Source organism: Streptomyces sp. NPDC104581, assembly GCF_055583685.1.
In genome coordinates this window covers 57672-113660 of record NZ_JBVJNN010000020.1, presented here as the reverse complement: position 1 = coordinate 113660, position 55989 = coordinate 57672, and the positions used below count along the sequence as shown (strand labels likewise).

The 55989-nt window shown below is 72.1% G+C and carries 49 protein-coding genes, 3 tRNA genes and 2 pseudogenes (1 of these 54 cut by a window edge); 25 read left to right on the top strand and 29 right to left on the bottom strand.

What is annotated here, in order from left to right; genetic code table 11:
* Nucleotides 1-1399, bottom strand: partial view of an MFS transporter gene (locus tag ACZ61E_RS18520; protein WP_469700683.1) — the 5' portion only. It extends 8 nt beyond the left edge of the window; the window shows 1399 of its 1407 coding nt (coding positions 1-1399); the start codon lies at nt 1397-1399; its stop codon lies off the left edge, out of view.
* A gap of 116 nt (nt 1400-1515) precedes the next feature.
* Here ACZ61E_RS18520 and ACZ61E_RS18515 point away from each other — a divergent pair, with 116 nt between their 5' ends.
* The 5 genes from ACZ61E_RS18515 to ACZ61E_RS18495 all read left to right on the top strand — a co-directional run bounded on the left by ACZ61E_RS18515 (nt 1516) and on the right by ACZ61E_RS18495 (nt 5021).
* The gene (locus ACZ61E_RS18515; protein WP_469700681.1) at nt 1516-2046 is read left to right on the top strand and encodes a winged helix-turn-helix transcriptional regulator; all 531 of its coding nucleotides are present in this window, start codon (nt 1516-1518) and stop codon (nt 2044-2046) included.
* 86 nt (nt 2047-2132) lie between these two features.
* Nucleotides 2133-2465 (top strand): DUF6412 domain-containing protein, encoded by a 333-nt coding sequence (locus tag ACZ61E_RS18510; RefSeq protein ID WP_469700679.1) that lies wholly within the window; start codon nt 2133-2135, stop codon nt 2463-2465.
* Nucleotides 2466-2591: 126 nt separating this feature from the next.
* On the top strand, nt 2592-3353 hold the full coding sequence (locus tag ACZ61E_RS18505) for a YidC/Oxa1 family membrane protein insertase (RefSeq protein WP_469700678.1): 762 nt from the start codon (nt 2592-2594) through the stop codon (nt 3351-3353).
* A 170-nt stretch (nt 3354-3523) separates the two neighbouring features.
* The gene (locus ACZ61E_RS18500) at nt 3524-4381 is read left to right on the top strand and encodes a fumarylacetoacetate hydrolase family protein (protein ID WP_469700677.1); all 858 of its coding nucleotides are present in this window, start codon (nt 3524-3526) and stop codon (nt 4379-4381) included.
* A gap of 46 nt (nt 4382-4427) precedes the next feature.
* Entirely contained in the window at nt 4428-5021 is a 594-nt protein-coding gene (locus ACZ61E_RS18495; protein ID WP_469700675.1) for a mycothiol-dependent nitroreductase Rv2466c family protein, read from the top strand.
* 72 nt (nt 5022-5093) lie between these two features.
* Here the strand turns inward: ACZ61E_RS18495 and ACZ61E_RS18490 are convergent, their stop codons facing one another.
* Both ACZ61E_RS18490 and ACZ61E_RS18485 read right to left on the bottom strand, forming a co-directional pair.
* Nucleotides 5094-5585 carry a heme-degrading domain-containing protein gene (locus tag ACZ61E_RS18490; RefSeq protein WP_469700674.1) on the bottom strand — a complete coding sequence of 164 codons (492 nt, stop codon included), beginning with the start codon at nt 5583-5585 and terminating at the stop codon, nt 5094-5096.
* The gene (locus tag ACZ61E_RS18485) at nt 5582-6682 is read right to left on the bottom strand and encodes a Gfo/Idh/MocA family oxidoreductase (RefSeq protein WP_469700673.1); all 1101 of its coding nucleotides are present in this window, start codon (nt 6680-6682) and stop codon (nt 5582-5584) included. Before ACZ61E_RS18485 ends, ACZ61E_RS18490 begins: the two co-directional genes overlap by 4 nt.
* A gap of 176 nt (nt 6683-6858) precedes the next feature.
* On the opposite strand from ACZ61E_RS18485, the gene ACZ61E_RS18480 reads away from it, so the two are divergent.
* The 7 genes from ACZ61E_RS18480 to ACZ61E_RS18450 all read left to right on the top strand — a co-directional run bounded on the left by ACZ61E_RS18480 (nt 6859) and on the right by ACZ61E_RS18450 (nt 14487).
* Nucleotides 6859-8022 (top strand): ROK family transcriptional regulator, encoded by a 1164-nt coding sequence (locus ACZ61E_RS18480; RefSeq protein ID WP_469700709.1) that lies wholly within the window; start codon nt 6859-6861, stop codon nt 8020-8022.
* A gap of 220 nt (nt 8023-8242) precedes the next feature.
* Nucleotides 8243-9253, top strand: a complete 1011-nt coding sequence (locus ACZ61E_RS18475; protein WP_469700672.1) for a hypothetical protein — start codon at nt 8243-8245, stop codon at nt 9251-9253.
* 260 nt (nt 9254-9513) lie between these two features.
* Nucleotides 9514-10611: a 2-aminoethylphosphonate ABC transporter substrate-binding protein gene (locus ACZ61E_RS18470; protein WP_469700671.1), complete on the top strand. Its 1098-nt coding sequence runs from the start codon at nt 9514-9516 to the stop codon at nt 10609-10611.
* 157 nt (nt 10612-10768) lie between these two features.
* Nucleotides 10769-11548, top strand: coding sequence for an HAD-IIA family hydrolase (locus tag ACZ61E_RS18465; RefSeq protein WP_469700670.1), 780 nt, complete (start codon nt 10769-10771; stop codon nt 11546-11548).
* A gap of 126 nt (nt 11549-11674) precedes the next feature.
* Nucleotides 11675-12595 (top strand): hypothetical protein, encoded by a 921-nt coding sequence (locus ACZ61E_RS18460; protein ID WP_469700669.1) that lies wholly within the window; start codon nt 11675-11677, stop codon nt 12593-12595.
* 10 nt (nt 12596-12605) lie between these two features.
* Nucleotides 12606-13274 (top strand): class F sortase, encoded by a 669-nt coding sequence (locus ACZ61E_RS18455; RefSeq protein ID WP_469700668.1) that lies wholly within the window; start codon nt 12606-12608, stop codon nt 13272-13274.
* A 193-nt stretch (nt 13275-13467) separates the two neighbouring features.
* Complete coding sequence (locus ACZ61E_RS18450; protein WP_469700667.1) at nt 13468-14487, top strand: glycoside hydrolase family 6 protein; 1020 nt, start codon at nt 13468-13470, stop codon at nt 14485-14487.
* 75 nt (nt 14488-14562) lie between these two features.
* Here ACZ61E_RS18450 and glxA read toward each other — a convergent pair whose 3' ends face one another.
* The 3 genes from glxA to ACZ61E_RS18435 form a co-directional block, all read right to left on the bottom strand.
* On the bottom strand, nt 14563-16515 hold the full coding sequence (glxA, locus tag ACZ61E_RS18445; RefSeq protein ID WP_469700666.1) for a radical copper oxidase GlxA: 1953 nt from the start codon (nt 16513-16515) through the stop codon (nt 14563-14565).
* Nucleotides 16512-18422 (bottom strand): glycosyltransferase family 2 protein, encoded by a 1911-nt coding sequence (locus ACZ61E_RS18440; RefSeq protein WP_469700665.1) that lies wholly within the window; start codon nt 18420-18422, stop codon nt 16512-16514. The genes glxA and ACZ61E_RS18440 overlap by 4 nt, the downstream gene beginning before the upstream one ends.
* A 473-nt stretch (nt 18423-18895) precedes the next feature.
* A tRNA-Lys gene (locus ACZ61E_RS18435) sits at nt 18896-18969 on the bottom strand.
* A 181-nt stretch (nt 18970-19150) separates the two neighbouring features.
* Here ACZ61E_RS18435 and ACZ61E_RS18430 point away from each other — a divergent pair.
* From ACZ61E_RS18430 to ACZ61E_RS18420, 3 genes are all read left to right on the top strand, one after another.
* Entirely contained in the window at nt 19151-20506 is a 1356-nt protein-coding gene (locus ACZ61E_RS18430) for a peptidoglycan-binding protein (protein WP_469700664.1), read from the top strand.
* A 14-nt stretch (nt 20507-20520) separates the two neighbouring features.
* Nucleotides 20521-22719: an SPFH domain-containing protein gene (locus ACZ61E_RS18425; protein ID WP_469700663.1), complete on the top strand. Its 2199-nt coding sequence runs from the start codon at nt 20521-20523 to the stop codon at nt 22717-22719.
* Nucleotides 22720-22872: 153 nt separating this feature from the next.
* A complete protein-coding gene (locus ACZ61E_RS18420) occupies nt 22873-23466 on the top strand; it encodes a lytic polysaccharide monooxygenase auxiliary activity family 9 protein (RefSeq protein WP_469700662.1) in 594 nt (197 codons plus the stop codon).
* A gap of 164 nt (nt 23467-23630) precedes the next feature.
* Here the strand turns inward: ACZ61E_RS18420 and ACZ61E_RS18415 are convergent, their stop codons facing one another.
* The 5 genes from ACZ61E_RS18415 to ehuB all read right to left on the bottom strand — a co-directional run bounded on the left by ACZ61E_RS18415 (nt 23631) and on the right by ehuB (nt 27765).
* Nucleotides 23631-24389, bottom strand: coding sequence for an IclR family transcriptional regulator (locus ACZ61E_RS18415; protein WP_469700661.1), 759 nt, complete (start codon nt 24387-24389; stop codon nt 23631-23633).
* Nucleotides 24390-24643: 254 nt separating this feature from the next.
* A complete protein-coding gene (gene ehuA, locus ACZ61E_RS18410) occupies nt 24644-25468 on the bottom strand; it encodes an ectoine/hydroxyectoine ABC transporter ATP-binding protein EhuA (RefSeq protein WP_469700660.1) in 825 nt (274 codons plus the stop codon).
* Nucleotides 25458-26108 (bottom strand): ectoine/hydroxyectoine ABC transporter permease subunit EhuD, encoded by a 651-nt coding sequence (gene ehuD, locus ACZ61E_RS18405; protein ID WP_469700659.1) that lies wholly within the window; start codon nt 26106-26108, stop codon nt 25458-25460. The genes ehuA and ehuD overlap by 11 nt, the downstream gene beginning before the upstream one ends.
* The gene (gene ehuC, locus ACZ61E_RS18400; RefSeq protein ID WP_469700658.1) at nt 26108-26848 is read right to left on the bottom strand and encodes an ectoine/hydroxyectoine ABC transporter permease subunit EhuC; all 741 of its coding nucleotides are present in this window, start codon (nt 26846-26848) and stop codon (nt 26108-26110) included. The genes ehuD and ehuC overlap by 1 nt, the downstream gene beginning before the upstream one ends.
* The gene (gene ehuB / locus ACZ61E_RS18395; protein ID WP_469700657.1) at nt 26845-27765 is read right to left on the bottom strand and encodes an ectoine/hydroxyectoine ABC transporter substrate-binding protein EhuB; all 921 of its coding nucleotides are present in this window, start codon (nt 27763-27765) and stop codon (nt 26845-26847) included. Before ehuB ends, ehuC begins: the two co-directional genes overlap by 4 nt.
* A 180-nt stretch (nt 27766-27945) precedes the next feature.
* Between ehuB and ACZ61E_RS18390 the strand changes: the two genes are divergently transcribed.
* A complete protein-coding gene (locus ACZ61E_RS18390) occupies nt 27946-28446 on the top strand; it encodes a DUF3830 family protein (protein ID WP_147875437.1) in 501 nt (166 codons plus the stop codon).
* Between the two features lie 264 nt (nt 28447-28710).
* On the opposite strand, the gene ACZ61E_RS18385 is transcribed toward ACZ61E_RS18390, so the two are convergent.
* Together ACZ61E_RS18385 and ACZ61E_RS18380 are read right to left on the bottom strand one after the other, a co-directional pair.
* On the bottom strand, nt 28711-30120 hold the full coding sequence (locus tag ACZ61E_RS18385; protein WP_469700656.1) for an amidase: 1410 nt from the start codon (nt 30118-30120) through the stop codon (nt 28711-28713).
* Nucleotides 30113-31063, bottom strand: a complete 951-nt coding sequence (locus ACZ61E_RS18380) for a D-2-hydroxyacid dehydrogenase (protein WP_469700655.1) — start codon at nt 31061-31063, stop codon at nt 30113-30115. Before ACZ61E_RS18380 ends, ACZ61E_RS18385 begins: the two co-directional genes overlap by 8 nt.
* Nucleotides 31064-31193: 130 nt before the next feature.
* Here ACZ61E_RS18380 and ACZ61E_RS18375 point away from each other — a divergent pair, with 130 nt between their 5' ends.
* The 3 genes from ACZ61E_RS18375 (at nt 31194) to ACZ61E_RS18365 (ending at nt 34036) form a co-directional block, all read left to right on the top strand.
* The gene (locus tag ACZ61E_RS18375) at nt 31194-32156 is read left to right on the top strand and encodes a maleate cis-trans isomerase family protein (protein ID WP_381948391.1); all 963 of its coding nucleotides are present in this window, start codon (nt 31194-31196) and stop codon (nt 32154-32156) included.
* Nucleotides 32153-32872: a maleate cis-trans isomerase family protein gene (locus tag ACZ61E_RS18370; protein WP_469700654.1), complete on the top strand. Its 720-nt coding sequence runs from the start codon at nt 32153-32155 to the stop codon at nt 32870-32872. Before ACZ61E_RS18375 ends, ACZ61E_RS18370 begins: the two co-directional genes overlap by 4 nt.
* A 96-nt stretch (nt 32873-32968) precedes the next feature.
* Nucleotides 32969-34036 (top strand): LLM class flavin-dependent oxidoreductase, encoded by a 1068-nt coding sequence (locus tag ACZ61E_RS18365; RefSeq protein ID WP_469700653.1) that lies wholly within the window; start codon nt 32969-32971, stop codon nt 34034-34036.
* A gap of 12 nt (nt 34037-34048) precedes the next feature.
* Here the strand turns inward: ACZ61E_RS18365 and ACZ61E_RS18360 are convergent, their stop codons facing one another.
* The gene (locus tag ACZ61E_RS18360; protein WP_469700652.1) at nt 34049-35941 is read right to left on the bottom strand and encodes a putative bifunctional diguanylate cyclase/phosphodiesterase; all 1893 of its coding nucleotides are present in this window, start codon (nt 35939-35941) and stop codon (nt 34049-34051) included.
* Nucleotides 35942-36238: 297 nt separating this feature from the next.
* Here ACZ61E_RS18360 and ACZ61E_RS18355 point away from each other — a divergent pair, with 297 nt between their 5' ends.
* Nucleotides 36239-37510 (top strand): M6 family metalloprotease domain-containing protein, encoded by a 1272-nt coding sequence (locus ACZ61E_RS18355; protein ID WP_469700707.1) that lies wholly within the window; start codon nt 36239-36241, stop codon nt 37508-37510.
* A 68-nt stretch (nt 37511-37578) separates the two neighbouring features.
* Here the strand turns inward: ACZ61E_RS18355 and ACZ61E_RS18350 are convergent.
* The 7 genes and pseudogenes from ACZ61E_RS18350 to ACZ61E_RS18320 all read right to left on the bottom strand — a co-directional run bounded on the left by ACZ61E_RS18350 (nt 37579) and on the right by ACZ61E_RS18320 (nt 44177).
* Nucleotides 37579-37652 (bottom strand) — tRNA-Lys (locus tag ACZ61E_RS18350).
* A pseudogene (locus ACZ61E_RS18345) lies at nt 37643-38398 on the bottom strand (hypothetical protein). Before ACZ61E_RS18345 ends, ACZ61E_RS18350 begins: the two are co-directional and overlap by 10 nt.
* A gap of 132 nt (nt 38399-38530) precedes the next feature.
* The gene (locus ACZ61E_RS18340) at nt 38531-38878 is read right to left on the bottom strand and encodes a hypothetical protein (protein WP_469700651.1); all 348 of its coding nucleotides are present in this window, start codon (nt 38876-38878) and stop codon (nt 38531-38533) included.
* Between the two features lie 92 nt (nt 38879-38970).
* Nucleotides 38971-40323: an AAA domain-containing protein gene (locus ACZ61E_RS18335; RefSeq protein ID WP_469700650.1), complete on the bottom strand. Its 1353-nt coding sequence runs from the start codon at nt 40321-40323 to the stop codon at nt 38971-38973.
* Nucleotides 40320-42017, bottom strand: coding sequence for a hypothetical protein (locus ACZ61E_RS18330; RefSeq protein WP_469700649.1), 1698 nt, complete (start codon nt 42015-42017; stop codon nt 40320-40322). Before ACZ61E_RS18330 ends, ACZ61E_RS18335 begins: the two co-directional genes overlap by 4 nt.
* Complete coding sequence (locus tag ACZ61E_RS18325; RefSeq protein WP_469700648.1) at nt 42008-43213, bottom strand: hypothetical protein; 1206 nt, start codon at nt 43211-43213, stop codon at nt 42008-42010. Before ACZ61E_RS18325 ends, ACZ61E_RS18330 begins: the two co-directional genes overlap by 10 nt.
* Nucleotides 43113-44177, bottom strand: coding sequence for a phosphatase PAP2 family protein (locus tag ACZ61E_RS18320; RefSeq protein WP_469700647.1), 1065 nt, complete (start codon nt 44175-44177; stop codon nt 43113-43115). Before ACZ61E_RS18320 ends, ACZ61E_RS18325 begins: the two co-directional genes overlap by 101 nt.
* A gap of 232 nt (nt 44178-44409) precedes the next feature.
* On the opposite strand from ACZ61E_RS18320, the gene ACZ61E_RS18315 reads away from it, so the two are divergent.
* Nucleotides 44410-45006 carry a histidine phosphatase family protein gene (locus tag ACZ61E_RS18315; protein WP_469700646.1) on the top strand — a complete coding sequence of 199 codons (597 nt, stop codon included), beginning with the start codon at nt 44410-44412 and terminating at the stop codon, nt 45004-45006.
* A gap of 39 nt (nt 45007-45045) precedes the next feature.
* On the opposite strand, the gene ACZ61E_RS18310 is transcribed toward ACZ61E_RS18315, so the two are convergent.
* Complete coding sequence (locus tag ACZ61E_RS18310) at nt 45046-46434, bottom strand: tetratricopeptide repeat protein (RefSeq protein WP_469700645.1); 1389 nt, start codon at nt 46432-46434, stop codon at nt 45046-45048.
* 289 nt (nt 46435-46723) lie between these two features.
* On the opposite strand from ACZ61E_RS18310, the gene ACZ61E_RS18305 reads away from it, so the two are divergent.
* The gene (locus ACZ61E_RS18305; RefSeq protein ID WP_469700644.1) at nt 46724-47173 is read left to right on the top strand and encodes a hypothetical protein; all 450 of its coding nucleotides are present in this window, start codon (nt 46724-46726) and stop codon (nt 47171-47173) included.
* A gap of 80 nt (nt 47174-47253) precedes the next feature.
* On the top strand, nt 47254-48126 hold the full coding sequence (locus ACZ61E_RS18300; RefSeq protein WP_469700643.1) for a spermidine synthase: 873 nt from the start codon (nt 47254-47256) through the stop codon (nt 48124-48126).
* Nucleotides 48127-48169: 43 nt separating this feature from the next.
* Here ACZ61E_RS18300 and ACZ61E_RS18295 read toward each other — a convergent pair whose 3' ends face one another.
* On the bottom strand, nt 48170-48751 hold the full coding sequence (locus ACZ61E_RS18295; RefSeq protein ID WP_469700642.1) for a hypothetical protein: 582 nt from the start codon (nt 48749-48751) through the stop codon (nt 48170-48172).
* Nucleotides 48752-48862: 111 nt separating this feature from the next.
* Between ACZ61E_RS18295 and ACZ61E_RS18290 the strand changes: the two genes are divergently transcribed.
* Both ACZ61E_RS18290 and ACZ61E_RS18285 read left to right on the top strand, forming a co-directional pair.
* Entirely contained in the window at nt 48863-49594 is a 732-nt protein-coding gene (locus ACZ61E_RS18290; RefSeq protein ID WP_469700641.1) for a response regulator transcription factor, read from the top strand.
* Nucleotides 49591-50994: a sensor histidine kinase gene (locus ACZ61E_RS18285; protein ID WP_469700640.1), complete on the top strand. Its 1404-nt coding sequence runs from the start codon at nt 49591-49593 to the stop codon at nt 50992-50994. Before ACZ61E_RS18290 ends, ACZ61E_RS18285 begins: the two co-directional genes overlap by 4 nt.
* A gap of 241 nt (nt 50995-51235) precedes the next feature.
* On the opposite strand, the gene ACZ61E_RS18280 is transcribed toward ACZ61E_RS18285, so the two are convergent.
* The 6 genes and pseudogenes from ACZ61E_RS18280 to ACZ61E_RS18255 all read right to left on the bottom strand — a co-directional run bounded on the left by ACZ61E_RS18280 (nt 51236) and on the right by ACZ61E_RS18255 (nt 55848).
* The gene (locus ACZ61E_RS18280) at nt 51236-52660 is read right to left on the bottom strand and encodes a glycoside hydrolase family 1 protein (protein ID WP_469700639.1); all 1425 of its coding nucleotides are present in this window, start codon (nt 52658-52660) and stop codon (nt 51236-51238) included.
* A 34-nt stretch (nt 52661-52694) separates the two neighbouring features.
* Nucleotides 52695-52831: pseudogene (locus ACZ61E_RS18275) on the bottom strand (carbohydrate ABC transporter permease); the annotation flags it as partial.
* Between the two features lie 190 nt (nt 52832-53021).
* Nucleotides 53022-53094, bottom strand: a tRNA-His gene (locus ACZ61E_RS18270).
* Nucleotides 53095-53220: 126 nt separating this feature from the next.
* Nucleotides 53221-53814 (bottom strand): oligoribonuclease, encoded by a 594-nt coding sequence (gene orn / locus ACZ61E_RS18265; RefSeq protein WP_469700638.1) that lies wholly within the window; start codon nt 53812-53814, stop codon nt 53221-53223.
* Nucleotides 53815-53824: 10 nt separating this feature from the next.
* Entirely contained in the window at nt 53825-55042 is a 1218-nt protein-coding gene (locus ACZ61E_RS18260) for a GlxA family transcriptional regulator (protein WP_469700637.1), read from the bottom strand.
* Nucleotides 55043-55446: 404 nt separating this feature from the next.
* Nucleotides 55447-55848, bottom strand: coding sequence for a hypothetical protein (locus ACZ61E_RS18255; RefSeq protein WP_469700636.1), 402 nt, complete (start codon nt 55846-55848; stop codon nt 55447-55449).
* Nucleotides 55849-55989 lie beyond the last annotated feature (141 nt).

Here is a 55989-nt window from a genome sequence, read left to right as displayed (position 1 = left end):
GCGTCGCCGCCCCGTCGCGCAGCGCCAGTACCAGCGCCGCCCCGAGCGCCGTCACCCCCGCCGAGACGAGGATCGCCAGGTCCGTGCCGTGCTCCGGGGTGTCCGCCGAGGTCGCCACCGCGATCATCAGGGCGACTCCGGCCGCCGAGCCGATGTAGCGGGCGGTGTTGTTCGCCCCCGACCCCATCGCCGCGCGTTCCTGGGGGACGGACTCGACCGACAGACGGGGCAGGGCGGCGTTCAGCAGGCCGCTGCCGGCGCCCGCGACGAGGAGCCCCGGTATCAGCCGTTCCCACGACCCGGCGCCCACCGCGCCCAGCATCGACAGGGCGCCCGCCGCGTGCAGGGCGAAGCCCAGCGCGAGCTGGTGGCGGGCTGCCACGCGGCCCGCGAGGCGGCGGGCCTGGAGGGCGACCAGGAAGGCCGTGCCCGACCAGAGCACGAACAGCCAGGCCGCGCCCATCGGGGAGATGCCGAGCGTGCGCTGGAGCAGCGTGGGCAGATAGCTGAACAGCCCGATCACCGCCAGCCCCGTGAACAGCGCGCCGGACGTCGCCGCCCGGAACGGCCGCCGGCCCACCAGCCCGGGATCGATCAGTGGAGCGTCGCCGCGCCGCTCCACGGCGGCGAAGGCGCCGGTCAGTACGGCGGCGGCCACCAGCAGCAGCACGACGGGCGTGCGCAGCCACCCGTCGCGGCCCAGCGTCAGCGCGCTGAGCAGCGCGGTCATGGCCAGCGAGAGTACGAGCGCGCCCGCCAGGTCGGGCCGGCCGCCGCGCGGCGCGCGGGATTCGGCGAGCGTGCGGAAGGCGGGGACCGCGACGGCGAGCGCGGCCAGCGCGAGCGCGACGTACGGCAGCCGCCAGTCGTACGTACCGAGCCCGCCGGCGAGCAGCGGTCCCGCGGCGATCCCGGCGCTGACGAACGCGCCCCAGACGCCGGTCGCCCTGATGCGGCGGGGGCCCGGCGGGAAGGCGTGGACGAGGAGACCGAGGCTGCTGGCGATGATCGCCGCGCCGGAGGCGCCCTGGGCGACGCGGGCGAGGGTGAAGGTGAGGGTGGAGCCGGCGAGTGCGCCGAGTCCGGTGGTGAGGGCGAGGCCGAGGGTGCCCGCGAGGAAGAGTCTCCGGCGGCCGTAGTCGTCGGCGAGGCTGCCCGCGACGAGCAGCAGGGCGGCGAGGCCGAGCGGGGCGCCGTTGAGGAGCCACGCCTGTGCCGATGTCGCGGTGCCGAAGTCGGCGGTGAGATCGGGGAGGGTGAGCATCGGGACGGTGTAGTTCATGAGCGCGACGGTCGTGGCCGCGCTGGTGACGGCGAGCGTGGCCCCGGCGCCGCGCGGAGCGCCGGGGGTGCGGCCGGGGGAGGCCGCGCGGCTCGCGGCGAGGGGTGCTGGGGACATGGCGGGGCGACACCCTTCGGGTTCGACGTCCAGGGTTCGGTGAATGAACCCACGGGTGGCACGACCGTAGCACGGTGAGTTCATTCATTGAACCTGGATTTTGTTAGGGTACGGCCATGGCCCTCGGCAAGGACTACTCCACCCAGCAGTGCTCGATCGCCCGCGCGCTGGAGGTCGTCGGCGAGCGCTGGACACTCCTCGTCGTACGCGACGCCTTCTACGGAGTACGCCGCTACAACGACTTCCTCACCCACCTCGGCGTCCCCCGGGCCGTCCTCGCCACCCGCCTCAAGAGCCTGGAGGGCGCCGGTGTCCTGGAGAAGCGGCGCTACCAGCAGTCGCCGCCCCGCGACGAGTACGTCCTCACCGAGCGCGGTCTCGCGCTCTGGCCCGTACTGCGCTCCCTCGGTCTCTGGGGCCGCGAACACATCGAGGGCGTCCTCCCGATGCGGGTCTTCACGCACGCCGCCTGCGGCACCGAGCTGGGCTCCTACGGAGAGTGCCCGGCCTGCGGCACCGCCGTACCGCCGCACGACGTGCGGATGCTCCCCGGCCGCGGACTCGATCCGGACCCGGACGATCCGGTGAGCCGGGCGCTGCTCGCCCCCCGACGCCTGCTTCTGCCCGTCGAAACGGATCGTGTATAACGGCTGGAGGGCCCCGAAGCCCTGAGAAGCCCGGCCGCACCGTGCCGGGGACCCGGCCGGCACGACACGGAGGAGGGGAACAGGCCATGATCCGACGCGCCCCGCGACGCGCCGTCCGGCTGCCCCGCCCCGCCGCACCGGTGTTCTTCCTGATCTTCGGCCTCGCCCAGATCCTCCTCGTCGACGCCGGCAGCCTCTCCGCCGCCGTCGCGCTCGCGGCCACCGCCGCGGCCTCCACCGCGTTCGCCGTCTCCGCCGTCATCTCCGCCCGGTGCGCGCCCCCCGTGCCGCCCACCCGGGTCCGCACGGCGATCCGCGACCGTGAGCAACGCACGGCGTTCCTGCCGCAGCGAGATCCCGACGCGCGAGGCCGCACCAGGCCACGGGCGCCCGGTCGCCGCCTCCCGACGACCGCGTAGGGCCTGCGCCACCCCCACTCCCGAGCGACCGGCTCCCACGCGGGTCGTCATGCCGAACCGCGCCGCGCCGCACCACGCGCGCCGCGCCTTCCTTCCGGCACGACGAGACCCTCGGAGGGCTCACCCATGTCCGTCTTCCTGTCCGGCTTCGCCTCCCTGGTCGGGCACTTCGCCGACCTGCTCCAGCCCGTCTTCCAGGGCGGAGCGACCGCCGCCGCGATCATCCTGTTCACCGCCTGCGTACGGCTCGCCGTCCACCCGCTCTCCCGGGCGGCGGCCCGTGGCCAGAAGGCCCGCACCAAGCTCTCGCCGCAGATCGCCGCCCTGCGCGAGAAGCACGCCAAGAACCCCGAACGCCTCCAGAAGGCGATCATGGAACTGCACAAGAAGGAGCAGGTCTCCCCGCTCGCGGGCTGCCTGCCCAGCCTGCTCCAGATCCCCGCGTTCTTCCTGATGTACCACCTCTTCGCCAGCCGGGAGATCGGCGGCACCCCGAACGAACTGCTCGGCCACTCCCTCGGCGCCGCGCCCCTCGGCGACCGCTGGAAGGACGCGCTCGCCGACGGCGGGGTCTTCGGGGGAGCGGGCCTGGTGTACGTCACGCTCTTCGCGATCGTCCTGGCCGTCGCCACCTTCAACTACCGGCGTACGAAGCGCCAGATGGCCGCCATGCCGACGCCCGCGGCCGGGGCGGACGGGCAGCCGGTGCCCGGGATGGGTGCCATGACCAAGGTGATGCCGCTGCTGTCGTTCGCGACCCTCCTCACGGTCGGCGTGGTGCCGCTGGCCGCCGCGCTGTACGTCGTCACCAGCACGACCTGGACCGCCGTCGAACGGGCCTTCCTGTACCGGGACGCCCCGGCGGGGGCGCTGGCCACCGCGGCGTGACAGGACGCGGGACGACGACCGGCGGCGAGACGGGCGTGGTCCAGGGTGTGAACGGGGTCTTGCGGAGTGATCGGATGTCTTGGAGGATCGGCCGATCCGCCGATGGCCGCCACCCGCCGGCGGGCCCCGCTCGACCAGGTCGATCCGTTCGGCCAGAGGGAGAACAGACCATGAAGCTGCTGCGTGTCGGTACGGCGGGTGCGGAGCGCCCCGCACTGCTCGACCAGGACGGAACCCTCAGGGACCTGTCCGGACTGGTCACTGACATCGACGGCGCACTGCTCGCCGACGAGGCCGCGCTCGACCGGATCCGGGCCGCCGCAGCGTCCGGCGGGCTGCCCGTCGTCGACCCGGCCGGACTGCGCACCGGACCGCCGGTCGGCCGGATCGGCAAGATCGTGTGCATCGGGCTGAACTACCACGACCACGCGCGCGAGACCGGCGCGGACATCCCGGGCGAGCCGATCATCTTCTTCAAGGCGCCGGACACCGTCGTCGGCCCGGACGACACCGTCCTCGTACCGCGCGGGAGCGTCAAGACGGACTGGGAGGTGGAGCTGGCCGTCGTCATCGGCCGCACCGCCCGCTATCTGGACTCCGCGGAGGAGGCCCTGACCCACGTCGCGGGCTACGCCGTCTCCCACGACGTCTCCGAGCGCGAGTTCCAGATCGAGCGCGGCGGCCAGTGGGACAAGGGCAAGAACTGCGAGACGTTCAACCCGCTGGGCCCCTGGCTCGTGACCGCCGACGAGGTGCCCGACCCGCAGGCGCTGACGCTCACGCTGTCCGTCAACGGGGAGCGGAAGCAGCACGGCACGACGGCCGAGCAGATCTTCCCGGTGGCCGAAGTGGTGCGTTACGTCAGCCAGTTCATGACGCTCTACCCCGGTGACGTCATCAACACCGGTACGCCGGCGGGCGTCGCGCTCGGACAGCCGGAGCCGAAGCCGTACCTGCGGGCCGGTGACGTCGTCGAGCTGGGGATCGAGGGACTGGGGCGCCAACGCCAGGAACTCAAGGACGCGTAGCTCCAGGGGACTTGAGCGGGGTCGGATCGACGGGAGGGAGCACCCGATGGTCACGGAGCGGCGGACCGTCGACTTCTGGTTCGACCCCGCGTGCCCGCTCAGCCGGGTCACCGCGACGTGGATCGTCTCCGTCGCCGAACAGCGCCCGGTCGACATCCGCTGGCGCGTGATGAGCCTCGCGGTGCTGAACGAGGGCAGGGACGTCGACCCCGAGGGCGACGAGGAGGGCTGCCTCCGGATCCCCGCCCGCGTCTGCGCCGCGGTCCTGACGGCGTACGGCCACACGGCGCTCGGACGGTTCTACGAGGCCCTGTGGACCACCGGGGACGGCGGGCGGCGCGCGTGGATCGGCGATCTCGGGGAGGCCCTGGGCGCCGCCGGGCTGCCGGTGGCACTGGCCGGGGCGGGCCTGACCACCGACCACGACGCGGCGCTCAGGGCCTCGCACGACGAGGCGACGAGCCTGGTGACCGGAGAGGTGGGTACGCCGATCCTCGCCGTCACCCACCCCTCCGGCACCCGGCACGCGTTCTTCGGCCCGGTCCTCACGGAGACACCGGGCCCCGAGGACGCGCTTCGGCTGTTGGACGGGACGCTGCTCGTCGCTGGCGTGCCGGGCTTTCGCGAGATCAAGACCTGAACGGGCCCCGGAGGTAAGGGGAACCGGCCGGAGCCGACGGTGTATCGGCTCCGTCGCGGGGGCGGCGTTACGTCAGCTCCCGTGGCCCGCCAGTGTCCGCTCCAGGGCCTCCACGACCAGCGCGTGGTCCTCCTCCTGGGGGAGCCCCGAGACCGTCACCGTGCCCACGACTCCCGCTCCGCGCACCGTGATCGGGAACGAGCCGCCGTGGGCCGCGTACCGGTCCGGGTCCAGGCGCGAGGAGTCCTCGAACGTGGCGCCCTTGGCACGGAAGCGCGAACCGACCAGGAACGAACTCTCGCCGTACCGCTCGACCACGCGCCGCTTGCGGTCGATCCAGGCGTCGTTGTCCGCCGACGATCCCGGCAGCGCGCAGTGGAACAGTTGCTGGGCGCCCCGGCGGATGTCGATCGCGACCGGCGCCCCGCGCTCACGCGACAGCTCGGCCAGCAGGCCGCCGAGCGCCCACGCGTCGTCGTACGTGAACTGCGGCAGGACCAACCGGGCCTCCTGCGCCTCCAGTTCGGCCACCGTCGGGAAGGGGCGCTCCTGGGCCGCCGTCATGACGAGGCTCCGATCGTGACCGTGACACCCTCGTGGGCGGAGCGGCGCGCCGCCTCCAGGACGTCGAGCGCCGCGGCGGCCTCAAGCGCGGTGACCGGCGGCGCCGTACCGTCGCGCAGTGCTCGCGCGACCCCCGCGTAGAAGGCCGGATAGTCGCCGGGTGTGCTCTCCACCGGGTGGCCGCCACCCGTCGCCGGGGACTCGCCGGCCCCGATACGGCCCCAGAGGGACTCGGGCTCCACGCCCCAGTTCCCCGCGGAATCCGGGGTGTTGGGGCGCTTGCCGTCGCGCAGGTCGGCCTCCTGCGGATCGAGGCCGTACTTCACATAGCCCGCCTCCGAGCCCAGCACCCGGAAGCGCGGGCCGAGTTGAGCGGTGGTGGCGCTGACGTACAGATGCGAGCGGACACCGCTCGTGTGCGTGATCGCGATGAACGTGTCGTCGTCGGCGGCGGCACCGGGCCTGCGTACGTCGGACTCGGCGTACACCAGCGCCGCCGGACCGAACAGCACCAGCGCCTGGTCCACGACATGGCTGCCCAGGTCGTAGAGCAGTCCTCCGATCTCTTCCGGCACCCCCGACTCGCGCCAGCCGCCCTTGGTCTGTGGCCGCCACCGCTCGAACCGTGATTCGAAGCGCTGTACGTCGCCCAGCTCGCCGCCCGCGACGAGACGGGCGAGAGTGAGGAAGTCGTTGTCCCAGCGGCGGTTCTGGAAGACGGAGAGCAGCAGGCCGCGCTCCTCGGCGAGGGCGGCGAGAGCGCGCGCCTCGGCGGCGGTGCCGGCGATCGGCTTGTCCACGACGACCGGCAGACCCGCCTTCAGGGCGGCGGTCGCGATCGGGACGTGCGTCCTGTTCGGCGACGCGATCACGACCAGGTCCAGCTCGTCCGCGCGCTCCCACAGCTCGTCCGGGGACACCGCGAAGCGGACGTCGGGGAACTCGGCGCGCGCCTGCGCCTGGCGCTCCGGGTTCGAGGTGACGACCGTGTCGAGGACCAGGCCCTCGGTCGCGGAGATCAGCGGGGCGTGGAAGACGGAGCCCGCGAGGCCGTAGCCCACGAGTGCGACGCGCAGGGGGGTACCGGTGCCAGTCATGCGCTCCACTTAAGCAACGGTGTTGCCATAGTGCAAGCGGCAGGAACAATGACAACGTGGGCAACAGTGGTGACAACAGAGACGGCGAGGGCGGACAGAGAGGCGCGCGGGTGGAGGCGGAGCCGGGGACGGGTGTCGCGGCAGGGGCGGGAGTGGGCGCGGAGGCGGTCGCGGGCGTGCCGGCGGGTATCCGTACCGGCGTGAACCCGAGCCCGCACACCGGTGCGAACCTGCCGTCGCTGCGCAGCCACAATTCCGCGCTGGTGCTCGACCTGCTCCGTACGGCGGGCGAGGGCGGTATCAGCCGTCTCGAACTCGCCGAATCCACCGGCCTCACCCCCCAGGCGGTCAGCAAGATCACGGCCAGGCTCCGTACGGAGGGGCTGGCGGCAGGCGTCGGCCAGCGGGCGTCCACCGGCGGCAAACCCCGGACCGTCCTGTGCCTGGTCCCCTCCGCCGCGTACGCCGTGGGCCTGCATCTGGACCGCGACGAACTGACGGCCGTCGTGGTCGACCTGGCCGGCACCCCGGTCGCGGTCCGTACGGCGCCGTTCGACCTCGGGGCCGGGGCGGCCGAGGTCGTCGAGACCGCGGCGGGGCAGGTGGAGTCGGTACGGGCGGAGGCCGAGCGCCTCGCCCGTACACCGGGGGCGGCGAGTCCGGAGCGGCTGCTGGGCGTCGGTGTCGCCCTGCCGGGCCCCCTCGACCACGCGACCGGGGTGCTGGGGCGCGTCACCGGCTTCCCCCGCTGGGACGGCTTCCCGCTGCGCGACGCGCTCGCCGACCGCCTCGGCCTGCCGGTGGTCCTGGACAAGGACACCAACGCCGCCGCCCTCGGGCTCGCCCTGCGGGGGCCCGGCGACTCGTTCGCGTACCTCCACCTCGGTACGGGGCTGGGCGCGGGCCTCGTGCTGGGCGGTGCGCTGTACCGGGGCGACCGTACGGGCGCGGGCGAGTTCGGGCACCAGGTGATCCAGCTCGACGGGCCGCCGTGCGACTGCGGCAACCGCGGCTGTATCGAGGCGCTCTGCATGGCGGCGGTCGCGCGCGGTGACCTGGCGGAGGCGGCGCGGGTGCTCGGCGCCGGGGCGGCGAATCTCGTCGGGCTGCTGGACATCGACCGGGTGCTGCTGGGTGGGAGGGCGGTGGCGGCGGCGGAGGAATGCTTCGTGTCGGGGGTGGGGGCGGTGCTTCGGGAGCGGGCCCGTGGGCCCGTCGTACCGGTGGGGATGGCGGACGGTGGGGTGCGGCCTGTCGCCGAGGGGGCGGCGCAGTTGGTGCTGTCGCCGCTGTTCGGTCATGCGCGGGAGTTCGGGCGGGGGCGGGTCACGGTGGCGTAGGTGTGCGTACCGGGCCCGCCCCGTGGGCCGGTTCCGCGGCCGTGGCCGGCTCGTCCTCCATCGCCGCACGGGCGCGGGGTGCCCGGTGCGCCGTTGGGGTGGGGTTGTGTGATTTTCGGGGTGGGGGCGGATGTGGCTTCGCCGGCCGGCCGCCCGTCCGTGGCAGCGTCGGGGCCGTCCCCCATGCCCGACCGCTTCGCGATCAGCAAAGGCCCCACCCATGCGATCCATGCGACTGCGCCCCGTCCTCGTCACCGCGGCCACCGGAGTCATCGGGGCGGCCGGTGTCACCGCCGGTACCGTCGTGCCCCCGGTGCTGCCCGCGACGACCGCGACCGCCGCCGTCCCGGACGAGGACACGGCCGGGCACGGGGTCGGGGTCGGGGACCGGGGCAGGGCCAGGGGCACGGACGCGGGCGCGAGCGACGGGCCGGGGGCGGGGCCCGGGGCCGACCAGCAGCCGAGTTGCGGCCGGGCGGCCGATCCGGACTTCCCCATCGACACACACATCCACGGCGGCCCGGACGAGTACCGCCCCGGCGGCCCGCCGGGCACCTGGTCCATCGATCTCACCAACAGCACCGACGAGGCGTGCCACAACATCCACCCCGTCATCGTTCTCAGCGACCGGCACCGGTCCCTCACCGCGGACCAGGTCCGGCTCCAGCTCACCGACGACAAGGGCCGCTGGCGGACCATGTCGCTGGAGAAGTCCGACGAGGACGAGACGATCGCCGTCCTCGAAGGCGGCTTCTCCGGCTTCGCCGTGCCGGGCCGGCAGACCGTCACCGTCCGGGCGCGGATGGCCTTCACGGCCGCCGCCGCGTCCAACAAGGTGGTGGCGAACGCGGCGACGGTGCAGCGGCGCGGCGGTGACGGCGACTGGGTGGGGGAGTCGAACGACTACCTCTTCTCCGTGAGCGGTACGGGTGCGCGCACGGACACGGACGGGGACCACCCCGACACGGACTCCGGCACGGGCACCGGCGATCCCGGTACCGACCCCCGCCACCAGGGCGGGAAGGACACCGCCACCGGTGAACCGCGCGGCACGGCGGACCCCGCCCCCGACTCCGGACGCGGCAAGGACTCCTCACTCCCCCTCGGCATCGGCGCACTCGCCGACACCGGCTCCGGCTCCTACGCCGGCCCCGCGATCGCCGCCGGAGCGTGCGTCCTCGCCGGAGCCGCGCTGATCGCCGGACTCCGCCGCCCGCGCAAGCGCCGCTGACCCTGTCCCTATCCGTGCGCGAGCGCTGCCGGGGCGCGCCGTGAGCGGTACTCTCATGCTCGTCCTGGGCCTGAACGAAGCGATTCTGGAGTCCGACCATCCCCGCGACCCACGAAGTCGCGTGCGTGGTCCTCGACATCGCCATTTCCGCGGGTCCCTGTGTGATCTACGGGTGGTGACGGGCGTGTCGGTGCACAGAGGTGCGGGACCCGTCCCGGCCCCGCCCCGAGCCACCCCCCGCTAGGAGATTACGAGCCGTCATGCCCCGCCACACCCCCAACTCCCTCAACGCCCCTACCTCTCGCGGCTGTCGGGGACCCCTCACGGCCGTCGTCGGCAGCCTCGCCCTGACCGCCTCGCTCGCCGGGTGCGGCGACGGCACGGGCGCCTCCGGCGAGAACGTCGTCACCGTCTACAGCGCCGACGGGCTCAAAGGCGTCGAAGGCGACGGCTGGTACGACGAGGTCTTCGCCGACTTCGAGAAGGACACCGGCATCAAGGTGAGGTACGAGGAGGGCGGTTCGGGCGAGATGGTGGACCGTGCGGTCCGCGAGAAGGACGACACCCGGGCCGATCTCATCGTCGTCCTGCCGCCGTACATTCAACTCGCCGAGCGCGAGCAGCTGTTGGCGTCGTACGACCCCAAGGGGTCGGAGCGGGTGCACGGTTCGGTCAAGTCCGTCGACAACAGATGGACGTCGATCGTGAACAACTACTTCGGCTTCATATACAACAAGCAGGAACTGACGGACCCTCCGGTCACCTGGGAGGAGCTGCTCGACCCCAAGTACAAGGACAAGCTCCAGTACTCGACCCCCGGAGTCGCGGGCGACGGCACGGGCGTCCTCATCAAGGCCATGAACGACTTCGGCGGCGAGAAGCCGGCGATGGAGTATCTGCGCGCGCTCGAAGAGAACAACGTCGGCCCCACCCCCTCCACCTTCAAGCTCGCGCCCAAGGTCGACAAGGGCGAGATCCTCGTCGCGAACGGGGACGTGCAGACCAACTTCGAGCAGTCCAAGAGCCTGTCGAACATCGCCATCTGGTTCCCGGCGAGGGAGGGCGGCAAGCCGACCACGTTCGCCATGTACTACGGAGCCGGTGTCATGCGTGACGCCCCGCACAGCGCGAACGGCAAGAGGCTGCTCGACTACATGCTGACCGAGAAGGCACAGAGACAGGTCAGCGGCATCGGGGGCGGCTTCCCCGCCCGTACGGACATCAGACCCACCGATGAGAACGCCATCGAACTGGCAAGGCTGATCGACGGCGTCAAGCTCTTCGAACCCAACTGGGAGAAGATCGAGCCCGGCCTCGACGGGTACGTCCGGTCCTGGAAGACCGCCACCGGCAACTGAGCGGGGCGGCCCGCGGACGGCCCGCCCCGAGGACCGCGCCCCGACCCCGCCTCCGGGGCCCGTGATCAGCGGCACCTGATTAGGCTGGAGGCGCCGGGTGGTACGGAGCAGTGCCCGCGGCGCCACCAGCACACTGCGTACGGCAGGAGTCCGTCACATGTCAGAGCGCAAGCCGATCGAGTCCTGGCTCACCGACATGGACGGTGTCCTCGTCCACGAAGGCATCCCCATCCCCGGCGCGGAAGCCTTCATCAAGCGGCTGCGGGACTCCGGCAAGCCCTTCCTCGTCCTCACCAACAACTCGATCTACACCCCGCGCGACCTCCAGGCCAGGCTGTCCCGGATGGGTCTGGCCGTGCCCGTGGACAACATCTGGACCTCCGCGCTGGCGACCGCCAAGTTCCTGGACGTCCAGCGCCCCGGCGGCACCGCCTACGTCATCGGCGAGGCCGGGCTCACGACCGCGCTGCACGACATCGGCTACATCCTCACCGACCACGACCCGGACTACGTCGTGCTCGGCGAGACCCGTACGTACAGCTTCGAATCCCTCACCAAGGCGATCCGGCTGATCAACGACGGTGCCCGCTTCATCTGCACCAACCCCGACGAGACGGGTCCGTCGGCCGAGGGACCGCTGCCCGCCGCCGGATCCGTCGCCGCGCTGATCACCAAGGCGACCGGCAAGGCCCCGTACTTCGCGGGCAAGCCGAACCCGCTGATGATGCGGACCGGGCTGAACGCCATCGGCGCGCACTCCGAGACCAGCGCGATGATCGGTGACCGGATGGACACCGACGTTCTGGCCGGGCTGGAGGCCGGGATGGAGACCTTCCTGGTGCTGACCGGTCTGACAAAGCCGGAGGATGTCGACCGCTATCCGTTCCGGCCCTCCACGATCGTCGACTCGATCGCTGATCTGGTGGAGCTGATCTGACCGGATCCGACTGAATATTCGCAGGTCGAAGCGGTATGCGACGGTTTCTCCAGGGCTGCTGCGGATGCGGGATCCGGCCGGACGGGTGAGGCTTCCTTCGTCAGGAGGTTCACGATGCGTTCAGGCTTGCTCACATTCCGTGCCGCAGGGCTGGTCGCCGCCATGGTGGCGGTCCCCGTCCTCGGTACCACCGCCGCCGACGCCCATGACTCCGTGAAGGCGACGGTCACACCGTCACCCGTGCGCCCCGGCGGCGAAGTGAAGATCAACGTCGCGGGCTGCGCGAACCCCCGTGCGGGGGCGGCGCGGTCGGACGTCTTCGTCGCCGACTCCGAACTGGGCACCGGCCGGAGCGGCGACCGCGAGTCGCCGCTCCGGGGCGAGGCGAAGGTCAAGTCGTCCGCGAGGGACGGCAGGTACGCGGTCGACGTCTGGTGCGACGGGCACGAGCACCGGCGCGCGGCGGTCTTCGAGGTGGACCACGACCCGGAACGGAAGCCCAAGCCGAAGCCGAAGCCCTCCGCCGAACCCTCCGCGAAGACATCGGCCCCGGCCGCGGCCTCCGCGAAGCCGGAGCCGAAGACCGAACCGAGATCCAGGAACTCCGCCTCCGTCTCCGAGAAGCCCGAGCCCGAGCCGAAGGCGAAGACCGGGTCGAAGCCCCCGGCCACGGCCGAGCCCTCCACCGGGACGGAGACCGGGCGCGCCACCCGGCCCGAGTCCAGGCCCGAATCGAAGCCAGGGACCAGGCCCGACGCCGAGCCGCACCCCAGCCGCACCGGCCGTCAGCACCGGTCCTCGCCGCCCGGATCGTCCCCGCCCCGGTCCTCCCACGCCCAGGCCGACCCCGGTGAGCACCGGGCCTCGCCCGTCGCGCCGGTCCGGGCGGGTGGGGGCGGCCGGACGATCAGTACGGCCGCCGCCGACGAGGCCGGCCCCAGTACCCCGCACACCGTGATCGGTCTCGTCCTCGCCGGTGTCGCCGCCGTGGCCGTGGCCATCCGCAGCGCGCGCCGGAAGCGTTCCGCCGCGCGGGACTCCGACTGAGACGGCTGAGATGTCCGACACCCACCGCCGTACCGGATCCGGCCGACCGCTGACCGGGGTCGCCCTCGCCGCCCTGCTGCTCGGCCTCTGGGGCTGGGGGCACGACGCCGTCGTCGGCACCTCCGGCCCCATGACCGGCGACATCGCGGCCGTCGGCCGGCCGACGGGGGAGCGCCCGGTGGCCCGTGACCCGCTGGAGCCCGCCGAGCCGCGCCGCGTGGAGGTCCCCTCCGTCGGGATAGCGGCGCCGGTCGTCTCGCGCGGCCTCGACGTCACGGGCGCCGTCGAGCCGCCCCCGTACGAGGAATCGGGGACCGTCGGCTGGTACGGCGGCGGTGCCCGGCCCGGTGCCACGGGCACCGCGCTCCTCGTCGGCCACGTCGACACCCGGTCCGAACCGGCCGTCTTCTACGACCTGAGCGCGGCCCGGCCCGGTGAGAAGGTCCGCGTGAGCAGGTCCGACGGCTCGGTCGCCGAGTTCACCATCGACGACGTGCGGGTCCATCCCCGGGAGAAGTTCGACGCGCGGCAGGTGTACGGCCCCCACCAGCCGGACCGTGCCGAGCTGCGCCTGATCACCTGCGGCGGGGCCTTCGACGAGGAGAGCCGTACGTACACGGCCAACGTGGTGGTCTCGGCGTATCTCACCGATGTGGAAGAGGCGCGTCAGGATGGCTGATCCGGCATCGGCGGAGCCTGGCCGGGGCTCCGCGGTCACAGCTCGCACACGAACGCGAAGGGGCGCCTTAACGGCTCCTGACCGTGTGCCAGGATGGATTCGACCGGTCTTGTCCGGGCAGGCGAGCGGCAGGCGGGGCAGGAGCGGGGCGCCTGGGGGGCGGCTCCGGCGAACAGTCACCGAGGGGGAGTGGATGTACGGCAGTGGTTCCGGTCGCGGTCTGCGAGTGACGGCGTGTGCGGCGGTCGCGGGGGCGGCGCTGCTCGTCGCGGGCTGTTCCTCCGACGGTGAGGGCAAGGGCGAGAAGAATCCCGCCACGAGCCAGCAGCCCAAGGCGACCGATCCGTACTGGGTCAACCCCGGAGGCAACGCGGCCAAGCAGGTCGCCGACTACACCGAGGACGGCGACGACGAGAACGCCGGCCTGATCAAGAAGATCGCCTCACAGCCCGTCGGTGAGTGGATCGGCCCGGACAACCCCGAGCAGGAGGCGCGCGGTTACACGGAAGCCGCCGCCGAGGCCGACCGGGACGCCCTGCTCGTCCTCTACAACGTCCCGCACCGCGACTGCGGTCAGTTCTCCAAGGGCGGCGCGGCGGACGGCAACGCGTACCGGGACTGGGTCGACAAGGTCGCCAAGGGCATCGGTGACCGGCGGGCCACGGTCGTCCTGGAGCCGGACGCGCTGCTGCACCTGGTCGACGGGTGCACGCCCGGGGAGTTCCACGAGGAGCGGTACGACCTGCTGAAGGGCGCCATCGAACGGCTCAAGCAGCAGCCGGCCACCACGGTCTACCTGGACGCGGGCAACGCCGGCTGGCAGTCGCCCGACGCGCTCTTCGAGCCGCTCCAGCGGGCGGGCATCGACCGGGCGGACGGCTTCTCGGTCAACGTCTCCAACTTCTTCCCGACCGACGTGAGCCAGGAGTTCGGCAAGAAGCTGTCGGCGAAGGTCGGCGGCAAGCCGTTCGTGATCGACACCAGCCGCAACGGCAACGGCCCCTACACGGAGGGCGATCCGAGCGAGAACTGGTGCAACCCGCCGGGCCGCGCGCTCGGCGAGCCGCCGACCACGAAGACCGGTGACCCGCTGGTGAAGGCGTATCTCTGGGTCAAGCGCCCCGGGGAGTCGGACGGGGACTGCAAGGGCGGGCCCAAGGCCGGCGACTGGTACCCGGAGTACGCCCTGGAGCTGGCGCGCAACGCCAAGTAGAAGGCGGCCGAACGGACGCCGAGGCCCCCCGCACTCGCCGGGGGGCCTCGGCGTCCGTCGTACGTGTCCGAGGGGCTACGGCACCTCGACCCACGTGCCCTCGGACGGTGTCCCCTTGTCGTCCGTCACGAAGAGCATGTACCAGCCCGCGGGCACCAGCGCCTTGTTCTCCGGCACCGTCACCTCGATCCCGTCCGCCGTCTTCTCCATGTCCAGTGCGACGGACCGCTGTTCGACATCGGTGACATGCGTGACGGCGCTCGGCCGCAGCAGCTTCGCGGACTTGAGCGACGCGGCGTCCCCGGTCTTGAAGACCCCGGACTCGCCGTGCTCGATCCGCTCCGGCCCGTCCGTCAGCGCCGGCTTGGAGTCCCGGAAGAGATACGGCGGGGTGTAGATCTCGATGCGCTGCTCGAAGACGCCCGGCTTGGTGTTGGCCTTGTCGGCGAAGAGCGAGTCGGAGCCGAAGATCATGACGCGCCCGTCGGGCAGCAGGATCGATCCCGAGTGGTAGTTGCGGCCGACCTGCGGGTCCGCGACGCGCTTGTACGCGCCAGCCTTCGGGTCGTACATCCGCGCTTCGAGGATGTTGGAGCCGTCGCGGCCCCGGTAGTCCTCGGCGCCGCCCGTGACGAGCACCGTGTCGTCCGGCATCAGCGAAGCGCTGGGGTAGCGGGTGCCCTTGTCGAGACCGGCGCCGTCCTTGAACTCCGGCTTGTCCGCCTTGAGATCGACCAGCCGTGACTTCTCGCTGGACTTCTCGGACTCACCCACACCGCCGCCGCCGATGACCATGAACTTCTGGTCCTGCGCGGGCGGCAGCATGACGGTCGCCGAGGTCTCCATCATGTCCGCGTCGCCGAGACCGGGGATCTTCTGGAACTTGTTGGTGTCCAGGTCCCAGATGCCGGGCTTGCGGCCGACGTCGGCGGGGCCGTAACCGGCGTTGGAACCGCTGTAGAACAGCTTGCCGTTGTCCATCAGGAAGATCGCCGGGTAGGTGGGGAACTTCCTGATGATCCCCGTGTACTCCCACTCCTTGGTCTCGGGGTCGTAGATCTCGTCCTTGCCCGGGACGATCTGCCCGATCTCGTCGAGGCCCGACAGCGCGATGACCTTGCCGTCCTCCAGCGTCGTGAGCGTGGGATACCAGCGGGCCTCGTTCATCGGGTCCACTTTGATGTACTTCTCGGCGACCGGGTCGAACTCGAAGGCGTCCTTGATGCCCTGGAAGTCCTTCTTGTCGAGCGCGAGCTTCTGCGCGATTCCGTAGACGTTACGGGCGTCGGTGCCCTTCATGCCCTGCACCCGGTAGTTGTCCTCGGTGCCGGTCTCGTACTTCTTCCCGGACTTCCTGGCCTCGACATAGATACGGCCGAGGCCGGGCTCGGTCCGCAGGAAGGCCCCGGTCGCCGGGTCGAATACCTTCTTCGCCTTCTCGACCAGCACCGGGTCCTTCGACTCGAAGGTCTTGCCGTTCTTCTTCCCGGTGAACATCGTGCCCGCCGGCAGCGTCATCGGCTTGTCGGGGTCCTCGTTGTGGACCACCATCAGGCCGCCCGCCTTGGTCGCGTCGCCCTTGAGCTTCTCGTACCGCTTCGTACCGCCCGCCACCAGCAGCTTGCCGTCGGGCAGCTGGGTGTGGCCGGCGCAGAACATGTCCTTGGGCGTCGGGATCATCTTGAAGTCGTTCGTCGCCGGGTCCCAGAGGACCGACTCGAACTTGTTCGCGTCGAAGTTCTTCTGGTTGTTCCCCGACCCGGCTATCAGCAGCACCTTGCCGGTGTGCAGAAGCGACGCGTGAATTGAATTGATCTTGAATTTCGCCGGGATGTCGAGAAAGTCCCAGTGGCCGTTCGCGGCCTTGTACTCGGGCCGGTTGATCTTGTAATCGTGGTACTGCTCCGAACCGAACCGCCACATCGCCGGCCCGTTCATCCCGGCCACCACGACGACCACCGCGGCGCCTATCGCCAGGCGGCGGGCCCGGTTCTTGCGGTGGTTCGGCCGGACGGGAAGCGCGCTCATTGCTTAGGTCCCCCAAGGGAAATCTGTATGGTCTGGTCGACGGCTCCGGGCGCCGGCGGCGCATTCGGCGGCGTGCCCCCGCCGCCGCGATGAGCCCCGTGCTTCCGCCGCTTCTTCCTCTCCGCGCGCAGGCCCAGGCGCCAGACGATGATCGGTGAGGCCGTGATCAGCATCGCCAGCGAGGCCCAGGTGATCATCGCCGGATGGTCGTGCCCGAAGAAGAAGGACGAGATCAGCGAGCCGGCGAAGACGAGGATGAAGAACAGATGGATCCGGAACGTCCCGAACAGGGTGTCCGGACTGGACGAGTCACCCTTGGGCGTCACCACGAAGCCGCTCTTGCGCCGCAGCACGGCGTCGAGCAGCGAGCGCGCGTAGATCGGCGCGGAGAGCGCGGACATCGCCATGCCCGCGAGACCGCCGGACCCCTCGGGCTCGTGCGGTGAGACGTTGTGCCGCCGGTTCCAGATGTAGAGGCCGATCTGGAGGGCCGACGCGTTGCCGTACAGCATCATCCAGATCGCCGGGTCGATCTGCACACCCGAGGCGCCCATGCCCAGGAACAGCGCACAACTCAGCGCCGCCAGAATCCAGTTGAGCGCCGACATCGGGTAGAAGATGATCATCATCGTGTAGTTGAACAGCTTGCCGGGCGGCAGTGTCGCGTAGCCCCGCCAGTACTGCTTGAGGATCGTCTCGTACGTGCCCCGCGACCAGCGCAGCTGCTGGGTGAAGAAGTCCGTCCACGCGGTCGGGCCCTCACCGACGGCGAGCACGTCCGGGGTGTACACGGAGCGCCACTTCCTGCCCGTCAGCGGGTTCTTGGCGCGGTGCATCTCGAAGCCCGTCGCCATGTCCTCGGTGATCGAGTCGTACAGGCCGCCGATCTGCTTGAGCGCGGAGATGCGTACGGCGTTGCTCGTGCCGACGAACATCGGTGAGCCGTAGCGGTTGCCCGCGCGCTGGATCAGGGCGTGGAAGAGGAACTGCTGCGACTCGGCGGCCTTGGTGACGAACGTGTCGTAGTTGCCGTAGACCTGCGGGCCGATGACGAAGCCGACGTCCGGGTCGCGGAAGTAACCGAGCATCCGCTCCAGGTAGTTGGCCATCGGGACATGGTCGGTGTCGACGGACGCGAAGAAGTCGTAGTCGTCCCCGTGCGCGTCGAGCCAGGCGTTGTAGTTGCCGTGCTTGGTCTTCGCGCGGTGCGCGCCCTTCGCCTGGTTCCACTTCGCGACGCCCTTGCGGGAGAAGTGGTGGACGCCGAGCCGGGCGCAGACCTCCTTGACGGCGGGATCGTCGCCCTCGTCGAGGAGCCAGACGTGCAGCAGCCCGCGATGGCGGATCCTGACCGCGGCCTCCAGCGTCTTCGTCACCATTTCGAGGGGCTCCTTGCCCGGCACGAAGGAGGTGAGGAAGGCGACGCGGGTGCCGCTCGCGGGCACGACGGGGACCGGGTCTCGGGCCACCAGCGTCGCGTGCGCGTTGGACAGCACGTTCATCGTCCGGAACAGCTCGATCAGGCCGATCGAGACGAGCATCACGATGTCGAGGACGAGCAGCGTGTCGTTCTTCAGGTTCGGGTCGCGCTCGGTCCAGTGCTGCGGCTGCATCAGCCAGGCGAAGAGGCCGAGGGAGAGCAGCGGGGCGGCGCCGAGCAGCAGGGCGGCCCGGATCCGGTGCGGCTCCTGCGAGAGCAGCGAGCGGTAACGCACCTTGTAGGGCTTGTTGGGGTCCGGCTGGGTGAGCGGTCCGGCGAGCCGGCTGTAGTGCTCGTAGTCGTACTTGGGCAGTTCGGCCTTGGGCCGCAGACGGGCCTTGGCGTTCCTGAGCTGTGAGGGAACCCGGAGCTGGGTGGTCCGGGACGCGTCGTTGTTCGGCCGCTCGCCGTTCGGCGTCGACGTCATCAGTCATCCCCCCGCACGCCTGGCCGCGTGCTTGGTCGGTCGGTTCGTCCGGAGAGGGGCCCCCACAGACCACCCGTCCCGGACCTGTCGGTGGTGGGCCGCCGGTAGTGGCCCGCCCTCGGTACAGACACGCATCGGGACCTTCCGGTTGCATGACGCCGTTGGCGTCGGCCCGTGAGCGGGGCCCCCCACCCCGCTCGGTATGCAAACCGGAGCAAACTCTTCAATGTCCCAACTGCGGGGAACGCGTGCTCCCTTGGGCGCTTCGGCTTCAGGATAGGTTCTACGACCCCAGCGATGATCGCAAGAGTGAAAGATGATACTTGCGCACCATATGCACCTATTGGGTGCCTGTCGAAGGTGGAGCTGTGGCCGGACTGTGAAGTTGCCGCGAAGGCCGCCCCCTCGCAGGTGGCGGTACGGGCCGACGACTGAGGCCCCCTCGTCGATGACGAGGGGGCCTCAGTCCTGCGTGCGCCGCCAGGGACTCGAACCCCGGACCCGCTGATTAAGAGTCAGCTGCTCTAACCAACTGAGCTAGCGGCGCCTGCTGACCTGGAGAACTCTACCCGACGCTCCGGAGTGCTCCCGACCATTTCATGAGCGATGCGGCCTGTCGGATGGTCGTTTTTTACCTTTGATCCGTCAAAGTGTGATTAGTCGGGGTTGTTGACTCCCGACGCACGTGCAACACGGCACAGCATCTTGTCGAGTGTGGAGGGGATCGCATGAACGTACCGGTCTTCGAGGAGTACGAACCCGCTTGCGACTGCCCCTGCGGCGGATGCGCCGAGCAGCGCCGTCTGCTGGCGCAGGGCCTGCCCGTGCGCGCGGGCGGCCACCCCGCCGCGCACGGCGCGCGCCGCGTCCTGGTCCTGGCCACCGCTGCCGGAGTCGCCCTCGGGGCCACCGGCGCCGGCGCCGGTGAGGCCGACGCGGACGCCGCCTGGCCGGCGCTCGGCACCACCCAGTCGGGCGGCGCGGCGCGGTCGGTGGCGGCCGGCGCGCTCGCCGAACCGGATCCGGCGACCCCGCAGGGCGCGAGCGGCCCGCTGCACGGCCGCCCGTCGGCGGGACCGTCGTCGAACACCTCCGTCGACACGCTGCGCAGGACCAGCCGCGCCGACATCATCAACCGCGCCAAGCGGTGGGTGAGCGCGAAGGTCCCGTACTCCATGACGAAGTACTGGTCCGACGGCTACCGCCAGGACTGCTCGGGCTATGTCTCGATGGCCTGGAACCTGGACGGCAACGAGTGGACGGGCAGCCTGTCCCGGTTCGGCACCCGGATCGACCGGAGCGACCTCCAGCCCGGCGACATCCTGCTGTTCCACAACCCGGCCGACCCCAACAAGGGGTCACACGTGACGATCTTCGGCGGCTGGACGGACTACACGCACGACTACTACCTCGCCTACGAGCAGACCAGGCCGAACACCCGTGCGCAGTCCACGCCGATGGCGTACTGGAACAATTCGGCGAACTACGTGGCGTACCGCTACAACGGCGTGACCGGAGGCACCGGCGGCAGCCCGGCGGGCACACCGGCCGCCGGTGCCTTCCCCGGTGCGAAGTCCTTCGGGCCCGGCGCCGACAACGCGCAGGTGACCCGGCTCGGCGAGATGCTCGTCGGCCGGGGCGGCGGGCGCTTCTACGACGTCGGCCCCGGCCCCCGCTGGAGCGAGGCCGACCGGCAGGCCACCAAGGCGTTCCAGCGGGCGCAGGGCTGGCGGGGCGCGGAGGCCGACGGGCTGCCGGGACCGGACACCTGGCGGTATCTCGTGAACGGGCTCGGCAAGGACATCCCGGGAGCGGGAGCGGCGGGTCCCGGCGGTACGAGCGCGCGGCCGGCGTTCCCGGGGAAGGACCGGTTCCGGCCCGGCACGTCGAACGCGCACGTCACCCGGCTCGGTCAGCAACTGGTGAAGCGCGGCTACGGCCGGCACTACGCCCTGGGTCCCGGCCCGAGGTGGAGCGAGGCCGACCGGCGCAATGTCCAGGACTTCCAACGGGCGCAGGGCTGGCGCGGCAGCGCGGCCGACGGGTACCCCGGCCCCGAGACTTGGCGACGACTCTTCGCATGACGACGGAGGCAAGGATGACCACACAGACATCGCAACCGAACGGCGACGGGCAGATGCTGCGCGGCGCGCAGGCCCTCCGGGCGGCGGCACGCAACGCGCTGACGGCGCGGAGGCCGGCGGAACCGGCGGAGCCGGTCGAGCCGGTGGAGCCGCGCGAGGCGCGGGAACCGACGGAGTCCACGGGGCAGACGGAATCGACGGAATCGACGGAACCGGCCGGGCGGCTGGAGCCCGCGGAGCCGGTCGCGGCCCCCGCGCCCGCCATGCGGCCCGAGCCCCCGTCAGCCGCCACGACCGGGTGGGACGAGGCCGGCTGGCACCAGAACGTACGTCTGCTGACGGCGGCGCCGGCCGAGCCGGGGTCACCGCACGAGGGGGAGCCGCCGGGACACGCGGACCTGCTCACGAAGCGACCCGGCGAGCCGGAGCGGGAGCCCGGCTCCGGCGCCGGTCAGGAGGCTTGCTACGGCGGGACGGTGACCGAGGACGAGCCGTCGACCGTGTCGGTGGAGCTGCCGGTGGAGGAGGACGCCCCGCTGCGCGCGGCCACTGCGGGTGGGGAGTCGGGGGCGCTGCGTACGGCGACGGGCTCCGACGTGTACGCCGGGCAGGGGGCCGGTCCGGAGCGGGGGCGCGGGGCGGTCCCGGTGGAGGAGGACGCCCCGCTGCGCGCGGCCACCGCGGGTGGGGAGTCGGGGGCGCCGCGTACGGCGGCGGGCCCGGCCGGTCCGGGGCGGGAGCGCGGAGCCGTCCCGGTGGAGGCGGGCGCCCCGGCGCCCGAGCCGGCCGTGGAGCCGGAGGCCGCCGATGTGCCCCATTCGCGGGGCGAGTCCTGGGCGATGGCCACTGACGAGCCGCACCCGGGCGTGGACATCGCCGCGCCCGTGACCGCTGACGGCCCGTCGGCCCCGGCCGGGAACGGCCGGGCGTCGCACGACATCGAGGACGTGGCCGCCCCGGCTCCGGCCGGCCACGCCGCACCGGCGCACTCCGCCGGGCAGGGCGGGCCGAGCACACCGAGCACGCCGAGCGGGATCCCCGCTCCCGTCTGGGACGTCTCCGTGCGGGCCGGTTCCGGCTCCGCCGTACCCGCGCGCGCCGCCCTCACCTTCGACAGCCACCGGTGGAGCCCGCTCATCGTCGGCGAGGCCACCCACGAGATCCCGGTCCATCTCCTCTTCCGCGACGAGGGGTCGGCCGAGCCGGCCGCCGGGCGCACCGGGACCCGGCGCGGGCCCGTCGCCCCGGCCCCGGTCGTACCGCCGGTGCTGGCCCCCAGCTCCATCTCGCGCCCCGCGACACCCGTGGACACCAAGCTCGTCGAGCGGCCCGGTCCCACGCTGCCCGGCTGGGCGGCGGCGCTCGCCGGGGTCGCCGGGCTGATCGGCTGTCTGACGGTGCTCTGGTGGGTCGGCGCCGTGCCCGACGCGCTGACCGAGATGTTCGGGCTCGGCTCGAACCCCTACCACGGCATCGGGATCGGGATGTGGGCGCTGCTCGCCGCCGCCGTGAGCCTCTCGCTCTTCGCCTTCGGCGGGCTCGGCCGCGGCCGGGTCGGTCACGCCTGGGTGCTGACGCTCTTCGGCGAGTACCGGGGGAGCGTGCGCCGTACGGGACTTCTCTGGGTGAGCCCGCTGCTGCTGCGCCGGCGTGTGGACGTACGGCTGCGGCACTGGCGCAGCGAGCCGATGCCCGCGGTCGACGCGAACGGTACGGCGCTGCGGGTCGTCGTCCTGGTGGTGTGGCGGGTCAGGGACACCGTCCGGGCGGCGCTGGGAGTACGCGACCACGAGGAGTATCTGCGCGAGCAGGTCGAGGCGGCGATGGCGCGGGTGCTCTCACAACTGCCCGCCGACGCCTTCCACGAGACCGCGCCGACGCTCCGGGACGCGGAGGCGGTCGGCGAGGCGCTGACCCGGATGCTGTCGGACGAGTGCCGTCCCGTCGGGCTCGACGTCTTCTCCGCGCAGCCGACCCGGATCGAGTACGCGCCGGAGATCTCGGCGGCGATGCAGCGCAGCCGGATCGCGGCGATCGACGCCAGGCACCGGGACTCCGTGCTGACGTCGGTGGTCGACGCGGTGGACGACACCGTGCACCGGCTGACGTCGCGCGGGCTCGTGGAGCTGGACGACTACGAGCGCAAGGTGCTGGTGAAGGACCTGACCGTCGCGTTCTACACCGGCAGACACGGTCTCAACGAGGGAAGCTGACCGATGTTCAAGCTCCGGTGATTGGTCTGGACCTTTCTTGGTCGTTGTTATGGACACGATCAAGGTCCGTCAATACTGTGTCACTTGGTCTAGACCTGATTGCGCAGTCAGGAGTCACCGCACGTACTCCCCACGGTCCCCAGGAGCGAGAGCATGCGAAAGAAGAGAATCAGCGCCGCGGTACTCGGTCTCGCGGTGGCGGGCGTGTCCCTGCTCGCCACCGGCAGCGCGAGCAGCCACGGCTACACCGACTCACCGATCAGCCGTCAGAAGCTGTGCCAGAACGGCACCGTCACCGGATGCGGGAACATCCAGTGGGAGCCGCAGAGCGTCGAGGGACCCAAGGGCTTCCCGGCCGCGGGTCCCGCCGACGGAAAGATCTGCTCGGGCGGCAACGGCCAGTTCGCGCAGCTCGACGACCCGCGTGGCGGCAACTGGCCCGCCACCAATGTGACGGCCGGTCAGGGCTACAGCTTCCGCTGGCAGTTCACCGCCCGCCACTCCACGTCCGACTTCCGCTACTACATCACCAAGAACGGCTGGGACCCGACCAAGCCGCTCACCCGCGCGGCCCTCGACCCGCAGCCGTTCATGACCGTGCCGTACGGCAACCAGCAGCCGCCGGCCACGCTCGTCCACCAGGGCAGCATGCCGACCCAGAAGACGGGCAAGCACATCGTCCTGGCCGTGTGGAACGTCGCGGACACCACCAACGCGTTCTACGCCTGCTCGGACGTCAGGTTCTGATCCGTCCCATTCCGTTCCATCAGCATGTGACCGGCGAGGGTCTCATTCAACGCTGACCGGGCCGGGCCGTCGTACGCCGGGTGTGTGCCGCACCCTGCCTGCCGCGGCCCGGTCCCGGGCCCTTCCCGGCCCGGAAGCGGGGGCCGGCCCGTGGGACGGCCGGGTCAGATGGCCAGCGAGAGCGCCATCGGCGCGGCGCCCCGGTTGAGCGTGTCCGCCGCCGAGCGCAGCCGGTGCGCGTGCTCGATCGGCATCGACAGGGCCAGACAGCCCACCGCCGAACCCGCCGTCAGCGGCACCGCCGCGCAGACCGTGCCCACCGCGTACTCCTGGAGATCCAGGATCGGAACCGTGGGCGGCTGGCTGTCCAGCTTGGAGAACAGCACCCGCTCACTGGTGATGGTCCGTGAGGTGAGGCGCGCGATCTTGTGCCGGGAGAGATGGTCCCGGCGGCTGTTCTGGTCGAGCTGGGTGAGCAGGCACTTGCCGACGGCGCTCGCGTGCGCCGCCGAGCGGAAGTCCACCCACTCGTTCACCGCGGGAGCGTCCGGCCCGTCGGCGTACTGCGTGATCTTGACCTCGCCGTCGATGTAACGGCTGATGTAGACGGCGGCCCCGACCGAGTCGCGCAGCTCGGTGAGGGTGTCCTGGAGCTTGGTCTCCAGGGCCGCCTCGCGGGTGGTGCCGGTGCCGAGCAGGACCAGGGAGTCCCCCATGGCGTAGGCGCCGTCCGAGACCTGTTCCACATAGCCCTCGCTGCGCAGCATCGCCAGCATCGGGGCGAGATGGCCGGTCGGCAGGCCCGTCTCGCGGGCGATCTGGACGTCGGTGACACCGCCGGTGTGCTTGGAGACCGCTTCGAGGACGCGCAGGACGTATTGCACCGAGTGGAACGGCGCGGTCGGCTCCGGCTTCAGCGCCACGGTTCCCCCTACCAGGTTGTGACCGCAAGCTTCCCCACCACGATAGCCGCCAAGGCCCTTTTCCGGGGCGGCTGTTGGGCAGAATGGCACCCGCCGCACCGGCCTCAGCTGCGGCGTATCGTTCTGGCATATGCTAAAGGCAATGACGTTCGGGCGGGCCGGCCGCGGAAACGGGGGAGCCCGGTCCGTTCCGCCGGACCGGGCTCCCCCGAATAAAGCGAGGCGAGCGCCCCTTCAACGCGCCGGGCGCACGCCTACAGCACCGCGCTCAGGAACTCCCGGGTGCGCTCGTGCTCGGGGTCGCTGAAGATCTTCTCCGGCGGTCCGGACTCGATGACCCGGCCCGCGTCGAACATCAGTACGTCATCGGAGATGTCGCGCGCGAAGTTCATCTCGTGCGTCACGCAGAGCATCGTGATGTCCGTCGTGCGGGCGATGTCCCGCAGCACGTCGAGGACGCCCGCGACCAGCTCCGGGTCGAGCGCGGACGTGACCTCGTCCAGCAGCAGGACCTGCGGTCGCATCGCCAGCGCCCGCGCGATGGCCACCCGCTGCTGCTGTCCGCCCGAGAGCTCGCTCGGATAGGCGTCGCAGCGGTCCCCCAGGCCCACCAGGTCCAGCAGGCCGCGCGCCCGCTCGTCGGCCTCGTCCTTGGACAGGCCGAGCACGTGCACCGGGGCCTCGGTGACGTTCCGCAGGACCTTCATGTTGGGGAAGAGGTTGAACTGCTGGAACACCATGCCGATGTTCTTGCGCACCTCACGGACATGGCTCTCGCCCGCGGGGACGAGCTTGCCGTCCTTCTCCTGGTGCGTGAGGTACTCGCCGGCCACCTTGATGGTGCCCTCCTCCGGCTTGATCAGCGTCATCAGAAGTCTGAGGATCGTCGTCTTGCCCGATCCCGAGGCACCGATCAGCGTCACGTGCTTGCCGGAGTTGACCGTGAAGTCCAGTGAGTCCAGGACCGTGTTGGACCCGAAGCGCTTGGTGACCTTGTCGAAGCGGATCAGCTCGCTGCCGTCGGCGGCGGGATTGGCCGTTTCCTTCGAGGGGTTGGGGGGAGTGCTGTCAGCGGACAAGGCGACGCTCCAATGCTCGCATGAGAAGGGATGCCGGATAGGAGATGACGATGAAGGCCACACCCACGACGGTGAAGACCTCGACGGTCAGGAACGACTCGGAGGCGAACTGCCGCGCCTGGCCGAGCATTTCCATCACTCCGATGACGAAGATCATCGGAGTGTCCTTCAGCATCGCGATGACGTAGTTGCCCAGCGCGGGCACGACGCGGCGGATCGCCTGCGGCAGGATCACCGCACCCCAGGTGCGGGACCTCGGCAGGCTGAGCGCCTTGGCCGCCTCCCACTGGCCGGCCGGGACGCCGTCGATGCCGGCCCGGTAGACCTCGGCGGTGTACGTCGAGTAGTGCAGGCCCAGGCCGACGACACCGGTCACCATGGCGCTGAGCGTGACACCCCACTCGGGGAGCACGTAGTAGAGGAAGAACAGCTGCACGAGCAGCGGGGTGTTGCGGACGAACTCGGTGAGGATGTTCACCGGCCACCGCACCACCGCCAGACCGGAGCGCTGGGCCATCGCCCAGACGAGACCGAGGGCGAAGGCGAGCAGCGCGCCCAGGACCAGTGCCTGGAGCGTGACGAGCAGGCCGTCCCAGAACATCGGCATGAAGTCGCCGACCGCGGACCAGTTCCACTCCATCAGCTCTCACCTCCCGCGTTCGCCGAGACGGCGTTCCGGCGGGAGAGTCCGAGCTTGCCCACGACGCCCCCCGTCTTCTCGGGGCGCTGACCGATCCCGGCCTTCGCCTGTCGTTCCAGTACGCGCATACCACGCGTGAGCACGAAGGCGAGCACGAAGTACATCAGCAGGATGACCGTGTAGACGGGCGCGCTCTCGCCCGTCGCGTTACGCACCAGCGACGCACCGAAGGCGATGTCGGCGACGCCCATGATGGAGACCAGCGCCGTGCCCTTGAGCAGCTCGATCAGCAGGTTGTTGAACGGCGGGATCATCTCCGGCCACGCCTGCGGCAGGATGATCTTCCGCAGCTGCTGGGCGGGGGTGAAGCTCAGTGCGATCCCCGCCTCGCGCTGAGCCGGAGCCACCGCCTGCACCGCGCCGCGGACGACCTCGGAGCCGTACGCCCCGTACGTGAGCCCCAGCGCCAGCGTCGCCGCCCACATCGGGACGAGCTGCCAGCCGAAGCCCAGCGGGAGCACGAAGAAGATCCAGAACATCAGGATCAGCGCGGACGTGCCGCGGAAGATCTCGAAGTAGGCCCCGGATATGAACCGCACGATCCACAGCCGGTGGGTGCGGGCGAGTCCGACGACCAGCGCGACCACGGCGGCCAGCGCCGAGCTGAAGACCGTCAGCTGGACGGTGATCCACACGCCTTCGAGGAGGAGTTTCCACAGGCCCCAGGTGATCTCACTCATGGCGCGCACTTCTCCTTCGCCGTGATGGTGGTCATCTGGTCCTTCGTGAAGCCGAAGGGCCGCATGATCTCCAGCAGCTCACCGCTCTTCTTGAGCTTGTGCAGCTCGCGGTTGAAGGAGTCGCGGAGGTTCGTCTCCGGCGAGCGGAAGGCGAAGCCGCCGACGTCGATGACGGGCTTGCCGTCGACGATCGGGGTGACCTCCTTGGTCGCCTCGGCCTTCGTGCTGTCGGTCTCCTTGATCACGTTGAACACCGTGACCGCGGTACCGGCGAAGACATCGACGCGGCCCTGTTCGACGGCGAGCAGCCCGGCCAGCTGGTCGGGCAGGGTCGTGATGCTCTTGACCCCGGCCTCCTCCGCGTAACCGATCTCCGCGTAGCCGACGCCCGTCGCCATCCTGGCGCCGGCCTCGGCTATGTCCTTGTACGAGTGGAGGTTCTTCGGGTTCCCCTTCGGCACGATGAACGCGTCGAGCATCTGGTACTCGGGGTCGGCGAAGATGACCTGCTCACAGCGCTCCGGGTTGATGTACATCCCGGCGGCGACCACGTCGAACTGGAGCGAGTTCAGACCGGTGATCAGCGAACCGAACTCGGTGGCGAAGGGCTGGACGTTCTCCACGCCCAGCTCCTTGAAGATCCGCGAGGCGATGGCCGGGGCGGAGCCCGTCATCTCACCGTCCTTGCCGATGTAGCTGTAGGGCTGCTCGCCCGCCAGCCCGAGGCGCACCGTCCCCTTGGCGCGCAGCTGGTCGAGCAGGGTCCCCCCGTCCCCGTTGTCGGCGGTGGCCACGCGGCTGCATCCGCTGCTGGCCCCGACAGCGCCCACGGCACCGAGTGCCGCGGCACCCGCCAGCAGCGAACGGCGCCGGAGCCCTCTTCCCGTGCTTGTGTTGTTCCCCTTGAGTGGAGCCATAGGCGCGCGGGTACCCGAAACAGCAGCGGGTATGCGGATTATTTTCGGACCGATATGCCTATCGTTGTCCGGGCGTCACCTACGGGAGACGGGGCCCTTCGGCCCCGCATTCGTGCGCCGGGGGCGGGTATTCATGGCCGGACACAGGCTTACGAACCGACCGGAAGGGCGCGAAGACCTATGAGCGACCGCTTCATCGAAGTGTCCCTGGACAAGCGCGGCGTCCGCTGTACCGCCAAGCTCCTCGATGACCTGGCCCCGATCACCTGCGCCGCCGTGTGGGAGGCACTGCCGCTGGGCGGCGACGTCTACCACGCCAAGTACGCGCGCAACGAGATCTACGCGCTGATGCCCGGGTTCGCCGCCGAGGAACCGCCGCTGGAGAACCCGACGGTCACCCCCATTCCGGGCGATCTGTGCTACTTCACCTTCTCGGACACGGTGCTCGGCACCACGTCGTACGGGTACGAGGAGCAGGCCGCCCACCGGGGCCGCCGTACCGTCGTCGACCTCGCGCTGTTCTACGAGCGCAACAACCTGCTGATCAACGGCGACACGGGGTGGATCCCCGGCATCGTCTGGGGCTCGGTCGTCGAGGGCCTGGAGGAGATGGCGGAAGCCTGCCAGGACCTCTGGCGGGCGGGCGCGACGGGCGAGACGCTGAACTTCCGGCGGGTCTGAGGGCCTGTCCCCGATCGCCGGGCGGGCGGTGTTCCCTCGCCGGACGGGCTGCGGACGCCGCCCTCCGGCGACTGAGGACACCCCGCCCCGCGGGCGGACGCTCAGGGCTGTCCCGTGATCCCCGGCGGGCGCGCGACGACGGCTACGGCGCCTCGCCGCGTTGTCGGATCGCCCGAATACGCCCAGTACGAGGACGACCCTCCGCCCTGCGACGCACCGCATCCGACGCCGCGCGCCGATCCACCGGGGATGACGGGACAGCCCTCAAGCGCCCGTCGGGGCCGGGAGGGACGCCGCGCCCGACTCGTACAGCGCGTGCGCCGCCCGCATCACCAAGGCGTCCGCGTGGCGCGCCCCGATCAGCTGGAGGCCGATCGGCAGCCCGTCCTCGTCCACCCCGCACGGCACCGTCGCCGCGGGCTGCTGCGTGAGGTTGAAGGGGTACGTGAACGGGGTCCAGCCGGTCCAGCGGCGGTACCCCGAGCCCTTCGGCGTCTCCACCCCCGCCTCGAACGCCGCGATCGGCAGCGTCGGCGTCACCAGCAGGTCGTACGTCTCGTGGAACCTGCCGAGCCGCCTCCCCAGCTCCATCCGGGTGTCCACGGCCGCCAGGTAGTCCAGCGCGCTCGCCCGCGCCCCCTCCGCCACGACCTCCCGGAGCCCCGGGTCCAGCAACTCGCGCTGCTCCTCGCCGAGCGGCTGCGTCACCCGCGCCGCCCCCGAGAACCAGAGCGTGTGGAACGCCTCCACCGGGTCCGAGATGTCCGGGTCGGCCTCCTCGATGTACGCGCCCAGCTCGGCGAGCCGCCCCACCCCGCGCCGTACGGCCGCCGCCACCGGCGGACGTACCGCGACCTGGCCGCCGAACGACGGCGAGTACGCGATCCGCAGCCCCGCGATCCCCTCCGACAGGGTGGCGGTGACACCCGGCGCCGGGGCGAGCTGCGACCAGTCGCGCCAGTCGGCGCCGCTGATGACGTCGAGCAGCAGCGCGGCGTCGGCGGCGTCGCGCGCCATCGGACCGGCGTGCGCCAGCGTGCCGAAGGGGCTGGACGGGAAGAGCGGGATCCGCCCGTAGGTGGGCTTGAGCCCGAAGACGCCGCAGAACGACGCGGGGATCCGGACCGAGCCGCCGCCGTCGGTGCCGATCGACAGCGGGCCGGCGCCCAACGCCACCGCCGCCGCGCTGCCGCCGCTGGACCCGCCCGCCGTGCGGGACAGGTCGTAGGGGTTGCGGGTGACGCCGTTCAGCGGTGAGTCCGTCACGCCCTTCCAGCCGAACTCGGGCGTGGTCGTCTTGCCGATGAGGACCGCGCCGTGCTCGCGCAGCCGCGCCACCGCCGGCGCGTCGTCCGTCCACGGGCCCGCCGGGTCGACCGTCCGCGAACCGCGCAGGGTCGGCCCGCCACGCTGGAGGAAGATGTCCTTCACGGAGACCGGGACACCGTCGAGCCGCCCCCGCGGTTCCTTTCTGTGCCACCGGCCGGCGGCTGCCTCCGCGGCGGCGAGCGCCTCGTCGGCGTCGACCCGGACGAAGGCGTTGACGAGCGGCTCGACCGCCTCGATCCGTTCCAGCGTGGCGCGCACCGCGTCGACCGGTGAGAAGTCGCCCTTCTCGTAGCCGGCCAGCAGCTGTCGTGCGGTGAGATCGGTGAGGAACATGGACTCAGTCATGCATGGGGACGTACCCACGTTTCTTGTCCACCACGTTAGGCAGTGGCTCACCGGACGCCCAGATGTCGTAAAGGCCGACGAACTGCTCGCCCAGACGGTCGCGCCAGCCGACGGTGTCACCGCTCATGTGGGGCGACACGATCAGCCCCGGCACGTCCCACAGCCGGCTCTCCGGATCGAGCGGCTCGGCCTCGAAGACATCGAGGGCGGCGCCCGCGATCCCGCGCTTGGCCACGGCGTCCGTCAGCGCCCTCTCGTCGACGAGCTGGCCGCGCCCCACGTTGATGAAGTGCGCGGAGGGCTGCATCAGACCGAAGAGACGGGCGCCGAACATGCCGCGCGTGCTCTCCGTGAGCGGGGCCGCGCAGATCACCCAGTCGGAGCGGGTGAGGAGCGCGTCCAGCTCGTCGGCGCCGTGGATTCCCGGGCGCGCGGTGCGGCCGGTGATCGCCACCTTCACACCGAGCGCCCTCAGTGTCCCGGCGATCGCCCGGCCGATGGGGCCCGCGCCGACGACGGTGGCGCGGCTCTCCGCCACCCGTAGTCCCTCACGGTGGCGCCAGCGCCTCTGGCGCTGGAGTTCGAGAGTTCCCGGCAGGTCCTTGGCCATGGCAAGGACAAGAGCCGCCACGTATTCGGCAATGGGCTCCTCGAAGATGCCGCGGGCGTTGGTGACGATTGTTTCGGAGTTGATCAGTTCCGGGCAGAGCAGCCGGTCCACGCCGGCGCTCGCCGTGTGCACCCAGCCGGGCCGCGGCCCGTCCCCCGGCCAGGCCAGCCGGATCGCGTCGGATGTGAAGTCCCACGCCAACAGGACGTCGGCCAGGGGGAGTTGGGCGGCGAGCGAGGACTCGTCGGCGTACCGGACATGCGCCCGACCGGTCAGCCTGCCGAGGCGCGGCGGCGGGTCGGCACCCAGGACGAGAAGGGTCGGTTCAGTCATCGGGAGAGCCCTTCCGATCGGGGCCTGCATTTCCTCCAGGAAAATTCGTCGCAACGTATTTCCTGTGCTCATTGACCACGCTCGCATTCAGCTCCTACCGTCGTCAACAACAGCCAAAGGGGGCCGTGAGATGGATGTCTCCTTTCTGGGTGGACCGCAGCCGCAGCGTGGTGTCGGTGTGGTCGCCCCATTCGACTTTGCTCTGGATCGTGAACTCTGGCGCTGGATGCCCGACGAGATCTCGCTGCGCCTGACGAGGACGCCCTATGTCCCCGTCGAGGTGTCGCTGGACCTCGCCAGGCTCGTCAGCGAGCACGAGACCCTCGGAGAGGCGGTGATGGCCCTCGGCGCGTCCGAACCGGAGGTGATCGCGTACGCCTGTACGTCGGGCAGCTTCGTCGGCGGTGTCGTCGGGGAACGGGCGATGTGCGAGGCGATGAACAGGGCGGGCGAGGTGCCCTCGCTCACCACGTCGGGCGCGCTGCTGGAGGCGCTCGAAGAGCTGGGCGCGAAACGGATCGCGCTGGTCACCCCCTATACGGAGTCGGTCACCGAGTCCCTTGAGGAGTACCTGGCGGAGGCCGGGGTAACCGTCACGGGTCGCGCCTTCCTGGGGCTGACCCGGCACATCTGGAAGGTTCCGTACCGGTCGGTCGTGGACATGGCGCGGCAGGCCGTCGTCGGCGCGGCCGACGCGCTGTTCATCAGCTGTACGAACCTGCCGACGTACGACGCGATCCCGCAGTTGGAGGCCGAGCTGAGGATGCCGGTGCTGTCGGCGAACCAGGTCACGATGTGGGCGGCCCTGCGCAGAATCGGCGCGCACGCGGTCGGTCCCTACCAGGGCCTGCTGCTCAACCCGCCCCCGGCGCGTCACGTGCCTACGCTGGAGGGGATGGGAGAGATCCCCGAGATGCCCGAGGTCCGCCGTTTCCCGGAGATGTCCGGGATCGGCGACATCCCCGGCATCGCGGAGATGGGACGGATGGAACCGGTCCAGCACCTGCAGGACGCCCAGCCGGCCCAGCCCGGCGAGTGGGCGCAGCCCTCCCAGCCGGACGCTCCGACCGAGGAACAGGAAGGTTGGACATGACGACCGTCGGACTTCTCTACCCCGGCCACTCCGCCGAGGACGACTACCCCCGTCTGGAGATGCTCTTCGACAGCGACATCAGACTGCCCCTCGTCCACACCGACATCGGTGAGGACGCCCACCGCGTCGACGCGCTCCTGGAGATGGGCTCGGCGCGGCGGCTGGCGGACGGTGTCGAGGAGCTGCGGATGGCGGGGGCCGAGTCCGTGGTCTGGGCCTGCACGAGCGGCAGCTTCGTGTACGGCTGGGACGGTGCCCACCAGCAGGCACGGCAGCTCGCCGTGGAGGCCGGGCTGCCGGCCTCCAGCACCTCGTTCGCCTTCGCGCACGCCGTCCAGGCGCTGGGCGCCCGGAAGGTCGCGGTGGCCGCGACCTATCCGGAGGACGTCGCGGGCTACTTCGCCGCCTTCCTGAAGGCGGCCGGCATCGAGGTGGTCTCCACGCGCGGCAGCGGCATCATCACGGCGGCCGAGGTCGGCACCTGGGGCCGGGACGAGGTACTCGCCCTGGCCCGCGGGGGCGACCACCCGGACGCCGAGGTGGTCCTGCTGCCGGACACGGCGCTGCACACCGTCGCGTACCTCCCGGAGCTGGAGGCGGCCCTCGGCAAACCGGTCCTCACCGCGAACCAGGTGACGGTCTGGGAGGGGCTGCGCCTGGTGGAGCGCCACGCGTGGGCCCCGAAGCTGGGAACGCTGTTCGCGAGCCGCGACTGAGTCCCGCCCGGTCCGGGAGGAGCCGGGAATAAAACGGAGACGTCCTCCTGTTGGAGCGGGCTGTACCTGTTTCCCGCACCAGAAGGGCTCGCACCGGTGGTTGACGCAATTCGAGGTACGGCGCTGGGCAGCGCGCCCGTGCCGCTGTCCGTGCTGGATCTGGTCACCGTCGGCAGCGGGAGCACCGCCCGGCAGTCGCTGCGGACCAGCGTGCGGATCGCCGAGCTCGGCGAGCGCAGGGGCTACCACCGCCACTGGGTCGCCGAGCACCACTCGATGCCCGGTGTCGCCTCGTCGTCGCCCGCCGTGATCCTGGCCCATCTCGCCGCCCGCACCGAGCGCATCCGGCTCGGTTCGGGCGGCGTCATGCTGCCCAATCACGCGCCGCTGGTCATCGCCGAGCAGTTCGGCACCCTGGAGGCCCTGGCCCCCGGGCGGGTCGACCTCGGGCTCGGCCGGGCGCCGGGCACCGACGGGGCCACGGCCGCCGCCCTGCGCCGGACCGACCGGCTGAACGAGGGAGCCGACGACTTCCCGCAGCAGCTCGCCGAACTCACCCGCTTCCTGGACGACGACTTCCCGGACGGGCACCCGTACGCGCGGATCCACGCCGTCCCCGGACCCGTCCAGGGCCCCGCCGCCCGCCCGCCGATCTGGCTCCTCGGCTCCTCCGGCTTCAGCGCCAGGCTCGCCGCCACGCTCGGGCTGCCGTTCGCCTTCGCGCACCACTTCTCGGCGCGCAACACCATCCCCGCGCTGGACCTCTACCGCGAGTCCTTCCGGCCGTCGGCCGTCCTCGACGCCCCGTACGCGCTGATCGGCGTGGCCGCCCTCGCCGCCGAGGACGAGAACGAGGCCCGCCGCCAGGTCCTGACCGGCGCGCTGTCGATGCTCCGTCTGCGGACCGGGCGCCCGGGGCTCGTCCCGACGCCCGAGGAGGCGGAGGCGTACAGCTTCAGCCCGCAGGAGCGCGAGTTCACCGACGGCTGGCTGGCGAACATCGTGCACGGCACCCCGGACGCCGTCCGCGCCGGCCTCGACGACCTCCAGAAGCGCACGGGCGCCGACGAGCTGATGCTCACCGCCAACGCCCACGGCGGCGAGGCGCGCCTGCGCAGCTACGGTCTGATCGCCGACGCGTACGGCCTGCCGGAGACCGCTTAGGGGCGGGCGGGGTCAGGCTCTCAGGGGGCTGACCCCGATCATCTCCGCGATCCGCTCCGGTCCCACCGCCCGCGAGTACAGCCAGCCCTGCCCGGTGTCGCAGCCGATCCGGCGCAGCCGCGCCGCCTGGCCCGCCGTCTCCACGCACTCCGCCGTGACCGTCAGGCCCAGCCGGTGGGCGAGGTGGACCAGCGTCTCGACGATCGTCTCGTCCGCCGGGTTGGGGTGGGCGCCCCCGTCGTACCGGAAGCCCCGGACGAAGGAGCCGTCCAGTTTCAGCACGGAGACGGGCAGCCTGCTCAGATAGGCGAGGTTCGAGTAGCCGGTCCCGAAGTCGTCGATGGCGATGCGCACGCCCATGTCGCTCAGCGCCTGGAGGGCCTGGAGCGGCCGGCCGGCCGAGCCCATCACCGCGGACTCGGTCAGCTCCAGTTGCAGCAGACGTGGCGCCAGACCCGTCTCCGCGAGGATCGCGGCCACGTCGGCCACCAGGTCGGAGTCCCAGACCTGCCGTACGGCGACGTTGACGCTCACGAACAGCGGCCGGTCCGCCGGGTGGTCGCGCTGCCACCGGCGGGCCTGGAGACAGGCCGTACGCAGCACCCAGCGGCCGAGCTGGACGATCGAGCCGTCCTCCTCGGCGATGCCGATGAAGCGGTTCGGCGCCAGCACGCCGAACTGCGGGTGGTCCCAGCGCACCAGCGCCTCCACCCCCTGTACGACTCCGTCGGCCATCCCCACCAGCGGCTGGTACTGGAGCACGAACTCGTCGCGCTCGACGGCCGGGCGCAGCGTGGACGACAGCGCCTGGCGGGTCATCCGGTGGGCGTTGCGCTCCGGGTCGAAGAGGGTCCAGCGGGCCTTGCCGTCCGCCTTCGCCCAGTAGAGGGTCGTGTCGGCGACCTGCATCAGACCGGTGGGGGTGGTGCCCTCGGCGGGCCGTTCGACGACACCGATGGACGCCGAGACGGAGAGCCGCTGCCCCGCGAGGTCGAACGGGAGCTGGAGCGCGGCGAGCACGGCGCGGGCGAGATCGGCGAGCTGTTCCGTACCGGCCGAGTCCTCCACCAGGATCGCGAACTCGTCGCCGCCGAGGCGCGCCACGAGGTGGTGGCCGTCGCGGCTGTGGGCGTCGTTGTCGGCGCACTCGGTCAGCCGGGCCCCGACGGCGGCGAGCAGCCGGTCCCCGACCCGGTGTCCGAGCGTGTCGTTGACGGCCTTGAAACCGTCGAGATCCAGGTAGCAGAGACCGATCCGCCCCGTTCTGCCATGGCCGTACGACGATTCGAGCGCGGTCGAGAGCCGCTCGAAGAACAGCGTGCGGTTGGGCAGCCGGGTCACCGGGTCGTGCATCTGGAGATGGCGCAGTCTGGCCTGGAGTTCACGCCGTTCGCTGATGTCCGTGAGGGAGAGCAGGACGCTGCCGCCGTCGGGCAGCGGCGCGACGGTGACCTCCGCCCAGAGTGTGCGGCCGTCGGGGTGCTTGAGGCGGCGGGTGCAGCGGAAGCGGGAGCGACGGCCGCGCAGCACCTCCTGGTACGCGTGCCAGGTCCGGCCGTCGGAGGCGAGGTCGACCAGGTCGGCGGCGGCCCGGTCGCGCAGCGTGTCGTGGTCGGCGCCGATCAGCTCGGCGAGGGCGTCGTTGACGGTGACGACGGTTCCCCGCCGGTCCACGACGGCCATGGGGAGCCGGGCCGCGTTGAAGGCCGCGCGGTAGTCGCTGTGCTCCGTCCGCTCCCCGCGGCCGCGTGCCCCGGGGTCGGGGAGGGTGGCGGGCCGCGGTTCGCCGTGTGCGTGGCCCGGGTCGTCCTGGACGGCCGGAGCATGACGCTCCGTGACTGACGGTGTGGCGGAGTGGGGCGCCGCGACCGCCGCGGGCTGGGGCCTTTCGGAGGTTCCGCTCACGGCTCGCTCCCGCAGTGCAGTGGTGTCGTACAGGGGTGTGATTCGCGATGATCGGCGCAGGAAAGTCTGCCGATCATAGAGGCTGGCCGGTGGGCCGTTCCAGCTCTCCGGCGGTGAACCGGGGAGTCCGGCACCGGCGCCGATCGGCGGACGATCGTTTCTGCGCGCCTGTGGCCCGACCTGTCTTCGCCCTGATCGATTGTGACTTTCCGTGATCCGCCGGGGGTGTCGGTCCGCTCACCCAACCGGGCCAGCGGAACAGGGCGTACGGCATCAAAAGGACAGAAAGTGGGTGAGCTGTCCCGCATTCCGCAGCCGGAGGTCCACGTGGAGCGTCGTCTGACACCCGGGGGAGTGGACCGGCCGCGCCTGCGCAGTACGGCGGCGGCCTTCACCTCCCTCGTCGCGGTCGCCGCCACCTCACTGGTGGCGGGACCCGCCGTCGCCGACCCCGCCGGACCCTGCGCCCTTCCGCGTACCACCGCGCACCACTCGCTCGGCCTCGACACGTGGAACGCCTCCTACCCGCGCCCGGCCAGGACCCTCGACGCGGTCATGGTCTTCCTGTCCTTCCCGGACGCGGCCCCGCGGGTCGAGCCCGCCGATCTGGTGGCCGACCACTTCCCGGCGACCAGCAGATTCTTCGAGCGGGCCTCGTACGGGAAGTTCGCGCTGCACCCGCATCCCCGGCTCCAGTGGATCGACATGCCGCGGGACTCCACCTACTACGCCATAAGGCGCGACTGGGCGCCGGAGATGCGCACGGCGTATCTGCGGGACGCGCTGGCGGTCGCCGATCCGGTGATCGACTTCTCGCGGTACGACGTCGTCTACCTGGTCGCCGACCCGGACGCGCCCGGTGTGGATTCCGACGCGACGAAAGTGGTCAACTTCGATCACCCGCTGACCGCGGACGGCACGGACATCAAACGCGTCGTCACGGTCTTCGAGCGGCACCCGCCGGACCGCAACGTGCTCGCCCACGAGACCGGGCACGTCTTCGACCTGCCCGACCTCTACCACCGGCCCACCGACGGCAAGGGCGACTGGGACACCCATGTCGGCGACTGGGATGTGATGGGCAGTCAGTTCGGCCTGTCGCCCGACCTGTTCGGCTGGCACAAGTGGAAGCTGGGCTGGCTCGGCGGGCGGCAGGTGCGCTGTGTGAAGCCCATCGGCAGCAGCATGCTCACCCTGGAACCGCTGGACGCCCCGCCCCCGGCCGGCGTGAGCGCGGGGACCCGGCTCGCGGTGGTCAGGACGGGCGAGCACTCGGTCCTCGCGATCGAGGCCCGCGGCTCCACCGGGAACGACGCCACGACGTGCACCGAGGGCGTGCTGATCTACCGGGTGCGGGGGGAGGCGGAGTCGGGCGCCGGCCCCATCGAGGTGGTGGACGCCCACCCGGACAGCGAGGCGTGCTGGGACCAGTCGGTCTATCCGCCGCTGGCGGACGCACCGCTGGGGGTCGGGGAGACGTTCACGGTGCCGGGGGAGGGCACGAAGGTGGAGGTGGCCGACCGCACGCGGACGGGAGCGTGGACGGTCAAGGTGACGACGGGGGTGTGAGGGATGGCGAGCCGCCGGGCGGGAACACGAAAAGGCCCCCCGCTCCCGCGAGGGGCCCTTCCCGTCTGTGCGCCGCCAGGGACTCGAACCCCGGACCCGCTGATTAAGAGTCAGCTGCTCTAACCAACTGAGCTAGCGGCGCCTGCTGACGTCGTAGACCTTAGCACCAGGATCGGTGCGAAGAAAAATCGATATGACAGGGCCCGGAAGCCGCTGGAGCGCTGCTCAGGGGCGGGTGCCCGGCAGGCTGGTCACCGAGCCGTTCGGGGGGCGGGCGACCGCCGTCCGCAGGGTGGGACGGTTCGCCCGGACGCAGGCCCAGAGCAGGACCTCGGGCCCCGGCAGCCATGGATGCCGGGTGTCGGGGGCCACCACCCAGCGCGGCGCCGGGCCGGCGGCGGGAACCAGCGGCGGCACGGTCACCGCGTCGCCCGAACCGTGGCAGAGCAGCGGCGGAACGGCCGGTGGCGCGCCTTCCGGGGCGGAGCGGCCCCACTCCTCCCAGGACAGCAGCGAGGGCAGCCGCTGGGCGGTGCCGGGGGCCGCGAAGAGCATCATCCGGCCCCGGTGGGTGGCGACGGGCCCGGAGCCCGGCCCGTCGGACCAGAGCCGGTCGAGCATGCGCCGGCCGAAGACGGCGGGCACGTTCACGACGTCGAAGAGGACGCCGCAGGGCAGTACGCCGGGGGCCGTCGGCCTGGCCTCCCAGAGGGAGAGCGTGGAGCGGGGGCAGGGCCCGGCGGAGGCGAGCCATCCGGCGCCGGCGGCGGTGACCTGCGCGGTGTGGTGACGGCCTTCCTCGCGGAGGTAGGTGAAGACGTCGGTCCGGCGCTCGTCGTCGCAGGCACCCGGGCTCAGAGGGGATTCATCTCGCAGCCATGTGCTCATGGGTACTAGATCTACCTGGAGTAACCAACCCGTTTCGGGGAGTTGCGTGAAACCGGGACAGGGCGGGGCGGGAAGGCGTAACCTACGGCGCGGCATATGCCAGAGGGGCGGGCACCCTTCACATGCGCCCGCTCACTCCCCCGGCGTGCGCCCGTTGCGCAGCAGATCGCGCCCGAACTCCACCATCTTCCGGGCGTAGTCCTCGGTCCACTCCGCCCGCTCGGCGATGTCGGCGGGCGTCAGCCGGTCGAACCGCCGGGGGTCGGCGAGCTGGGCGGCGGCGACGGCCTGGAACTCCACGGCCCGGTCGGTCGCCGCCCGGAAGGCGAGCGTCAGCTCGGTGGCCCGGTCCAGCAGCGCGCCCGGGTCGTCGATCGACTCCAGGTCGAAGAAGTGCTCCGGATCGGCGGCGGCGTCGGAGGGCTCGAACAGCAGCGGAGCGGGCCGCAGCCGTCGCTGACTCGACTCGGATTCCGCCATGGGTGCCTCCTGCTGCTCCTGGTGGGGATGTGTGCGGTGTCGTAGGTGCCGTTCCGGCCACCGTCCATTGTCCCGCCCCGCGCAAGGGGGCCTCACGGCCGCCAGGGGACGCGGTGTTCCGAGAGGTGGGAGAGCACCGCGTGGTTCGCCTCCCAGCCGTCCGGGAACTTGATCGTCACGCCCAGTCGCACCGGCTCCGTCGAGGGGTGCTCGTCGAGCAGTTCCGGGACGCCCGCGCGGCAGACCACGATGCAGGCGTGCCGGTGCCGCGAGGTGAGCACGCACAGACGGCCCGTCTCCAGATGGAACGCCGTCGCGTCCGGGCGGCCCGAGAGCGGGTGCAGGACGACCGTGACGTCGAACTCACGGCCCTGGAGCCGGTTCGCCGTGTCCACGGCCACCCCCGTCACCCCCAGCTCCGCGAGCGCCGCGCGGATCGCCGCCGCCTGGTCGCGGTGCGCCGTGCCCACCGCCACCCGGTCGGCCGTCAGCGGCGCCGCGTCCGGACCGCGCTCACCGGCCGTCACGCCGCCCCGGTCCAGCAGCCGCCGGACGACCAGGGCCACCGCCCGTACCGCCTCGGGGTCCGTACGGGGCGTACGCCGGGCGGGCAGCTCCAGCAGGCCCCAGCCGGACTCCGCCGCCTCGTCCACCACCCGGTCGGGGCCCGAGCCGTCGGAGGGCACGGCGAAGGTCAGGCGCCGGTCGGCCGGGCCCGTGCCGCTGCGGAACGGCGTGTACGGGTAGAACGCGTCCGACACCAGCGGCGCCGCCGACGCGGGCAGCCGCCACGACACCGGCAGCCGGTGCTGCGGCAGTTCGGGATTGTGCGCGAGGAGCGTGGCGACCGCGCTCGCCGACGGGTCGTACGAAAGCCCCGCCCACTGATCCGCCCCGACCACGCTGAACGGGTCCAACTGGCCCGGATCCCCCACGAACAGCGCCCGTTCGAACAGCCCGGCGACGGCGAGCAGCGCGTCCGAGCGCATCTGGTACGCCTCGTCCACGATCGCGTGCCGCCACGGCTCCACGCCCTGCACGTGCGCCCACTTCGCCGCCGTCGACACGACCACGTCCAGGCCCGCCAGATCGCCCGCCTTCGCCGACTTCCGCACGGACGGCAGCTCGTTGAGCGACGGGTCGTACGGATCAGGGTCGTTGCTGTGCAGCCGGCCCACCGGCAGACCGGGTGCCTTCTCGGCGAGGCGCGTGACCAGGTCGTCCACCTGGGCGTTGGTCTGCGCGACGACCATCAGCGGCCGTCCCGCCGAGGCCAGTTCGAGCGCGGCGCGCACCACGAGCGTCGACTTGCCCGCGCCGGGCGGCGAGTCGACGACCACACCCCGGTACGCGCCGTGCAGCGTGTCGTGCAGGATCGCGTCGGTGGCCCGCGCGGCCTCGGCGCCGGGGTCGAAGCCGGCCCGGCCGGATACGGCGGCGGTCACAGGAAGTCCTCCTCGGTCACCGGATCGGGCAGCGGCAGCGGCAGCGGTGGTGGGGGCAGCGGCGGTGACGCTCCGGCGCCCCCGCCGGCCGACGGGTCCGGGGCGACGGCGACCGGGGCCCCGGGGCCCGCGCCCGCCTCCTCCGCGCCCGGCGGTCCCCCGTGCGTCCACGGCGTCTCCTCCGCCGACGGCAGCTTCGGCCCGCCCCGCTGCTCGTGTTCGAAAAGGGTCCAGACGATCCGGTCGCCCTTCTCCGGGAGCGAGCCCTCGGCCGGTTCCCTGCCACGGCCCATCCGGTCCGTCAGCCGCACCACCAGCGTGCCGTCACCGGCCGGGTCCCAGCCGGCGAACTCCGCCGACTGCGGCTTGCCGTCCAGCGACCGGTAGACCTTCGTGCGCTCGCCGAGCTGCGGACTGTCCTCGCTGTACAGCGTGACCAGCGGGCGCGGGCTCGGGCGTCTGCTCTCGCTGTAGGCCATCACCACGTCCGTCACCTCGCCGACGAACGCCTCGCCCGCCAGCCTGCGCCCGGCCATCACCAGCGGGTCGTCCAGGGCCTCCTGCGCCTCCAGCTGCCCCTGCGCCGTCTCCCGCGAGGCGAGCTTCCGCGCCGCCGTCACCGCGTCGTCGTGCCGGGGCTGCGGCGGCTCACCGGAGCGCACCCGGTCGCGGTGGCCGGTGAAGGACCAGCGGTCGCGCGTCCAGCGGTCGGCGACCCGCGCCCCCTCCGGCAGCTCCCGCAGCAGGTCCAGCCCCCGCCACACCGCGTCCCACGTCGGCCGCGCCTGGCTTTCCAGCAGCGCCCGGATCTCCCGCTCGGCCCTCGTCAGCCGGCCCAACTGCTCGTCCGCGCCCGGCCCGTCCTCCGCGGCGCCGAGCGACTGCCGCGCCAGGTCGTACGCGTCGATCGCCGGCGCCAGCAGCCGGTTGTCGAACGCCGGGTCCGTCGCCGGACCCGCCGGCGGGCAGAGCAACTGGCCGCGGCCGTCCCGGGCCGTCTCCGCGCGCAGCGCGGCGTCCCGGCCCGAACCGCCGTCCGGCGGCGGGTCGATCCAGGCCAGCAGCGCCCCCAGATGCTGGTCCTCCAGATTGGACTGCCCCGTCGCCCAGTGCCTGTTCAGCAGATCGGTCGCGGCCAGCAGCAGCGACGACCCCGGCACCCGCGCCCGCTCCCCGTAGTGCGTCAGCCAGCGGCCCAGCAGCGGCACGCGCGCGGGCGCCGGATACGGCGTGTCCGGGTCCTGCTCCGCCGTACGCCGGAACCGCATCGAGCGCCCCAGCAGCCGTACGAAGTCCACACCCGGCCGGTTCGGCACGATCAACTGCGGCGCGTCCACGCACAGATCGACCTCGACCTTGACGCGCTTGCCGGTCTCCGGGTCGGTCTCGTTCCGCTCCGCCGGCTCCACGTCGTCCGCGTACGCGTCCAGATGGGGCAGCAGCACCTCCGCCAGATCCGCGAGGAACGCGAAGCGCAGATCGCGGTCGCGCGGCTGCGCCACGGTCAGCAGCCGGGGCGCGTCGCGGTCCGTGCCCACGAGCGCGCCCAGCGGGGCGCCGGCCTCACCGGCCGTCGTGAGCGGCACGAACACGAGCGGGCGCGCCGACAGCCGCCGGTGGCACACGGTGGCCAGCGGCTGCGCCCGCCCGCTCTCCACCGCCTCCAGCCGGGCCAGGGTGCTGATCAGCGACATCCGGCGACCGCGCCTTCCGGGACGGACCCCAGCGCCTCGGCGCGCAGCGCGGCGGCCCGCCGCAGCGCCACGACCGTCGGATCGTCGTCGGCCGTGCCCGGCGCCGTCTCGCCGCGTGCCGCCGCCAGGACGGCGCCGACCGTCGTCAGACCGCCCAACTCGCCCCGCACGCCCCGTCCCAGCGCCTCCACGGCCCCGGCGGACCGCGCCCGGCCCCGGCAGTGGAAGGCCAGCTCACAGGCGGCCAGGCACTCCGGCGCGTACGCCGCCGTCACGGAGTCGACCGCCGCCGTCAGCTCGGCGGGCGTACACCGCTCCAGGTCGAAGGTGGTGCCCTCGGGCAGGGTCGCCGCGATGTCCTCGATCCGGGTCAGCCGCGTCAGCTGCCGCCGGGTCACCGAACGCTGCTTGCGCACGTCGACGACCGACGCGGTCGGCAGGTTGGAGAAGTCCCTGGGGCAGACCAGCAGGACCGAGTGGTCCACGCGGGCACCGGCCACCCGGTCGGCGACCCGCTCCAGCGCCAGCACGTACACGGCGGCCTGCCGCGCGGCGGCGCCCACCTTCGACGCGTCGGCCGAACTGTCGATCATCGGGAAGGACTTGATCTCCACCACCGTCCACCGGCCGTCCGGACGCACCACCACGGCGTCCGGCTCCAGATAGGCGGGCGAGCCCGCCACCTCCAGCGCGAGCAGCGGGTGCACGAGCAGCGTCCACCCGCCGGCCCCGGTCGCCTCGCGCAGCGCCAGCGCCGTACGCGCCGCGCGCCCCTCGGGGCCGGCCGCCGCCAGGTCCGGAACACGCACCTCACCGGGCACCGGCGCGGGTGACCCCGCACCCATGCGCTCGTGCAGCAGACGCATCAACTCCGTGCCGCCGTCGGCCTTGACGCGGGCCTCGAAGGCGTTGCCGCGCATGAACGCGAACTGCGACTGCCCGAACGGCGCGGGGGAACCGAGCGCCGCCGCGAGCGCCGTCTTGTCGACCCCGGCGCCGTCCAGCAGCGCGCGGCGTCCGCAGCCGGGATTGGCGGCGAGCGCCGCCAGCGCGCGGGCGTCCAGCGGATGCGGCGCGACGTCCGGGCCGCGCAGCTCAGCGAGTCTTTGCCGGAGCGTCGTCGGTCGCGGCCCCGCTACTGCCGGGGGTGCCGGTGCTGCTGTTGGTGCGGGTGCGCTGCCCGGGGAATCGCTCACCCGCGGAAGTCTCGCATCCGTCACTGACATTCGGAGGTTTGACCGCGGACTTGGCCGTCGCGGACCTGCCCGGCGGGTTCGCGGCCGGTGGTGCCACGACCGCGGACTTCACGCCCCCCGCGGACCCGCGCCGCTGTCCGGGAACGGACGCCCCCGCCGCCGTGAGCGGCGGCCGGGCGAGGCCGCCCGCGAACGCGTACCGGTCGGTCGCGCGGGTCCGGGCCCGGTCGGCGGCCCGCAGCGCGGGCGCCGTCAGCAGCGCGCCCGCCGCCATCACGAGGCCGCCGGCGACCGCGTCGAGGAAGTAGTGGTTCGCCGTCCCCATCACCACGATCACGGTCAGCAGGGGATAGACGACGCCCAGGACCCGCATCAGCGGTGTCCTGCCGTGCCGCCACAGCAGCACCCCGCACCACAGCGCCCAGCCGACGTGCAGACTCGGCATCGCGGCGTACTGGTTGGTCATCCCGCCGAGCCCCCGCGGCGCGCTCGCCTCGGCCCCCCACCAGCCGTACGAGCTGTACTGCGCCATCGTGTCAACGAACCCGTACGACGCGTCGAGCAGCCGCGGCGGGCAGGTCGGGAACAGGGTGAAACCGATCAGGCCGAGCAGTGTGGAGAGCATCAGCCAGGTCCGTGCGGCGCGGTAGCGCGCGGGGCGGCGGCGGAACAGCCAGATCAGCACGGCGGGGGTGACGAGGTAGTGCAGCGAGGCGTACGCGAAGTCGGCGGGTATGCCGATGGCCGGCGTACTGGTGAAGAGCCTGTTGAGCGGATGTTCGGCGTTCAGGAAGAACGCCTGCTCTATTCGCAGGATCGCCAGACCGTGGTCCACGGCCGTCGACACGTCACCGCGCGCCAGGAGTCTGCCGGCCGAGTACGCCCCGTAAACCACCACCAGGAGCAGCAGTTCGGCCCACCAGCGAGGCCGGTGGGCGGTGCGCGCATGGACGGTCTGCGGCATCCGGACGCTCTCCCTCGATGTGTTTACGCGGCCTTCCGCCGACGTTCAACCGTACGGTGTAGGCGATCGCACCCGTGCGAGGGGTCCCCCTACGACCCCGGTGCGGTGACGGAACCACCGCGGCCCCACCGTGGGCTGCCCATGGGGACGCCGAGATCGTCCCGGAGGTTGCCCTCCGTTCAGGTGCGGGATGATGGGAGGGCACTTGTCGTGAACCTCAGGGAGAGCTCCCATGGCACCGCGCCTCCTCCTCGCCCGGCACGGCCAGACGGCGTGGTCGCTGTCCGGCAGGCACACCGGGCGGACGGATGTCCCGCTGCTCGACGAGGGCAGACGCGGCGCCAAGCTGCTGGGGGAGCGGCTCCACCGGGAGCCGTGGTCCGGCCTGGCCGGCGCGGAGATCCGCACCAGCCCGCTGCTGCGCGCGAGCGACACGTGCGAACTCGCCGGGTTCGGCGGCCGGGCGCGCGAGTGGGACGCGCTGATGGAGTTCGACTACGGCGCGTACGAGGGCATGACCCCGGCCGAGATCCAGGCGGTGCGGCCGGGCTGGTTCATCTGGCGCGACGGTGTCCCCGACGGCGAGACCCTGGCCGGGGTCTCCGCCCGCGCCGACGAGGTCGTGGCGTGGGCGCGCTCGGCCGACCGTGACGCACTGGTCTTCGCGCACGGCCACATCCTGCGCGCGATCGGCGCGCGGTGGCTGGGGGAGGACGTGTCCTTCGCCTCCCGGATCCGGCTGGCGCCGACGTCACTGTCGGTCCTGGACTGGGCGTACGGTGCCCCGGCGATCGGCGTCTGGAACGACACGGGGCACCTGGCGGGCTGAGCTCCGGCTGTCCCCCGACGCCGCCGGACGGGCCCGGCGTCAGGCCGTGCGCGCCGTCGCCGCCGTGGAGGCGTGGCGCTCCAGGAAACCGCCCACCTCCGCCGTGCGCTGCTTGGGCAGCAGTACCCGGACCATGCCCGCGAGCATGCCCTGGATACGCGACGACTGGACCTCGCCCATCAGATTCAGCACTCTGTGCCCGGCCGCCGCGGCCTCGTCGAGGAGGCCCGCGCGCGCCAGGTTCGAGGCCAACTCCACCCGGTAGAGCGCGAGATTGCGGGTGAAGTGCGGATCCAGGAGGACCGTGGCCCGGTACGCGTGCCGGGCCGCCGTCCGCCAGTCGCCCAGCGCCGCCCGGCACTGCGCCTCCAGCACTTCGAGTTCGGGCTCGCCGAAGAAAGACATCCACTCGGGGTCGTCGTCCGACGGGCCGCGGTCGAAGTAGGTGTGCGCCTGCCCGAGGGACTGCTCGCAGGCCGCGCGGTCCCCCAGTCCGGCCCAGCCGCCCGCCTCGCGCAGCGCGAGGAGCGACTGAAGCCGCGGTGAGGGGAGTTCCGCCGCCGCGCGCCGGCCGGCCTGCGCCGCGCGCACCGCCTCCCGGTGCCGCCCCGCGTCCCTCGCCAGGAACGAGGTGTTGCAGAACGCGTGTGCCTCAAGTCCCGGATCACCGGCGACCCGTGCGGTCGCCAGCGCCTCCGCGTAGTGCGAGCGCGCGTCGTCGAACCGGCTTGAGTCGTGGGCCAGCCAGCCCACCGAGATCGCCAGTTCGCCCGCGCTCGCGTGCAGCCGGCCGGCCGTCGCGCCACGGGTGGCCGTGCCCGCGTCGAGCAGCGCGTACGCGGTCCGCAGGGGCTCCGCCGCCCGCCGGTACAGCCCGTCGGCGCCGTGCCGGTCGTCCAGCAGCCGGATCCGCCGTACCGCCTCCTCCAGGGCGCCGGCCTCCGCCTCGCCCAGTCGCCGGGGGCCGGTCCCGGCAGCGGCGGCGGGCACACCGCCGATGTCGAGACCGAGAGCGGCCGCCGCCGTCGTCGCGGTGCCGTTCCTCATGAATGCGCGACGTAGCACGTCGCTCTCCTCGCTGGTGTCACCGGCGTCGCCGCACACCGGGGTCGGGTTCGGGAGGGGGGCCGGCGCCGTACGGACGTCGGCCCTGGTTCTGGACGCCCTGCCGCGCACGGTGTCGCGCGGCGAGAAGCCCAGATCGGCCAGGGTGAGGCCGGGGAACATATGGAGGAATACGCGCTCGTACGCGTAGTTGGGACAGCGGATCTCGCCGGCCTCCACCCTCCCGATATAACGTGCGTCGCACGCGACCTGTTCACCTATCTCCCGGGCGGCCCTGCGTACGGCCGCGGCGAACTCCCCCGGCGAGCGGCCGCCGCGCATCCGGCGGAAGGCGGTGTTGGGAACTGCCGGGGTCGACGCCATGGCCGGGACCTCTCCTGGGACACGTTGGTCCTGTGTGCCGGTGCACCTCGTGGCCGTGGCACCGGCGTTCCGGCGGTCCGGCGTCCAAGAAGGTACCGGTTGTGACCAGTTGGCTACCCGGGGTTTGGCTACAAACCGGATATCTCACCCACGATCCGCCATGAACTGCCATCCTTTGCGGCGGACTCCCACCGTTCCCGTTGACGTCCCCGCGCGTTGAACCATGCGGGGACGCACAACGTGTCTCCACTCGACGACGAGGTTTCCCTTGTTGAAGTCGGAGGTCGGTATGAAGGCCAGTGACAGCTCATGGGTGACTGCTCGGCGCGCACCCTCGGCCGAGGCGAGCGAATCGCCGGCAAGTGCTTCCGACGGGAGCCACGGCGTGCCCTGCGACCTGGTGACCGTCCCGGCCCGGCAGGGGCTGGAGGCCGTCGACATCCTGCGCCGCGGGGCGGGGGAGACCCCGGCGGTCGGCCCCGTGGTCCTCGACGGCAACTGCGACAACCTCGGCTTCCTGGTGCCGCCCGGCACGGCGGCGGGCTGGGACATGCCCGGCAGCGCGTGCACGGAGACGGCCGGCCGGGGGCTGCGCGTGCCCGCCGAGCCGCCCGTCACGGGCGGTGCCTGGCTGCTGCCGCCCGACGCCGGCACCGGTGAGGTCACGGACCCGGACGTGCTCCGGGAGGCGCTCGGTGAGGCGGCCCGGCTGATCGAGGCGGCCGACGGCCACCGGTAGCGACCGGGACCACGCCGGCGACCGAGGGCGGCGGCCGTCACCCCGGCCGGCGCCCTCCGCCGCCGGGTGACAATGGACCGGTGGCGAAGAACAGGCGACGTGGACGAAGCGCGGGCCCCGGCGACGAGGCCGCCACCGAGCCGGTCGACGGCGGCCTCGCCGAGCTGGTGCCCGACCGCGAGCGTCCCCGTGCCCGGACGCTGCTGATCGACGGCGCCCCGCAGTCCCACGTCGACCTCGACGACCCGGCGCACCTCTCCTTCCCCTATCAGCGCAGACTCGGCCATGTCGCCGACCTCGTCGCACCCGCGGGCCGCCCGCTGCACGTCGTGCACCTCGGCGGCGGCGCCTTCACCCTCGCCCGTTACGTCGCGGCCACCCGTCCCCGGTCCACACAGCAGATCGTGGAGCTGGACGCGCGCCTGGTCCAACTGGTCCGCAGGGAGCTGCCGTTGGACCCGGGCGCCCGGATCAGGGTCCGCTCCGCCGACGCGCGCGCCGGGCTCGCCAAGGTGCCCGACGGCTGGGCGGACCTGGTGATCACGGACGTCTTCGACGGGGCCCGTACCCCGGCGCATCTCACCAGTGCCGAATTCCTCACCGACGTACGGCGCGTGCTGGTGCCCGGCGGCGGGTACGCGGCCAACCTGGCCGACGGGCCCCCGCTCGCGCATCTGCGTTCCCAGATCGCCACGGCGGCCACCGTCTTCCCGGAACTGGCGCTCGCCGCCGACCCGGCCGTCCTGCGCGGCCGGCGCTTCGGGAACGCCGTACTCCTCGCGTCCGACCGGGAGTTGCCGGTCGCGGAGCTGACGCGCAGGGTCGCGGGTGATCCACATCCGGGGCGGGTGGAACACGGGCGGCCGCTCAGGGAGTTCACGGGCGGCGCCGCGGTGGTCACCGACGCGAACGCCAAACCGTCACCCGTACCGCCGCCGGGCACGTTCGACTGAACGGGCCGCTCCCCCCGGGGATCGCGGGGCGGCCCGGGGCCGGTCAGGCCGTACGCTCGTCGATCTGCACCCGCGGCGCGGAATCGTGCCAGGTGCAGAAGACGGAGATCTCCCGGTCGTCGCGGGTGAACGTCACCCGGATCCAGAAGTCCTGCTTCCAGACCTGCATCCGCCAGCCGGCCTCCGGCGTCGCCGAGACCAACTCCGCCGAGTCGCTGTCGAGATCGAAGACGACCCGTCCCCCGTCGACCGGATAGCTCCTGACGTTCCCCGGCGTGCCGGACCCCGTGCCCGGATCCGCCGGCCGGTCCTTCCCGGCGGTCTTCGCCGGAGGGGCCGACGACGCCCCGCCGTCCGGCGTCCGGGCGGACTCCGGGGTCCCGGTCGGTCCCGGGGCCTCCGGGGAGGGCGAGGGCGGCGGGCTCGGCGGGCGGTGCGTCGATGAGGACCGCGGCCGGGCGCCCGGCGTCTCCGCGCCGTCCCCGGTGATCGGAAGCGCCCGGGGCCTGTCGTACACCGTGCCCACGACGACCGTGTGCACGCCCCACCAGGACAGCGTGACCGCCGCCCCGGTCGCGAGCGTCCACGCCATGGCATGTACGAGTCCTCTGCGCATCGGGGCCATACTGCACCACCCGCCCCAGGTCTGTCCCCGCGTCCGGCCCCCGGCGCCCGTCCCGTCCGCCTTCCCCGAACGACAGGCCCCGGCTCCCCCGAATGGCGTACGGTGCCGCCCATGCCAAGTGTGCTCGTGGTCGAGGACGACCAGTTCGTACGCTCCGCCCTCATCAGGCACTTGACCGAGGCGTCCCACACCGTGCGGAGCGTCGGTACGGCCCTGGAGGCCCTGCGCGAGGTCGCCCATTTCCATTTCGACGTGGTCGTCCTCGACCTCGGACTCCCCGATCTCGACGGATCCGAGGCGCTGAAGATGCTGCGCGGGATCACCGACGTACCGGTGATCATCGCCACCGCACGGGACGACGAGGCCGAGATCGTACGGCTGTTGAACGACGGCGCCGACGACTACCTCACCAAACCCTTCTCCGTGGAACACCTGTCCGCCCGGATGGCCGCCGTGCTGCGCCGCTCGCGGGCCGTCGCCGGCGACCCGCCCCCGCGCGTCATCCGCGTCGGCGGCCTCGCCATCGACCCGCTGCGCCGTCAGGCCGAACTCGACGGCGCACGGCTGGATCTGACCCGGCGTGAGTTCGACCTGCTCGCCTTCCTGGCCGGCCGCCCCGGTGTGGTCGTCGCGCGCAAGGAACTGCTGGCCGAGGTGTGGCAGCAGTCGTACGGCGACGACCAGACCATCGACGTCCATCTGTCCTGGCTGCGCCGGAAGCTGGGAGAGACGGCGGCCCGGCCCCGCTATCTGCACACACTGCGCGGCGTCGGCGTGAAGCTGGAGCCGCCGGCCCCCGGTGCGCCGGTGGCCGGCCCCGGCGTCCCCCGGCCCTCGTCATGAGATGGGCGCTGGTCAGGGTCTCGCTGGCGGTGACCGTGATGGTCGTGCTCGCCTTCGCCGTCCCGCTCGGTCTCGTCATCAAGGAGATGGCCAAGGACCGGGCCTTCTCCAACGCCGAACGGCAGGCCGCGACCCTCGGCCCCGTCCTCTCCATCGCACAGGGCCGCGAACAGCTGGAGTGGGCCGTCCGCTCCAGCTCCATCGGCGACACCGGACACCTCGCCGTCCATGTACCGGCCTCCGGCGAACCGGGCGGCCTCTCCATGGAGATCGGCACCCGCCGCGCGGCACAGAAGGACCTGCGCGCCACCGAACGGCTGGGCCGGGCCTCGATCGCCGAGGTCAGCGGCGGATCCGCGCTGCTCCAGCCGATCGCGATCTCCACCGGCAAGATCGCCATCATCGAGGTGTTCGTCCCCGAGGACGAGGTCTCCAACGGTGTCGCCACCGCCTGGCTGGTGCTCGCCGGCGTCGGCGTCGCCCTGGTCGTGGGATCCGTCGCCGTGGCCGACCGGCTCGGTGTACGGATGGTGCGGCCCGCCCAGCGGCTCGCGGGCGCCGCCCACGACCTCGGCGAGGGCAGACTCGGCGCCCGGGTCCCCGAGAAGGGCCCCACGGAGCTGCGGTCCGCGGCGATCGCCTTCAACTCGATGGCCGACCAGGTGGTCCAGCTTCTCTCCAACGAGAGGGAACTGGCCGCCGACCTCTCGCACCGCCTGCGCACACCGCTCACCGTGCTGCGCCTCAACGCCGCGTCGCTGGGCGAGAGTCCGGCCGCCGACCAGACGCGGGCGGCCGTCGCGCAGCTCGAACGCGAGGTCGACACCATCATCCGTACCGCCCGCAAGGCCAAGCCGCAGACCCGCGCCACGACCCCCGGCGTGGGCTGCGACGTCTCCGAAGTCATCCGCGAGCGCATGGACTTCTGGTCGGCGCTGGCCGAGGACGAGGGGCGGAAGGTACGGCTGGCGGGGGTCGGCCGCCCGGCACGCATCCCGGTCGCCCGGCCCGAACTGGCCGCCGCCCTCGACGCGTTGCTCGGCAACGTCTTCCGGCACACTCCGGAGGGCACCGCGTTCGCCGTCGACGTCCACCACGCCGACGACGCCGTCATCGTCCTCGTCTCGGACGCGGGGCCGGGGATCGCGGACCCCGAGGCGGCGCTCGTACGCGGCAACAGCGGGGCCCGCGAGGGCTCCACGGGACTCGGGCTCGACATCGTGCGCAGGGTCGCCGAGTCGACCGGCGGGGACGTACGGATCGGGCGCTCCGTGCTCGGCGGCACGGAGGTGCGGATCTGGATCGGGCTCGGCGGCGGGCGCTCGCCGCGGTCCACGGGGGAGCGCCGCGGCCACCGGCTGCGGCGGCGGGGGAGCGGCCTGCGGCCGGCGGACCATTAATCCGCTCCCAACGGTTCCTTAAGGGGGCCTCAAGAACGGCAATGCCCGTCCTTTATGGGTCACTTGTCAGGATCGGGGCGGCTAGCGTGCTGCCACGAGACCGTACGAACCGCACGGCTGCCGTCCCCCACCGGTCGCCACCCCGCGCGTCCCGGCCGGCCACTTCCACCCCCCACCCGGCCGGGGCGCGCCCCGCAGCCGGCCTCCGGAGACCGCCCCGGCCGGTCTCCGGGGGCCGGGCCTACCCGGGCGGGTCCGGCAGGACGCCCGTCCCCGTCAGCCGGGCGTACCACCGGGCGCTGGACTTCGGGGTGCGCGCCTGCGTCCCGTAGTCCACGTGCACCGCCCCGAACCGCTTCCCGTACCCCCGCTCCCACTCGAAGTTGTCCAGCAGCGACCAGAGGAAGTAGCCGCGTACATCCGCCCCGTCGGCCATCGCGCGGTGCGCCGCCGACAGATGCCCGTGCAGGAAGCGGATGCGGTCGGGATCGTGTACCGCGCCGTCCGCGTCCGGCTCGTCGGCGTACGCCGCGCCGTTCTCGGTGATCACCAGCGGTACGCCGGGCGCCTCACGGGTGTAGCGCATCAGCACGTCGTACAGCCCCGTCGGATCGACCGACCAGCCCATCTCGGTGACCTCGCCCGGTGGCTGATGGAACGTCACCGAGTCGGCGCCCGGCCAGGGGGACCTCTCGCCCGTGCCCCGCGCGAGACCGTGACCGCCGCGCCGGGACGCGTCCGCGCCGGTGTCCGCCCTGGCCGAGACCAGATGCGGTGTGTAGTAGTTGACGCCCAGCCAGTCCAGCGGCTGATGGATCGTCACCGCGTCGTCCGATCGCACGAACGACCAGTCGGTGATCCTGGCGGTGTCCTTGAACAAGTCCTCGGGGTAGGCGCCCGACAGCATCGGCCCGGTGAAGATCCGGTTCGCCAGCGCGTCGATTCGGCGCCGCGCGTCCAGGTCCTCCGGCGACTGCGAACGGGCCCGCACCGCCGCCGTGTTGTGGCAGACGGTGATCTGCGCCCGTCTCGGCAGCACGGTCCGCAGCGCCTGCGCGGCGAGCCCGTGGCCGAGGTTGAGATGGTGCGCGGCCCGCAGCGCGAGCACCGGATCCGTACGGCCGGGCGCGTGGACCCCGGAGGCGTATCCCAGGAACGCGCTGCACCAGGGCTCGTTGAGGGTCACCCACCGGTCGACCCGGTCGCCGAGCGCGTCCCCGAGGATCCGCGCGTACTCCGCGAACCGGAACGCCGTCTCCCGCACCGGCCAGCCGCCCGCGGTCTCCAGATCGTGCGGCAGGTCCCAGTGGTAGAGGGTGAGGACGGGCCGTATGCCGCGCTCCAGCAGGTCGTCGACGAGCTTGCGGTAGAAGTCGAGCCCGCGCTGTACGGCGGGGCCGCGCCCGATGGGCTGGACCCGCGACCAGGAGACCGAGAAGCGGTACGCGTTCACCCCGAGGGCCGCCATGAGGCGCACGTCCTCGGCCCGGCGGTGGATGTGGTCGGCCGCGGTGTCACCCGTGTCGCCGTTCTCGACCTTGCCGGGTGTGTGGCTGAACGTGTCCCAGATCGACGGGGTGCGGCCGATCTCCCGCGCGCCGCCCTCGATCTGGTAGGCGGCGGTGGCGGTGCCCCATATGAAGTCGGACGGGAAACTGAGGGACATGGCTGCGCTCCGGGTCGAGGAAGACGCGCGGTCGGCCCTGGACCGCGCCTGTCATGATGCCACCGGCGATCTGCCTGCCGAAGATCACGAAGGCCGGGGGCAGCGGCAGCGTACCGAGCGGCGCAGGGCCGTGATCACCGACTGGTCGGGGTCCCGGCGGCGCCCGAAGCCCGCCGGCCGCCGCCGGGACGTACGGAAGGGTGTGCGCATGACGTCCTCTCCACGGGCCGGCCCCGGACGGGGTTTGGGAGCGCTCCCATTTCCGGTCGAGCGTCCCCGCTCGCACGGGAGGTGTCAAGGGGCCGGGTGGCGGGACGGCGAAGGCCGGTCCGCTCGCGCGAACCGGCCCTTGCCTCGTCAGGGTGAGTAACGGGACTTGAACCCGCGACATCCTGGACCACAACCAGGTGCTCTACCAGCTGAGCTATACCCACCACGCCCGGTCGATTCCGTACCCGACCGGCCGAGAAAAAGTGTACAGGGTCCGCGAGGGTGCTCGCGCCCGAGTTACGGCGGGCCGGCGGACCGCCCCCGGTGGGCCCGGCGGCTGGTCCACCGGCTCACAGCACGTGCTTGGCCGCGATCGCCTTCGCCGTGTCGGAGTCCGGGCCGGGCTGCGGCACGAAGACCGCCTCACGGTAGTAGCGCAGCTCCGCGATGGACTCACGGATGTCCGCCAGCGCCCGGTGGTTGCCGCTCTTCTCCGGGCTGTTGAAGTAGGCGCGCGGGTACCAGCGGCGCGCCAGCTCCTTGACCGACGAGACGTCGACGATCCGGTAGTGGAGGTAGCCCTCCAGCTCCGGCATGTCCCGCAGCAGGAAGCCGCGGTCGGTGCCGACCGTGTTGCCGCACAGCGGCGCCTTGCCGGGCTCCTTGACGTGCTCACGCACGTACGCCAGCACCCGCTCCTCGGCCTCGGCCAGGGTGGTGCCGCCGGCCAGCTCGTCGAGGAGGCCCGAGGCGGTGTGCATCTGCCGCACCACCTCGGGCATCGTCTCCAGCGCCGCGTCCGGGGGACGCACGACGATGTCGACCCCCTCGCCGAGCACGTTCAGCTCCGAGTCGGTGACCAGCGCGGCCACCTCGATGAGTGCGTCGTCCGTCAGCGAGAGCCCGGTCATCTCGCAGTCGATCCACACCATTCGATCGTTCATGCGCCTTACCCTACGGTGCGCTCCTCTGACCGGGCAGGCTCGGGCGGCCCTGACCGGCGGCGAACGCCTCCGAATAGGACTTGACCGGCTCCGGCACCGTCGACGAGGCCGTCGCGGAACCGGACGGCGCGGTGGCCGCCGCCGTCCGCCGGGCATGCGGGGACGGCTGCGCCGGCACGTGTTCCATCGCCGCCGGAGCGAGCTGGTCCCCGTGCGGACGGCGGGCCCGGTAAGCGGCCCGGTACGCGGCGGGGGACGAGCCCAGCTGACGCCGGAAATGCCCGCGCAGCGCCACCGGCGAGCGGAAGCCGCAGCGGCCCGCGACCTCGTCCACCGAGTAGTCGGAGGTCTCCAGCAGCCGCTGCGCCTGGAGCACGCGCTGCGTGATCAGCCACTGGAGCGGCGCGCTGCCGGTGAGCGAACGGAAACGGCGGTCGAACGTCCTGCGGCTCATATAGGCGCGGGCGGCCAGAGTCTCCACGTCGAACTGCTCGTGCAGATGCTCCAGCGCCCAGGCCACGACCTCGGCGAGCGGGTCGGAGCCGATCTCCTCTGGTAAAGACCTGTCGAGATAGCGCTCCTGACCGCCACTGCGCCGCGGTGGGACGACGAGCCTGCGCGCCAGTGCCCCGGCCGCCTCCGTCCCGTGATCCGTACGCACTATGTGCAGACACAGATCGATTCCGGCCGCCGTGCCGGCGGAGGTGAGCACGTCGCCGTCGTCCACGAACAACTCGCGCGGATCGACGTGGACGGACGGATACCGCTTGGCGAGCGTCGGCGCGTACATCCAGTGCGTGGTCGCCGGGCGGCCGTCCAGCAGACCGGCCGCGGCGAGTACGAACGCGCCGGTGCACAGTCCGACGATCCGGGCGCCCTCCTCGTGCGCGCGGCGCAGAGCGTCGAGCGCCTCGGGCGGCGGCGGCGAGGTGATCGACCGCCAGGCCGGGACGACCACCGTGCCCGCCCTGCCGATCGCCTCCAGGCCGTACGGCGTGGTGAGTTCGAGGCCGCCGGTGGTGCGCAGCGGACCTTCCTCCCCACCGCACACGAGCAGCCGGTACCGCGGGACCCCGGCATCCTGGCGGTCGATGCCGAACACGGAGAGCGGGATGGAGCTCTCGAAGATGGGCCCACCACTGAACAGCAGCACTGCGACGACTTCTCGGCGGCGGCGGCCGGAAAGCTTTCGTGCTGACTCCGGTGCGACAATGGAGTCCTGGCTCATGGCGCTAAGCCCCCCTCGGTGTTCTCGTCTCCCCGTTCGTGTCGGGTCTTTCGCTCCTGCACGATTCCCCTCGGTTTTGCACGGGACCCCGGTCTTCGATACTCATGATCGAATCTACTGTGTCCCGTGGTGCCGGCGTGACAAGTTCGCTATCCAGCGCTATGTCGACAAGGCAACGTGGCGCGAAGCATTCGATCACGAAGCGTTCCACTCAGGCGGCCCACAGGGAAGTGCGCCTCACGCGCATGGCCCGTCCCCGTAGGCCGTTCGCGGCCGGAAAGGACCTCTCTGCCCTGGTGGCAAGGGGGTTGACAGGCCATTTCACCAAGGATCGGTCGCAGGGGTGAAGTTGGCTGAAAACTTACGGGTGCACGGGCCAGGAAGCACCAATCACCCGGCGCACTTCAGTCATTTGCCCGCGCGCCCCGACGCGCTCCCGAGGCCCTGGCGCCACCCGCCGTGCTCCGGGCCCGGACGGACCTCTCCGAGCGGCGCAGCAGCAGCCGGCAGACCGCCGTCACGGCGGCAAGTCCGAGCGCCGGTACGGCCGCTCCGCCGACCGACGTACCGAACACGACGAGCACGACCGGCACGAGCAGGCAACTGAACGCGGCCCAGCGAACCACATCGCTCGCGGAGTCGGCGGAGGTGGTCGAAGCGGCCGGGGCGGCGGCCGGGGTGGCGGAGCCGGCCGGAGTGGCGGTCGCGGTGACCGTCGCGGTGGCGGTCGCGGTGGACGCCGCCGGGGCGGCCGATGCGGAGTCCGGTCCCGAGGGGGAGTCGTGGTGGTGCGGTCGTACGGACACGTGGGCTCCCTGGTGACGAGGGTGGCCGTGGTGACAGGAGTGACCGCGTCAACCACGGTGGACGCATGATCAACGAGGCGTCCGGCCGTCCGGTCACCTACCACCCCCCGGGTGGCCCGCCCCCCGCGTTCCGCCGCACGG

Excerpts from the sequence above, each read along its gene's own strand:
- ACZ61E_RS18515 (WP_469700681.1), top strand. The coding sequence starts at position 1,516 with ATGGCCCTCGGCAAGGACTACTCCACCCAGCAGTGCTCGATCGCCCGC.
- ACZ61E_RS18510 (WP_469700679.1), top strand. The coding sequence starts at position 2,133 with ATGATCCGACGCGCCCCGCGACGCGCCGTCCGGCTGCCCCGCCCCGCC.
- ACZ61E_RS18505 (WP_469700678.1), top strand. The coding sequence starts at position 2,592 with ATGTCCGTCTTCCTGTCCGGCTTCGCCTCCCTGGTCGGGCACTTCGCC.
- ACZ61E_RS18500 (WP_469700677.1), top strand. The coding sequence starts at position 3,524 with ATGAAGCTGCTGCGTGTCGGTACGGCGGGTGCGGAGCGCCCCGCACTG.
- ACZ61E_RS18495 (WP_469700675.1), top strand. The coding sequence starts at position 4,428 with ATGGTCACGGAGCGGCGGACCGTCGACTTCTGGTTCGACCCCGCGTGC.
- ACZ61E_RS18490 (WP_469700674.1), bottom strand. The coding sequence starts at position 5,585 with ATGACGGCGGCCCAGGAGCGCCCCTTCCCGACGGTGGCCGAACTGGAG.
- ACZ61E_RS18485 (WP_469700673.1), bottom strand. The coding sequence starts at position 6,682 with ATGACTGGCACCGGTACCCCCCTGCGCGTCGCACTCGTGGGCTACGGC.
- ACZ61E_RS18475 (WP_469700672.1), top strand. The coding sequence starts at position 8,243 with ATGCGATCCATGCGACTGCGCCCCGTCCTCGTCACCGCGGCCACCGGA.
- ACZ61E_RS18470 (WP_469700671.1), top strand. The coding sequence starts at position 9,514 with ATGCCCCGCCACACCCCCAACTCCCTCAACGCCCCTACCTCTCGCGGC.
- ACZ61E_RS18465 (WP_469700670.1), top strand. The coding sequence starts at position 10,769 with ATGTCAGAGCGCAAGCCGATCGAGTCCTGGCTCACCGACATGGACGGT.
- ACZ61E_RS18455 (WP_469700668.1), top strand. The coding sequence starts at position 12,606 with ATGTCCGACACCCACCGCCGTACCGGATCCGGCCGACCGCTGACCGGG.
- ACZ61E_RS18450 (WP_469700667.1), top strand. The coding sequence starts at position 13,468 with ATGTACGGCAGTGGTTCCGGTCGCGGTCTGCGAGTGACGGCGTGTGCG.
- glxA (WP_469700666.1), bottom strand. The coding sequence starts at position 16,515 with ATGAGCGCGCTTCCCGTCCGGCCGAACCACCGCAAGAACCGGGCCCGC.
- ACZ61E_RS18440 (WP_469700665.1), bottom strand. The coding sequence starts at position 18,422 with ATGACGTCGACGCCGAACGGCGAGCGGCCGAACAACGACGCGTCCCGG.
- ACZ61E_RS18430 (WP_469700664.1), top strand. The coding sequence starts at position 19,151 with ATGAACGTACCGGTCTTCGAGGAGTACGAACCCGCTTGCGACTGCCCC.
- ACZ61E_RS18425 (WP_469700663.1), top strand. The coding sequence starts at position 20,521 with ATGACCACACAGACATCGCAACCGAACGGCGACGGGCAGATGCTGCGC.
- ACZ61E_RS18420 (WP_469700662.1), top strand. The coding sequence starts at position 22,873 with ATGCGAAAGAAGAGAATCAGCGCCGCGGTACTCGGTCTCGCGGTGGCG.
- ehuD (WP_469700659.1), bottom strand. The coding sequence starts at position 26,108 with ATGGAGTGGAACTGGTCCGCGGTCGGCGACTTCATGCCGATGTTCTGG.
- ehuC (WP_469700658.1), bottom strand. The coding sequence starts at position 26,848 with ATGAGTGAGATCACCTGGGGCCTGTGGAAACTCCTCCTCGAAGGCGTG.
- ehuB (WP_469700657.1), bottom strand. The coding sequence starts at position 27,765 with ATGGCTCCACTCAAGGGGAACAACACAAGCACGGGAAGAGGGCTCCGG.
- ACZ61E_RS18390 (WP_147875437.1), top strand. The coding sequence starts at position 27,946 with ATGAGCGACCGCTTCATCGAAGTGTCCCTGGACAAGCGCGGCGTCCGC.
- ACZ61E_RS18385 (WP_469700656.1), bottom strand. The coding sequence starts at position 30,120 with ATGACTGAGTCCATGTTCCTCACCGATCTCACCGCACGACAGCTGCTG.
- ACZ61E_RS18380 (WP_469700655.1), bottom strand. The coding sequence starts at position 31,063 with ATGACTGAACCGACCCTTCTCGTCCTGGGTGCCGACCCGCCGCCGCGC.
- ACZ61E_RS18375 (WP_381948391.1), top strand. The coding sequence starts at position 31,194 with ATGGATGTCTCCTTTCTGGGTGGACCGCAGCCGCAGCGTGGTGTCGGT.
- ACZ61E_RS18370 (WP_469700654.1), top strand. The coding sequence starts at position 32,153 with ATGACGACCGTCGGACTTCTCTACCCCGGCCACTCCGCCGAGGACGAC.
- ACZ61E_RS18340 (WP_469700651.1), bottom strand. The coding sequence starts at position 38,878 with ATGGCGGAATCCGAGTCGAGTCAGCGACGGCTGCGGCCCGCTCCGCTG.
- ACZ61E_RS18330 (WP_469700649.1), bottom strand. The coding sequence starts at position 42,017 with ATGTCGCTGATCAGCACCCTGGCCCGGCTGGAGGCGGTGGAGAGCGGG.
- ACZ61E_RS18320 (WP_469700647.1), bottom strand. The coding sequence starts at position 44,177 with ATGCCGCAGACCGTCCATGCGCGCACCGCCCACCGGCCTCGCTGGTGG.
- ACZ61E_RS18315 (WP_469700646.1), top strand. The coding sequence starts at position 44,410 with ATGGCACCGCGCCTCCTCCTCGCCCGGCACGGCCAGACGGCGTGGTCG.
- ACZ61E_RS18310 (WP_469700645.1), bottom strand. The coding sequence starts at position 46,434 with ATGGCGTCGACCCCGGCAGTTCCCAACACCGCCTTCCGCCGGATGCGC.
- ACZ61E_RS18305 (WP_469700644.1), top strand. The coding sequence starts at position 46,724 with ATGAAGGCCAGTGACAGCTCATGGGTGACTGCTCGGCGCGCACCCTCG.
- ACZ61E_RS18295 (WP_469700642.1), bottom strand. The coding sequence starts at position 48,751 with ATGGCCCCGATGCGCAGAGGACTCGTACATGCCATGGCGTGGACGCTC.
- ACZ61E_RS18290 (WP_469700641.1), top strand. The coding sequence starts at position 48,863 with ATGCCAAGTGTGCTCGTGGTCGAGGACGACCAGTTCGTACGCTCCGCC.
- ACZ61E_RS18285 (WP_469700640.1), top strand. The coding sequence starts at position 49,591 with ATGAGATGGGCGCTGGTCAGGGTCTCGCTGGCGGTGACCGTGATGGTC.
- ACZ61E_RS18280 (WP_469700639.1), bottom strand. The coding sequence starts at position 52,660 with ATGTCCCTCAGTTTCCCGTCCGACTTCATATGGGGCACCGCCACCGCC.
- orn (WP_469700638.1), bottom strand. The coding sequence starts at position 53,814 with ATGAACGATCGAATGGTGTGGATCGACTGCGAGATGACCGGGCTCTCG.
- ACZ61E_RS18260 (WP_469700637.1), bottom strand. The coding sequence starts at position 55,042 with ATGAGCCAGGACTCCATTGTCGCACCGGAGTCAGCACGAAAGCTTTCC.